This window comes from Bacteroides sp. 3_1_23, from assembly GCF_000162555.1.
Lineage (GTDB): Bacteria > Bacteroidota > Bacteroidia > Bacteroidales > Bacteroidaceae > Bacteroides > Bacteroides ovatus.
In genome coordinates, this window is the sequence record NZ_GG774949.1 from 3807 (window position 1) to 61477 (window position 57671).

64 protein-coding genes, 5 tRNA genes and 2 pseudogenes (1 of these 71 only partly in view) are annotated in these 57671 nt (G+C 41.8%); 3 read left to right on the forward strand and 68 right to left on the reverse strand.

Annotated elements, in window-relative coordinates; translation table 11 throughout:
• On the forward strand, positions 1-304 hold a 304-nt coding region (locus tag HMPREF9010_RS23895; protein WP_008646300.1), incomplete at its 5' end, for an ISAs1 family transposase.
• A 462-nt stretch (positions 305-766) separates the two neighbouring features.
• Here HMPREF9010_RS23895 and HMPREF9010_RS23890 read toward each other — a convergent pair.
• From HMPREF9010_RS23890 to HMPREF9010_RS23820, 15 genes and pseudogenes are all read right to left on the reverse strand, one after another.
• On the reverse strand, positions 767-1771 hold the full coding sequence (locus HMPREF9010_RS23890) for an aldo/keto reductase (RefSeq protein ID WP_004307509.1): 1005 nt from the start codon (positions 1769-1771) through the stop codon (positions 767-769).
• An 86-nt stretch (positions 1772-1857) separates the two neighbouring features.
• Positions 1858-3345, reverse strand: coding sequence for an MBOAT family O-acyltransferase (locus HMPREF9010_RS23885; RefSeq protein WP_008646303.1), 1488 nt, complete (start codon positions 3343-3345; stop codon positions 1858-1860).
• The gene (locus tag HMPREF9010_RS23880; RefSeq protein WP_008646306.1) at positions 3332-4249 is read right to left on the reverse strand and encodes an SGNH/GDSL hydrolase family protein; all 918 of its coding nucleotides are present in this window, start codon (positions 4247-4249) and stop codon (positions 3332-3334) included. The genes HMPREF9010_RS23885 and HMPREF9010_RS23880 overlap by 14 nt, the downstream gene beginning before the upstream one ends.
• Entirely contained in the window at positions 4236-5636 is a 1401-nt protein-coding gene (locus tag HMPREF9010_RS23875) for an SGNH/GDSL hydrolase family protein (protein WP_004310861.1), read from the reverse strand. Before HMPREF9010_RS23875 ends, HMPREF9010_RS23880 begins: the two co-directional genes overlap by 14 nt.
• A 115-nt stretch (positions 5637-5751) precedes the next feature.
• Entirely contained in the window at positions 5752-6045 is a 294-nt protein-coding gene (locus tag HMPREF9010_RS23870; RefSeq protein WP_004307513.1) for a PG0541 family transporter-associated protein, read from the reverse strand.
• A 12-nt stretch (positions 6046-6057) separates the two neighbouring features.
• Positions 6058-9216, reverse strand: coding sequence for an efflux RND transporter permease subunit (locus tag HMPREF9010_RS23865; protein ID WP_004310863.1), 3159 nt, complete (start codon positions 9214-9216; stop codon positions 6058-6060).
• 114 nt (positions 9217-9330) lie between these two features.
• Positions 9331-10368: an efflux RND transporter periplasmic adaptor subunit gene (locus HMPREF9010_RS23860; RefSeq protein ID WP_004307515.1), complete on the reverse strand. Its 1038-nt coding sequence runs from the start codon at positions 10366-10368 to the stop codon at positions 9331-9333.
• A 33-nt stretch (positions 10369-10401) separates the two neighbouring features.
• Positions 10402-11748 (reverse strand): TolC family protein, encoded by a 1347-nt coding sequence (locus HMPREF9010_RS23855; RefSeq protein WP_008646307.1) that lies wholly within the window; start codon positions 11746-11748, stop codon positions 10402-10404.
• 55 nt (positions 11749-11803) lie between these two features.
• Positions 11804-12454 carry a TetR/AcrR family transcriptional regulator gene (locus tag HMPREF9010_RS23850; protein ID WP_004323670.1) on the reverse strand — a complete coding sequence of 217 codons (651 nt, stop codon included), beginning with the start codon at positions 12452-12454 and terminating at the stop codon, positions 11804-11806.
• 349 nt (positions 12455-12803) lie between these two features.
• Positions 12804-14303 (reverse strand): histidine ammonia-lyase, encoded by a 1500-nt coding sequence (hutH, locus tag HMPREF9010_RS23845; RefSeq protein WP_008646310.1) that lies wholly within the window; start codon positions 14301-14303, stop codon positions 12804-12806.
• A complete protein-coding gene (locus tag HMPREF9010_RS23840) occupies positions 14300-14929 on the reverse strand; it encodes a cyclodeaminase/cyclohydrolase family protein (RefSeq protein WP_004296316.1) in 630 nt (209 codons plus the stop codon). The genes hutH and HMPREF9010_RS23840 overlap by 4 nt, the downstream gene beginning before the upstream one ends.
• A gap of 46 nt (positions 14930-14975) precedes the next feature.
• The gene (hutI, locus tag HMPREF9010_RS23835) at positions 14976-16229 is read right to left on the reverse strand and encodes an imidazolonepropionase (protein WP_008646312.1); all 1254 of its coding nucleotides are present in this window, start codon (positions 16227-16229) and stop codon (positions 14976-14978) included.
• A 110-nt stretch (positions 16230-16339) separates the two neighbouring features.
• Positions 16340-17242 carry a glutamate formimidoyltransferase gene (gene ftcD, locus HMPREF9010_RS23830; RefSeq protein WP_008646313.1) on the reverse strand — a complete coding sequence of 301 codons (903 nt, stop codon included), beginning with the start codon at positions 17240-17242 and terminating at the stop codon, positions 16340-16342.
• 165 nt (positions 17243-17407) lie between these two features.
• Positions 17408-19403 (reverse strand): annotated as a pseudogene (locus HMPREF9010_RS23825) (urocanate hydratase).
• Positions 19404-19780: 377 nt separating this feature from the next.
• Positions 19781-20425 (reverse strand): DUF6563 family protein, encoded by a 645-nt coding sequence (locus HMPREF9010_RS23820; protein ID WP_004307524.1) that lies wholly within the window; start codon positions 20423-20425, stop codon positions 19781-19783.
• A gap of 318 nt (positions 20426-20743) precedes the next feature.
• Here HMPREF9010_RS23820 and HMPREF9010_RS23815 point away from each other — a divergent pair, with 318 nt between their 5' ends.
• On the forward strand, positions 20744-22558 hold the full coding sequence (locus HMPREF9010_RS23815) for a MutS family DNA mismatch repair protein (RefSeq protein WP_008646315.1): 1815 nt from the start codon (positions 20744-20746) through the stop codon (positions 22556-22558).
• Positions 22559-22709: 151 nt separating this feature from the next.
• Here HMPREF9010_RS23815 and HMPREF9010_RS23810 read toward each other — a convergent pair whose 3' ends face one another.
• The 53 genes and pseudogenes from HMPREF9010_RS23810 to rpsU form a co-directional block, all read right to left on the reverse strand.
• Entirely contained in the window at positions 22710-23252 is a 543-nt protein-coding gene (locus HMPREF9010_RS23810) for a hypothetical protein (protein ID WP_008646316.1), read from the reverse strand.
• Positions 23253-23364: 112 nt separating this feature from the next.
• On the reverse strand, positions 23365-23760 hold the full coding sequence (locus tag HMPREF9010_RS23805; protein ID WP_004296323.1) for a hypothetical protein: 396 nt from the start codon (positions 23758-23760) through the stop codon (positions 23365-23367).
• A gap of 147 nt (positions 23761-23907) precedes the next feature.
• Positions 23908-24426, reverse strand: a complete 519-nt coding sequence (rplQ, locus tag HMPREF9010_RS23800) for a 50S ribosomal protein L17 (protein ID WP_008646318.1) — start codon at positions 24424-24426, stop codon at positions 23908-23910.
• Between the two features lie 3 nt (positions 24427-24429).
• Positions 24430-25422, reverse strand: coding sequence for a DNA-directed RNA polymerase subunit alpha (locus tag HMPREF9010_RS23795; protein WP_004296325.1), 993 nt, complete (start codon positions 25420-25422; stop codon positions 24430-24432).
• Between the two features lie 11 nt (positions 25423-25433).
• Positions 25434-26039 (reverse strand): 30S ribosomal protein S4, encoded by a 606-nt coding sequence (rpsD, locus tag HMPREF9010_RS23790; protein WP_004296326.1) that lies wholly within the window; start codon positions 26037-26039, stop codon positions 25434-25436.
• 118 nt (positions 26040-26157) lie between these two features.
• Positions 26158-26547, reverse strand: a complete 390-nt coding sequence (rpsK, locus tag HMPREF9010_RS23785) for a 30S ribosomal protein S11 (protein WP_004296327.1) — start codon at positions 26545-26547, stop codon at positions 26158-26160.
• 11 nt (positions 26548-26558) lie between these two features.
• A complete protein-coding gene (rpsM, locus tag HMPREF9010_RS23780) occupies positions 26559-26939 on the reverse strand; it encodes a 30S ribosomal protein S13 (RefSeq protein ID WP_004296328.1) in 381 nt (126 codons plus the stop codon).
• 33 nt (positions 26940-26972) lie between these two features.
• Positions 26973-27089, reverse strand: a complete 117-nt coding sequence (gene ykgO, locus HMPREF9010_RS25065) for a type B 50S ribosomal protein L36 (protein WP_002558051.1) — start codon at positions 27087-27089, stop codon at positions 26973-26975.
• 8 nt (positions 27090-27097) lie between these two features.
• Positions 27098-27316, reverse strand: coding sequence for a translation initiation factor IF-1 (gene infA / locus HMPREF9010_RS23775; protein ID WP_002558052.1), 219 nt, complete (start codon positions 27314-27316; stop codon positions 27098-27100).
• 1 nt (position 27317) lies between these two features.
• Complete coding sequence (gene map, locus HMPREF9010_RS23770) at positions 27318-28115, reverse strand: type I methionyl aminopeptidase (protein WP_004296329.1); 798 nt, start codon at positions 28113-28115, stop codon at positions 27318-27320.
• Positions 28116-28130: 15 nt separating this feature from the next.
• A complete protein-coding gene (secY, locus tag HMPREF9010_RS23765; RefSeq protein WP_004296330.1) occupies positions 28131-29471 on the reverse strand; it encodes a preprotein translocase subunit SecY in 1341 nt (446 codons plus the stop codon).
• 4 nt (positions 29472-29475) lie between these two features.
• On the reverse strand, positions 29476-29922 hold the full coding sequence (gene rplO, locus HMPREF9010_RS23760) for a 50S ribosomal protein L15 (RefSeq protein WP_004296331.1): 447 nt from the start codon (positions 29920-29922) through the stop codon (positions 29476-29478).
• 32 nt (positions 29923-29954) lie between these two features.
• On the reverse strand, positions 29955-30131 hold the full coding sequence (gene rpmD, locus HMPREF9010_RS23755) for a 50S ribosomal protein L30 (RefSeq protein WP_004296332.1): 177 nt from the start codon (positions 30129-30131) through the stop codon (positions 29955-29957).
• Between the two features lie 9 nt (positions 30132-30140).
• On the reverse strand, positions 30141-30659 hold the full coding sequence (gene rpsE / locus HMPREF9010_RS23750; protein WP_004296333.1) for a 30S ribosomal protein S5: 519 nt from the start codon (positions 30657-30659) through the stop codon (positions 30141-30143).
• A 5-nt stretch (positions 30660-30664) separates the two neighbouring features.
• Entirely contained in the window at positions 30665-31009 is a 345-nt protein-coding gene (gene rplR / locus HMPREF9010_RS23745; RefSeq protein ID WP_004296334.1) for a 50S ribosomal protein L18, read from the reverse strand.
• A gap of 21 nt (positions 31010-31030) precedes the next feature.
• A complete protein-coding gene (gene rplF, locus HMPREF9010_RS23740) occupies positions 31031-31600 on the reverse strand; it encodes a 50S ribosomal protein L6 (protein WP_004296335.1) in 570 nt (189 codons plus the stop codon).
• 15 nt (positions 31601-31615) lie between these two features.
• Positions 31616-32011: a 30S ribosomal protein S8 gene (rpsH, locus tag HMPREF9010_RS23735; RefSeq protein WP_004296336.1), complete on the reverse strand. Its 396-nt coding sequence runs from the start codon at positions 32009-32011 to the stop codon at positions 31616-31618.
• A gap of 52 nt (positions 32012-32063) precedes the next feature.
• The gene (gene rpsN / locus HMPREF9010_RS23730) at positions 32064-32363 is read right to left on the reverse strand and encodes a 30S ribosomal protein S14 (RefSeq protein ID WP_004296337.1); all 300 of its coding nucleotides are present in this window, start codon (positions 32361-32363) and stop codon (positions 32064-32066) included.
• Positions 32364-32368: 5 nt separating this feature from the next.
• Complete coding sequence (gene rplE, locus HMPREF9010_RS23725) at positions 32369-32926, reverse strand: 50S ribosomal protein L5 (RefSeq protein WP_004296338.1); 558 nt, start codon at positions 32924-32926, stop codon at positions 32369-32371.
• Positions 32926-33246 (reverse strand): 50S ribosomal protein L24, encoded by a 321-nt coding sequence (gene rplX, locus HMPREF9010_RS23720; RefSeq protein WP_004296339.1) that lies wholly within the window; start codon positions 33244-33246, stop codon positions 32926-32928. The genes rplE and rplX overlap by 1 nt, the downstream gene beginning before the upstream one ends.
• Positions 33247-33265: 19 nt before the next feature.
• Complete coding sequence (gene rplN / locus HMPREF9010_RS23715; RefSeq protein WP_004296340.1) at positions 33266-33631, reverse strand: 50S ribosomal protein L14; 366 nt, start codon at positions 33629-33631, stop codon at positions 33266-33268.
• A gap of 2 nt (positions 33632-33633) precedes the next feature.
• A complete protein-coding gene (rpsQ, locus tag HMPREF9010_RS23710; RefSeq protein ID WP_004296341.1) occupies positions 33634-33903 on the reverse strand; it encodes a 30S ribosomal protein S17 in 270 nt (89 codons plus the stop codon).
• Positions 33900-34097, reverse strand: coding sequence for a 50S ribosomal protein L29 (rpmC, locus tag HMPREF9010_RS23705; RefSeq protein WP_004296342.1), 198 nt, complete (start codon positions 34095-34097; stop codon positions 33900-33902). The genes rpsQ and rpmC overlap by 4 nt, the downstream gene beginning before the upstream one ends.
• Positions 34098-34102: 5 nt before the next feature.
• Complete coding sequence (gene rplP, locus HMPREF9010_RS23700; protein ID WP_004291234.1) at positions 34103-34537, reverse strand: 50S ribosomal protein L16; 435 nt, start codon at positions 34535-34537, stop codon at positions 34103-34105.
• Positions 34538-34560: 23 nt separating this feature from the next.
• Complete coding sequence (gene rpsC, locus HMPREF9010_RS23695; protein WP_004296343.1) at positions 34561-35292, reverse strand: 30S ribosomal protein S3; 732 nt, start codon at positions 35290-35292, stop codon at positions 34561-34563.
• 5 nt (positions 35293-35297) lie between these two features.
• Positions 35298-35708, reverse strand: a complete 411-nt coding sequence (rplV, locus tag HMPREF9010_RS23690) for a 50S ribosomal protein L22 (RefSeq protein ID WP_004296344.1) — start codon at positions 35706-35708, stop codon at positions 35298-35300.
• A gap of 36 nt (positions 35709-35744) precedes the next feature.
• Complete coding sequence (gene rpsS / locus HMPREF9010_RS23685) at positions 35745-36014, reverse strand: 30S ribosomal protein S19 (protein WP_004296345.1); 270 nt, start codon at positions 36012-36014, stop codon at positions 35745-35747.
• A gap of 20 nt (positions 36015-36034) precedes the next feature.
• A complete protein-coding gene (rplB, locus tag HMPREF9010_RS23680; protein ID WP_004296346.1) occupies positions 36035-36859 on the reverse strand; it encodes a 50S ribosomal protein L2 in 825 nt (274 codons plus the stop codon).
• Positions 36860-36864: 5 nt separating this feature from the next.
• Positions 36865-37155, reverse strand: coding sequence for a 50S ribosomal protein L23 (gene rplW, locus HMPREF9010_RS23675; RefSeq protein WP_004296347.1), 291 nt, complete (start codon positions 37153-37155; stop codon positions 36865-36867).
• Between the two features lie 16 nt (positions 37156-37171).
• Complete coding sequence (gene rplD, locus HMPREF9010_RS23670) at positions 37172-37798, reverse strand: 50S ribosomal protein L4 (RefSeq protein WP_004296348.1); 627 nt, start codon at positions 37796-37798, stop codon at positions 37172-37174.
• Positions 37798-38415 carry a 50S ribosomal protein L3 gene (rplC, locus tag HMPREF9010_RS23665; RefSeq protein WP_004296349.1) on the reverse strand — a complete coding sequence of 206 codons (618 nt, stop codon included), beginning with the start codon at positions 38413-38415 and terminating at the stop codon, positions 37798-37800. The genes rplD and rplC overlap by 1 nt, the downstream gene beginning before the upstream one ends.
• Positions 38416-38433: 18 nt before the next feature.
• Positions 38434-38739 (reverse strand): 30S ribosomal protein S10, encoded by a 306-nt coding sequence (rpsJ, locus tag HMPREF9010_RS23660; protein WP_002558075.1) that lies wholly within the window; start codon positions 38737-38739, stop codon positions 38434-38436.
• 81 nt (positions 38740-38820) lie between these two features.
• Positions 38821-40938: an elongation factor G gene (fusA, locus tag HMPREF9010_RS23655; protein WP_008646328.1), complete on the reverse strand. Its 2118-nt coding sequence runs from the start codon at positions 40936-40938 to the stop codon at positions 38821-38823.
• 45 nt (positions 40939-40983) lie between these two features.
• Positions 40984-41460: a 30S ribosomal protein S7 gene (gene rpsG / locus HMPREF9010_RS23650; RefSeq protein WP_004307540.1), complete on the reverse strand. Its 477-nt coding sequence runs from the start codon at positions 41458-41460 to the stop codon at positions 40984-40986.
• 144 nt (positions 41461-41604) lie between these two features.
• Positions 41605-42015: a 30S ribosomal protein S12 gene (gene rpsL, locus HMPREF9010_RS23645; protein ID WP_002558078.1), complete on the reverse strand. Its 411-nt coding sequence runs from the start codon at positions 42013-42015 to the stop codon at positions 41605-41607.
• Positions 42016-42150: 135 nt separating this feature from the next.
• Complete coding sequence (locus HMPREF9010_RS23640) at positions 42151-42459, reverse strand: DUF3467 domain-containing protein (protein ID WP_008646329.1); 309 nt, start codon at positions 42457-42459, stop codon at positions 42151-42153.
• Positions 42460-42605: 146 nt separating this feature from the next.
• Positions 42606-46890: pseudogene (gene rpoC, locus HMPREF9010_RS23635) on the reverse strand (DNA-directed RNA polymerase subunit beta').
• Positions 46891-46994: 104 nt separating this feature from the next.
• On the reverse strand, positions 46995-50807 hold the full coding sequence (gene rpoB / locus HMPREF9010_RS23630) for a DNA-directed RNA polymerase subunit beta (protein ID WP_004307544.1): 3813 nt from the start codon (positions 50805-50807) through the stop codon (positions 46995-46997).
• Positions 50808-50911: 104 nt separating this feature from the next.
• Positions 50912-51286, reverse strand: coding sequence for a 50S ribosomal protein L7/L12 (rplL, locus tag HMPREF9010_RS23625; protein ID WP_004296358.1), 375 nt, complete (start codon positions 51284-51286; stop codon positions 50912-50914).
• Between the two features lie 90 nt (positions 51287-51376).
• Positions 51377-51898: a 50S ribosomal protein L10 gene (rplJ, locus tag HMPREF9010_RS23620; RefSeq protein ID WP_004296359.1), complete on the reverse strand. Its 522-nt coding sequence runs from the start codon at positions 51896-51898 to the stop codon at positions 51377-51379.
• A gap of 15 nt (positions 51899-51913) precedes the next feature.
• On the reverse strand, positions 51914-52612 hold the full coding sequence (gene rplA / locus HMPREF9010_RS23615; protein WP_004296360.1) for a 50S ribosomal protein L1: 699 nt from the start codon (positions 52610-52612) through the stop codon (positions 51914-51916).
• Positions 52613-52627: 15 nt separating this feature from the next.
• The gene (gene rplK, locus HMPREF9010_RS23610) at positions 52628-53071 is read right to left on the reverse strand and encodes a 50S ribosomal protein L11 (protein WP_004296361.1); all 444 of its coding nucleotides are present in this window, start codon (positions 53069-53071) and stop codon (positions 52628-52630) included.
• A 61-nt stretch (positions 53072-53132) separates the two neighbouring features.
• Positions 53133-53675, reverse strand: a complete 543-nt coding sequence (gene nusG, locus HMPREF9010_RS23605) for a transcription termination/antitermination protein NusG (RefSeq protein ID WP_004296362.1) — start codon at positions 53673-53675, stop codon at positions 53133-53135.
• A 16-nt stretch (positions 53676-53691) separates the two neighbouring features.
• A complete protein-coding gene (gene secE, locus HMPREF9010_RS23600; RefSeq protein ID WP_004296363.1) occupies positions 53692-53883 on the reverse strand; it encodes a preprotein translocase subunit SecE in 192 nt (63 codons plus the stop codon).
• Positions 53884-53897: 14 nt separating this feature from the next.
• A tRNA-Trp gene (locus HMPREF9010_RS23595) sits at positions 53898-53970 on the reverse strand.
• Between the two features lie 52 nt (positions 53971-54022).
• Positions 54023-55207, reverse strand: coding sequence for an elongation factor Tu (tuf, locus tag HMPREF9010_RS23590; protein ID WP_004296364.1), 1185 nt, complete (start codon positions 55205-55207; stop codon positions 54023-54025).
• 51 nt (positions 55208-55258) lie between these two features.
• Positions 55259-55330, reverse strand: a tRNA-Thr gene (locus HMPREF9010_RS23585).
• 10 nt (positions 55331-55340) lie between these two features.
• A tRNA-Gly gene (locus HMPREF9010_RS23580) sits at positions 55341-55413 on the reverse strand.
• Between the two features lie 28 nt (positions 55414-55441).
• Positions 55442-55524, reverse strand: a tRNA-Tyr gene (locus tag HMPREF9010_RS23575).
• Between the two features lie 85 nt (positions 55525-55609).
• Positions 55610-55683: transfer RNA gene (locus HMPREF9010_RS23570), tRNA-Thr, on the reverse strand.
• 98 nt (positions 55684-55781) lie between these two features.
• The gene (gene hpf, locus HMPREF9010_RS23565; RefSeq protein WP_004296365.1) at positions 55782-56081 is read right to left on the reverse strand and encodes a ribosome hibernation-promoting factor, HPF/YfiA family; all 300 of its coding nucleotides are present in this window, start codon (positions 56079-56081) and stop codon (positions 55782-55784) included.
• A gap of 16 nt (positions 56082-56097) precedes the next feature.
• On the reverse strand, positions 56098-56979 hold the full coding sequence (gene xerC / locus HMPREF9010_RS23560; RefSeq protein ID WP_004307555.1) for a tyrosine recombinase XerC: 882 nt from the start codon (positions 56977-56979) through the stop codon (positions 56098-56100).
• 73 nt (positions 56980-57052) lie between these two features.
• Entirely contained in the window at positions 57053-57244 is a 192-nt protein-coding gene (gene rpsU / locus HMPREF9010_RS23555; protein WP_002558090.1) for a 30S ribosomal protein S21, read from the reverse strand.
• Between the two features lie 188 nt (positions 57245-57432).
• Between rpsU and HMPREF9010_RS23550 the strand changes: the two genes are divergently transcribed.
• Positions 57433-57671 carry the start of an aminopeptidase P family protein gene (locus HMPREF9010_RS23550; protein ID WP_008646330.1) on the forward strand. 1543 nt of this gene lie beyond the right edge of the window, so 239 of the gene's 1782 nt are visible here — the first part of the coding sequence; its start codon is at positions 57433-57435; the stop codon falls past the right edge of the window.

The following is a 57671-nucleotide window of genomic DNA, read 5'->3' on the forward strand; positions in this document are numbered from 1 at the left end:
TACTCAAGAGGTCAGATACTATGTAACTTCACTTGATAATACCAAACCGGAGGAGATTGCATCTGCCATCAGGCAGCATTGGTCTATTGAAAATAATCTTCATTGGCAACTGGATGTTACCTTTCGAGAAGACTACAGTAAAAAGGTGAAAAATGCAGCCAGAAACTTTTCGGTGGCAACAAAGATGGCACTTACCATACTAAAGAATGAAAAAACAACAAAAGGAAGCATGAATCTGAAAAGACTAAAAGCCGGATGGGATGAAAAATATTTGTCACAACTTTTACAGGAAAATAATTTTTAATGCGTCTGCCCTGTAGCAGGAAGAAATAGCAGTGAGTAAGGGAAAACAGTAAGATATAAGGTGAATGATACACAGGAAAGCAGTAAACAATAGGAAGTTGATTAATAAACGACATAGGGAAAGGAATAATCGTAAGTCCGGCGAGAGTCCGGGAAAAGCTGCAGCCATCATGTATGAGAAATGAGCAAAACAAATAAGAAGGAGTATGAGAATAAGATGAGAAATGATTTGAAACCTATGAGAAATGCATCTTTTTTAGGGGTAAATGATGGAAATACTATGAGAAATGCCATTTCACAGTTCATTTCTCATAGTATTATATCATTGATTTACAAACTATTATCATATCATTTATGAGAACATGAGAAATGAATATGAAAAAACATTTGCAGAAGCTGAATTCAGCGGAGACTGCTGAATTCAAATTGTAAATACGACACCTCCTTATGAATCAGGCTGAATTTATCCGGGTAAAATTTGCTCTATTTCTTTCAACTCGTCTGCCGTGAACTCCAAATGTTCCAGCGCTTTCAAATTGTCGGCTAACTGATTCACAGAACTTGCACCTACAATCACTGATGTCATTCTTTCGTCTTTCAGCACCCATGCCAAAGCCATTTCAGCCAGCGTTTGCCCACGGCGGCGGGCTATTTCATTTAATTGACGGGCAGCTTCTACCTTTTCATGCGTCACTTGAGATTGTTGAAGAAAACCCGAAGAACGGGCAGCACGGGAACCTTCCGGAATGCCGTTCAGATATTTATCGGTCAATAATCCTTGTGCCAAAGGAGAGAAAGCTATGAAGCCGGAACCGTACTCCGCTGCTAAAGGAAGTGATTCAGCCTCAACCGCACGATCGAACATACTATATCGATATTGGCTGATAAGACAGGGAACACCGGCTTTTGCCATCATCTCATAGGCAACACGGGCTTGTTCGGGAGGATATTTAGAAATTCCGATATACAATGCTTTACCTTGCTTCACAATATCAATCAATGTCTGAATGGTTTCTTCAACTGGAGTGACTCCGTCATAACGATGACTATAAAAGATATCAAAATACTCCAAACCTGTCCGGCAGAGACTTTGGTCAATGCTCGCCATCAGATTTTTTCGAGAGCTATTTCCGCCATAAGGACCTGCCCACATGTCATGACCGGCCTTGGAAGAGATAATCATTTCATCCCGGTAGCCTTGAAAGTTCTCTTTCAAGATTCGTCCGAAATTTACTTCGGCACTTCCGGGAGCAGGACCGTAATTATTTGCCAAGTCAAAATGAGTAACACCGTGATCGAAAGCATACTTAATCATGTCGGTTGCTACATTGAAATTGTCCACACTACCGAAATTATGCCACAATCCCAAAGAGATTAGAGGTAACTGCAAGCCACTCTTGCCACAATATGTATAAGGCATCTGTTCGTAACGATCGGCTGCCGGCTGATAACTGAAAGAGTTTTCCATAAAGCAGAATGTTTATATTTTCCTTTCACAAAGAAAGGAAAAATATTCCAATTACGGCTTCAACCGGATATTAAAAAGAAGGCGGATCAGAACTGGAAATAGATAAACGGCTGAATCTCCGAACTCTTCATCTGAATAACAAGGTAAATCAAAGCTATCATCAACACTGCTTTTCCTACGAACGGTAGACGGATCACTCCCCGGCAAGCTGCATTTTCCCAGCTATCGGGAGCAAAATGAAGCAGGAAGCCGAACAACATTAATGCGAATACTTTCCAATATCCTTCAAGTAACTGTGGGAACAGTTGCGGACGGAAAGTAGTGAATATCTGTCCCAGCATATCCATTGAGTTCTGAAAATCGGCATTACGGAAGAAAATCCAGCAGAAGCAGACAAAATGGAAAGTAATAACCACTCCGAATACACGCCGCCAACCATGACTTTGTTCTCCTTTCTTACGCCCGGTGATGGTCATCCACATTTTATGCAATGCTAAAGCAACTCCGTGGAAGGTTCCCCAAAGAACGAAGTTCCAAGATGCGCCATGCCACAATCCACCCAGAAACATGGTAATGATAAGATTCAGATATTGCCGGAACTTACCTTTTCGGTTTCCTCCTAAAGAAATATACAGATAATCCCGCAGCCAACTGGACAAAGAGATGTGCCAACGACGCCAGAATTCGGTAATGGAGGCAGACTTATAAGGAGAATTAAAGTTGAGATTAAAATGAAAGCCCAACAATAAAGCGATACCGATAGCCATGTCACTATATCCGGAAAAGTCGCAGTAAATCTGTAAAGCATAACCATACACTCCCATCAGATTCTCAACACCCGAATAGAGAGTAGGATTATCAAAAATACGTTCTACAAAGTTGATGCTGATATAGTCGGAGATAATGGCTTTCTTGAAAAGACCGGATACGATCAGGAAGATTCCGCGGCCGAACATCTCCTGCGAAACAAAGAGAGGTTTCCGGATTTGCGGGATAAAATCGCGGGCACGCACGATAGGTCCTGCCACCAACTGGGGGAAGAAAGATACGTAGAAAGCATAGTCCAAAAGATTCGTCAATGGCTTTATGTCCCTCCGGTAAACGTCGATGGTGTAGCTTAGCGACTGGAAAGTAAAGAAAGAGATACCGACCGGCAGGAATATATCAAGGGCGGTAAACTCTCCTCCCATCAATGACGCTATCACTCCACCCAGGAAATTGGTATATTTGAAATAGACAAGAAGTCCCAGATTGATACTCAGACTCAAAACTACTAATCCTTTACGTTTCCAATACCCTTCTGCACGATCCATTAGCTGTGCAAGAAAGAAGTCGGCAACGGTGACTATAGCAAGCAGAAAGAAGTATGTGCCGCTACTCTTGTAGTAGAAATAATAGGAAAAGAGGGTGACAAACAAGATGCGGGCAGTGTATTTACGTTGTAACAACACATACACTACCATGAAAGCAGCGAACAGCCAAAGGAAGATACCGCTGCTGAATATCATCGGGGCTTGCGGATCGTAGGTAAGTACCTCTTTTAGTCTACTGAAATCTATATCAATGGGAAACATAGTCATTATATGCTTGTATAAGTGCTTGGTATAATAAATTTCCTTGCAGGATGTATCCTTCAGGTAAATAATGTACATGATCGGGACGCATCAGGTTTGCCTCCGTCCAGTTGGTGCAGGCACGACGCTTCCCTCCGACTACATCATACATATCCCACACGAGCAGGCGATGGTCTTTGGCATAACGGCGGATAGTTTCCGCTGCTGTTGCCGTACGGGGATTGATGGCATACGTGCGCCTACGCCTCCGTTGCCGGAAACTTTCATAGGAACCGGGAGGGGTAGTCAGAAGAATGGGGATGTTAGGAAGACTGTCGCGCAACAGTTTCACAAGTTCATCCATCTGATTGTAGTGCACATTTATATTATAACGCCGGTTATGGCTTTCATTGGTTCCGAAAGAGAGAATCAGCAATTCGGGTTTCAAGGCAGCGATTTCGGTAATACGATCCGGATGGGTAAATGTTAGGCAAGTAGCTCCGTTGACGCCTTTATCAATATAAGAAATGGCACCAAAGGTTTCTGCCAAACGGGCACCGGTGGTTTGGGGATAGATATGTCCACGCACGTGGCTATCGCCAATATGAACGATGCGGACTGTATCTTCGGAGAGTCCGGCACGTACCTGGCGGAGATGTTCAAAGACGGGAGCCAGCAGAGCAATGCTGTCAATAATCTCATTCCGTCCGGTTTCGCGAAAAGCAGCAGGGAAGGCTACTTGTACGTTGATCGTATCATTCGCCCAGTTCATTTCCCGTAAAGGCTTTATCCGCTTTGCAGTCTTTCCCAATGGAGAGCATACAGGCATACGGTCTTGCGCGATTGTTTCTGTAAGAAAACAAGGGACACTCAACATACCGGCGAGAATGAGAATAAAGATGGACAGCAGGTTACTCTTTCTCATAAGCACGCCTCCTGTCGTATTGTTCCTTACCATAGATCATGGTTTCATAAAGCAATCCAGCCAAATGCTTACCGCCACGGAAGTTTATATGCGTATAATCGTAGTTTGCCATAGAGGGTTTGGCATGGACGAGTTTTGCCATACTGCCTTCTCCGCCCATTGCTTCAAACATATTCCAGAATGCAATACCGCTTTCAGCAGCAATGTTCTGCTGATAACGAATCAGATTCTTAACACCGGGCATGGTACGGAGTTCGCCGTTTTCGTTCTTATAATCACGGTCGCCAACGCTCAATAACAGAATTCCGGCTTGTGGGAAACATTCTTTCAGATGCTCGATAGCTGTAATCAATCCTTTCTGGTAATTATCATAATTGCGTCCCCGTTCGGTAGCTACATTCAATCCATATTCGAGGATAATCAGGTCGTAAGGACGCTGGCGGTTAAACTGCTTCAACGTTTGTACCGGAATACCGCGCAGGGAAAGACCGGAACTGCCACGCAACGAGAAGTTATCGAGAATGATTCCTTTCTTTCCATCCATTGCCAAGCCATAGAACAGGGCAGAGTCCGCACGATCTACTGTCCAACGGATAGAACCGATGCGTCCGTCCACCTGAACTTGTTGTAATCCATCAGAAGGGCCTAAAGAGTAATTCTTGCTTTCTCCTTTGTTCACACGGGCAGAAAGAAGAACGGAATCTTTATTATAGAAGAAGATAGAAGCACGTTGACAAGTATCGAGCAGGGAGGCGTATTTATTTTGTCCGCGTAGTTCTACATAAGCTCCGTTCCGGGGGACAAAATAGTGTCCGGAAATGCCTTGTTTCTTCTTATCGAAATAGATACTGTCTGTTACTGCATGGCTGGACCATCCGCCAAATGTATGCCGTACCGTAGGACGGTAACCGCTTGTCATGGAAGTGATGGTAACAAAACCTACACCACAACCGCCGAATTGTTTCTGAAGCATTTCGCGCAAGTCGGCCGTAAATATATCCGCTTCGATAAAGGAGTCTCCGAATACGGCAATGCGTACCTGTTTGTCATCAGAGTCATCTGAATCACTGGAAGAGATACGATTGAGTGCTTCATAAAAAGGAGCCATCCCCCGGAGGGTGGAATCACTGTAATCTTCAATGCAAGTCATACCTGCACGACAAGTATCTACAAAGACCGGCTTTACAACTGGAGGCAAAGGGATACTGTCCGAATCAGCTGTGGCAATCTCCGATTCCGGATAACGAAGGTCGCTCAAAAGGTCTACACGCCTCATCGTGTGCCCGTCAATGGTCAGTACCGGAAGCCAATGAAGCCCGAGTAAGGCTGCAAATACAATCAGTACGAACCACAACGAATATTTCAAATAATTCTTTATTATCTCCATAATGTTTCTAAAATCCCAAACGACCGCAAAGATAGACAAAAGCCACAAAAAGAAAGGAGAATCTACATTATTTATTAGATTCTCCTTTCCTTTTTATCTATCTACCGGATCACATTTAAATGGTCCGTTCAATGTTCCACACAAATGCACGCAAACCTAATTGTTCCGTCTGCAAATCCATTTTATGCAAGGTGTCGAGCAATGAATCGACTTTGTTATCTTCTACCACTGTCAGGATAGCCGAGCACATACTTGGCCAGGCATGGCTTCCGAAATGCGGATCGCCTGTTTTCGAACCACGTCCCTGTACTTTTTCAAGGTATGTAAAGCCACGACAACCCAAACGGTCGAGCAACGCCATGATTCGTTCGTAATAAGCCTGGTCGAATGTTATCAATACTGATTTCATATTTCTTTTCTGTTATTTCTTAATAATGTTATCTTTATTCGCCTGGAAATAAACGTCCAATTCACGTTGACGGCGGAGTTTACGACGACGGTTCTTGATACCAGTTCCCGCGAATACACAATATAGAGTAGGAATCAAAATCAATGTCAAAACAGTAGATATCGTCAAACCACCGATTACGGCAATTGCCATCGGACTCCACATTTCCGAACCTTGACCGCCACCGATAGCCATCGGAATCATACCGAGAACGGTAGTAGCGGTGGTCATCAGTACCGGACGAAGACGGCTCTTACCTGCTGTTACCACAGAGTTCAAAACAGCCAATCCACGTTCTCGACAAAGGGTAATGTAGTCAATAAGCACAATACCGTTCTTCACCACAATACCAATCAACATGATACCTCCCAATAAACTCATGACACTCAATGTGCTGTTCGTAAAGAATAGTGCCATCAAGACACCACTAAACGCAAACGGCAGGGAGAACATGATGATAAACGGATAAGTCAGTGACTCGAACTGCGCTGCCATCACGATAAATACCAGAACAACAATCAGGATGGCAAGTGTTCCCAAATCGCGGAATGAATCCTGCTGATCTTCGTACGAACCGGAAATCTGAATGGTGACTTCTCCCGGAAGATCCATTTTATCTATCACCTTATTTCCGGCAGCCACTACGTCGCCCAGCGGAGCTCCGGAGATTACAGCGGAAACGGTCACGATACGTTCGCGGTCTTTACGTTCGATGGTAGGAGGTGCAAAACGTTCGACTACCTTTCCGACGTCTTTCACACGAACGGATTGTCCCTGTGCATTGTAAATGAGGATATTTTCGAGACTCTCCAGGCTTGTACGGTATTCAGGTGCGTAACGCACTTTGATATCATATTCATCTCCGTCCTCACGATATTTAGATGCTACCGCACCATTGACACGGTTACGCAGATAGTTACCAGCAGTTGAAAGATTCAAGCCATGCATCGCCAGTTTTTCACGGTCGAAGTCTACCTGATATTCCGGTTGGTAGTCACTACGGCTGATATTTACCTCGGTCACGCCTTTTACTTTCAATAATTCACGTTTCAGACGGGCTGCTACGCTATCGGTTACTGTCATATCGTATCCGTAAACCTCAAAGTCGGCACTTGCCTGCGCGGACATACCCGTGTTACTACCTCCGAGGATTACCTGTGCTTTACTGAATTCCGGATAGGCTTTCAAATCTTCACGCATCTCATCACAGACTGCTTCCAAAGTGATGTCACGATCACCCGGGTCTACCAAACTGATGTTGAACGAGATTATATGTGAGCCATTGTCCTGCATGGATGCCCAAGTGTTGTCAGAATCAGCCTGACCGACTGTATAGTTACAGACTTTCATTATGTCTTTATACTTCGTCAGCCATTGGTTGGTTAACTTCTGAGATAATTCCTGCGCTATCTCTTTTCGTGTACCGATTGGAAGTTCCAACTGTACGGCAATACGGGCATTATCCTGTGCCGGGAAGAACTCCGTACCGATGCCCTTTGCACACAGCAAACTGACAACGAAGAAAGCAATACATCCCACAATCACAATCGGACGATGACGTACAGCCCAGTTCAACATCTTCGCATACCAAGTATCAAGTCCGTCGAGCGCTTTCTCAATCGGAGTAAAGAAGAGCTTGAACATTTTCGATGGTTTCTTCTGCAAGCGAAGTAACTGAGAACAGAGCATCGGAGTCAAAGATAGTGCGGCGACCGTAGAAATAAACATGATGGCACACATCATCCAACCCAACTGTTTGAAAAGCACACCGGACATACCGCTTACCATCGTCAACGGGAAGAACACGGCAATCATGGTCAACGTAGAAGCAATTACAGAGATTGCCACCTCATTTGTTCCGTGCACGGCTGCCTGTTTCGGATCGGAGCCACGCTCGATATGGGTCGTTACGTTTTCAAGTACCACAATCGCATCATCCACCACCATACCGATAGCAATAGAAAGTGACGAAAGCGAAATAATATTAATCGTATTTCCACTAATCGCCAAGTAAATGAACGAAGCAATCAACGAAAGCGGAATAGTGATACAGATAATCAGCGTCGCACGCCAACGTCCCAGGAAGAGGAACACGACGATGACAACAAAGAGCAAGGCATAAACAACGGTTTCCGTCAAACTGTCGATGGTGTTCAAAATGTTGTCCGAAGTATCGACAATGACACCAATCTTCACGTCGCTCGGCAGGTTCTTTTGAAGCCTCGGCAGCGCGTCGGCCACTTTCTTGGAGATTTCTACCGAATTGGCTCCCGACTGTTTCTGAACTACAATCATAGCACCTTGCACACCATTATTATAGGTTTCCTGCGCACGTTCTTCCACGGTATCGACAATACGGGCTACATCACGCAAAAAGACATTCGCCCCATTGTGTGTACCCACCACTACATCTGCCAACTGACGGGAATCATCAAACTCACCTTCTACACGCAGTGCATAGGTTTCGCTACCAATATCGAAGTTACCACCGGGAATGTTCTTATTCTCGGCTCCGATAATGGAGCTGATTGTTTCAATAGTCAGGTGATAGGCTTCCAGTTTGTTGGGGTCGCAATATACCTGAATCTCACGTTGCGGTGCACCACTGATGGAGACGGTTCCGACTCCCGGAATACGTGCCAGCGGATTTACCACACGGTCGTCCAATATCTTATAAAGCGCTGACTGACTCTCATTGGCCTGTACGGAAAGCAACACGATCGGAATCATGTCCGTACTAAATTTGAAGATGATCGGATTCTCGACATCATCGGGAAGCTGTGAGCTTACCATGTCGAGTTTATCGCGCACATCATTGGTGAGAACGTCAATATCGTTACCAAACTCGAACTCCAATGTAATTAATGACATATTCTCGGAAGAACGGGAGGTGATATGTTTCAGGTTGCTCACCGCATTCAACGTATTTTCGAGCGGGCGAGTCACATTATTTTCTATATCCGAAGCACTTGCTCCGGGATAAGCGGTCATTACCATGATTGTATTCGTGTCAATGTCCGGATACAAGTCGATAGGTAACTTGGACAAAGAGAAAAGACCAAAAATCACCACTGCCAGAAAGCAGAGGGAGGTCATAATCGGTTTCTTAACCGCACCTTCGTATAAACTCATGTTGTTTTATTTAAAAGCCTCTCCCCACTCCTCTCCCAAGAAGAGGAAGCCGGAAGATCGTTTTGAAATCAGGTTAATTAATAAAAGCATTGGGAGAAAGGTACTGTACATCTCTCATTTGGAAGAAAGTTGGGAAGAGGCTTCCACCTCTACTTCCATACCGTTCACCAAACGTGACTGTCCGGCAACTACAACCTGTGAGTTATCGGGCACACCGGATTTCAACTCGTACTCCGTACCCATGCGTCTACCCAGTTCAACCTTATTATAAGATACTTTACCGTCTTTATAAACGAATACATAACGGTCGCCGGAACCTGCCTGCTTAACGATAGCCAAATCAGGAACAACTACGTTTTCTGCTGTACCGAAGTTCAATGTCGCACGGGCAAACATTCCCGGACGCACACGCTGGTCTTTATTATCCAGTCTGATCTCCACCTGGAATGTACGGGTAGTAGCATCTATGGTAGGGTAAATCAGGTTGATGGTTCCTGTAAAGACTTCATCACCATATACATCGAGTTTCACGTCGACAGGAGTACCTTTTTTCACTTTCGTGAAGTAGGTTTCAGACACGTTAATCAGGAGTTTCACGGGAGTGATCTGTTCTACTACCAGAACCGGTTCTCCACCACTGTACATATCGCCATTATCATAGTTGCGCGCAGTGACTACACCATTGATAGGGCTTTGCAAAGAGGTATTCTCCAGCAGATTCTTATAAGCGGTTTTCTTCACATCGAGTTGCATCTTCGAAGCATCCCACTCTGATTTGGACGCACCGCCCACTTTATATAATTCGTCGATACGGTTGAATTCTATTTCCTGATTATCTAGTTGCAGCTTCGTCTGTTTCAGGTTGGCTGCATCCATCTGCACAAGTTTCTGGCCTTTGGATACGCGGTCGCCCACTTCCACAAAAATCTGGTCGATACGTACGGGAGACGAAGGAGCTATATTATTCTTTACTTCGGCTTCCACCGTTGCTGTGTAATCCTGTATTTGATCTACGGGACGGGCTTTTACGTCTGCCAGCTTCACAATGGGCTTCGCGTCCACATGTTCCGCAGCCGCTTTGTCTTTTCCACCTGTACATGAGCCCATAAACACAGTTAACAGCAGGGCTACCAATTGGATACTTCTTTTCATATTCCTTACTTGTAATTTTTTAGTTGTCTATCTTTATTCTTTTCCCAGAACCTGATCGAGGTCTGCCTTAGCAACCAGGTAATCGTATATGGACTGATTGTAGGTGAGTTGCGCCTGTGTCAGTGACACTTGGGAACTGTTCAGTTCGAGCACCGTGCCCTTACCTACATCATAACGTTTTTCGGCAATCACCACCGCTTTCTTTGCCTGCATCACATTTTCCTTGTTGCTGACTACCTGCTCTGTGCTGGCACTCATATTATTGCGACAACTGACAATCTGCATATTCAACTGTCTTTCCGTATCGATACGATTCCAATCGAGCTGGCGCATCTGGATACGGGCAGATTTCACTTTCGTAAAATTGCTTGCCTTATATAAAGGTATGCTGATATTGAACATCAGGCTGGAACTGTTGCTCCAGTTATAATCGAAGAAATTGATATTCGGATTATACAATGACTGATATTGATAGGAGAAGCTCATGGAAAGAGTCGGCATAAAGTTCGTCTTTAAAGACTTTACATTCTTTTCGAGCAACTTCATGTTCAAGTCCAACTGCTTCATGGTGGTATTGTTGTTCAGATTCACATTCTCTTCTTTCAACTGATTGGCAAACATGGTCGTCTCATAGTTGGTCAGATTATCATTAATCTTTATCTCCACATCGGCAGTGATGCCCATCAGAACTTTTAACTGTAATTTAGCCAAAGTCACCGCATTGGCTGCCGCAATCAGGTTCGGCTTAATGCTGCGCATCTGTACTTCCGCACTGATCTTGTCATATTCGCTCACAGTTCCCTGCCGATATTTGGCATTCACTACATTGTAATTATCTTCTGCCAGTTTATAGCTGCCTTGAAGCACTTCATAGCTATCCTGTGCAAGCATTAACTGATAATAAGCCTTGCTTACCTGATTCACCAGATCCAGTTTGGAAGCACGTGACTTCTCTACTGCCAGTTCAATATCCGTCTTTGTCATCGACATAGCACGGTAAACACCCGGCACAAAGAGTGGCAGGTTAATACTCAACCCGGCATTGGCGGTGTTCGAACCGTCTTGCCCCATCTTGAACGACATATCGTTCAATTTCATTTCAGCCGCTTTAATTGTATGGTCTAAGGAACCGGCAATGCTGGCCTCCGGCAACAGACTTTGCCAGGCTTCCTTGCTGGCAACTCTCTTTAAGGCGATTTCTTCCGCTGCCACTTTCATTGTCGGATTCTCATCCAATGCAATTTCCAAGGCTTTGTCTAAGGTTAAGGTTAGGGTATTCTTCTCCGTCTGCGTGTCCTGCGCCTTTGCAAAACCAAATGCACAGAATGCCACAGCTACCAGAAGGATCTTCCGACCTGTCAATCTTTTCATCTTGTTCATAAACTGAATTTCTAATTTAATCTTAATTGTTTGTCAATAGAACCTCACTTTTACTCTAGTCTTCGATGCGGTTCTTGCGATATTCTTGTATAAAGTCTTCCAGTACCCTTGCTCCTTTTTCGGTGGAGATACCGCGTATATAAGTAAACATGATGGATTCATACACTTCAATGAAAGGGTATTCATTACAGATGTCCGTATTCAAAAGCACATCAAATTGCTCACGTACCAGCAAATTGACAATAGCGAAGTTTACATCCGAACGAAAGATGCCCTGCTCTACTCCTGTTTTGAAGAAGGACATGGTTTTCATCGAATCGCTGTCCTGCCGATTCTTCATCATCTCATATACTTTGGGATATTTCTTAATGTCTTCAAAAAAGCGTTTGTTCGTCTGATGAAACATCTCAATGCTTTTCTGAAAGACTGCAAGTATCACTTCCAACACATTGTGCGACTGTTCAAAGACTTTCTGCAAATACTTGTCTCTGTCTGCCTGTGCCTTCAGTATGCATTCTTTCAACAACGATTCTTTATCCGAAAAGACTTCGTAGAGCGTACGTTTGGAAATTCCTAATGCTGCTGCAATGTCATCCATTGTAATACTCTTGATGCCTTTTGAAGTAAAAGCTTCTGTTGCCGCCGTTATGATCCGTTCTCTTAACTCTACCCGTTGGGAAGCGTCCTTTCCATGCTCTGTCATCATCCGTTTTTCTATTTTATTAAAATGCAGTTTTCGTTTTCTCTTCATTTCCAAAGGAAAAACGGAACAAAGATATACAGAAAACTCAATTAACAAATTAAGTTTCCAGCTATTTATAGTCCATTTGGGATTTATTATCATTCAATAGAGTGAAATGAAAACAAGTGTTAATAGGAAATTTGGAACAAACACAAAAGAAAGGTAAAAGGAGGGAATATAGGAAGTAAAGTTTTATCGCTAATAGAAGAGATGGGAGCCAATAAATGCCGGATAAATATCGATAAGAATCGACACTTACCCGGCAATAACAGTCACCATTATTAACGAAAAGCGAAAAAGGGTCAATTTATTGTCAGTATTCAATCTGTGTCCTCTTCAGGAAGGCGACTGTTTTATGTATTTCCTTGTACATCACAATGTCATCTTTTACAAAAGGCACTTCTTTCCGATAGGCATGGAGGAAACGCTCAAGAACGGGAGAGGTTTTCTGCGGGCGGCGGAAGTCGATGCCTTGTGCGGCGTTCATCAGTTCGATGGCAAGGATATGTTCCAGGTTGTCCATCACTTTATAGAGTTTGGTGGCGGCATTGGCACCCATGCTTACATGGTCTTCCTGTCCGTTGGAGGAGACTATGGAATCGCTAGAAGCTGCATAGCAGTACATTTTATTCTGGCTGACCATGGAGGCGGCGGCATACTGGGGAATCATGAAGCCGGAGTTCAGACCGGGGTTGGCTACGAGAAATTCAGGTAGTCCACGGAGTCCCATAATCAGTTGGGAGACACGGCGTTCGGAGATATTTCCCAATTCGGCCAGGGCGATGGCGAGGAAGTCATAAGAGATGGCAAGCGGTTGCCCGTGAAAGTTTCCGCCGGAGATGATCCGGTCTTCATCGGGGAAGATGGTGGGGTTGTCCGTGACGGAATTGATTTCGGTCAGCAGTACGGAGGCAACGTAGCGGATGGCATCTTTGGTGGCGCCATGTACTTGTGGGATGCAGCGGAAGGAATAGGGATCTTGCACATGTTCCTTGTGGCGTTCGATTAGTTCGCTGCCTGCCAGTAGTTTGCGGAAGGCTTCGCCTGTCTCAATCTGTCCCTGATGGGGACGGATTTGCTGGATGCAGTCCATAAACGGGTCGATACGGCCGTCAAAGGCTTCGAGGGAAAGGGCGGCTATCAGGTCGGCCTTTTTCGAGAGGCGAAAGGCTTTGAGCATAGCAAACACACCGTTGGCACTCATAAATTGGGTGCCGTTCAGCAGGGCTAGTCCTTCTTTGCTCATTAGTTTGACCGGTTCCCAGCCAAACTCGTCGAGTACGCTGATGGCTTCGCACTTTTTTCCTTTATAGTAGACATCACCGACACCTATCAGAGGAAGGAAAAGATTGGCGAGCGGTGCCAGGTCGCCGGAGGCTCCAAGGGAACCGCGGTCGTAGACAATTGGCATGACGTCATTATTGAAAAAATCGAGGATGCGTTGCACGGTGATAACTTGTACGCTGCTATGTCCCAATGAGAGGGCGTGGGCTTTGAGAAGCATCATCAGTTTGATGATGACGGGGCGGATTTCTTCGCCTACGCTGCAAGCATGGCTTTTTATCAAGTTCTCCTGGAGGGTTCCCAGTTCATCGGGAGATATATTTTTAGTGCATAGAGAGCCGAAACCTGTTGTTATGCCGTATAATGGTTCTTCGGAAGAAGCTATTTTTTGGTCGAGGTAGTCACGGCATTTCTGGATGCGTAACTTGGCTTCGGGGGCTAGTTCCAGTTTCAGGTTTTCGTTTATAATTCGTTCGATGATTTCGAAGGTCAGTGCTCCGGAACCGATATGGTATACATTCTTACTCATACGCGCAGGTCTTGATTTACAGCATCCAACAATTCTTTTTCTCTCTGACAGGCGGTTTGCTCGATGGCATCGGCTTCGGTTTGCAGCTGGAGGACAAAATCTCTGTCTTTGAGCGAACCGAGGTTGATACGGACATTCAGTAAGGCTCCCAATACGGCGGTACGGGCGGACATCATTGCTACACAGGCATCTGTGACAGCATTCCGGTTACCGAGACGGGCAACATCTGCTATAACGGACATCATATCCAGTGCTTTGCGGGCTACTTCCAACGGAACGAGGGCGGCTTGTTTGGTTGCCTTCTGGATAGCAGCACTTCGGGCGGCTTTCTCTTCGTCGGTTGTTTTAGGTAGTTTAAAGCAGGCAAATACTTCGTTGTAGGCAGCTGAATCTTTGTCAATAAGCGCCATAAATTCGTCCAGCAAACGGAGGGTGATGGTTTGTGCGTGCTGCATTACTTCTTCACTGACTTCGTATCCTTTTTTTCCTACGGTCAGCCGTGCCACCATCGTAGAAAGGGAGGAAGCCAGCGCTCCATTCAAAGCGGCAATACTACCGCCACCGGGCACAGGGTCACTGCAAGCTACTTTATCTAAGAAATCTTTTACGGTTAAATCTGCTAACATGGTATTCTGTTTTTTAAGTGATTAATGAATGAGAGTTTTTCAACTATTAAGCGACGGGATAAAGTATGCCGCCTTTAATAGTCATGATTACGCAATTCATGCCTATATAGTAAGGTAGAATATGATAGTTGTCGGAATTGAGAATGACGAAATCACCTTGTTTACCTACTTCGATACTTCCAATACGGTCGGCTCGTTGAAGGGCGGCGGCTCCGTTCAGGGTGAGAGCAGTGATGGTTTCTTCGATGCTCATTTGCATATAGATGCAGGCCAGAGCAATGGTCAGCGGGATGGAACCGGAGAAACAACTGCCGGGATTCAGGTCGGTGGCAAGTGCCACAGCACAACCGACGTCAATCATTTCACGACCTCGCGCGTAGGGTTCTTTCAAAGCGAAAGCTGTCAGAGGCAACAGGGTGGCTACTACTCCGGCATCGGCCATTGCACGGATACCGGCATCGGAAGCGTGCAGGAGATGGTCGGCAGACAGTGCTCCGAGTTCGGCTGCCAGTTCGGCACCGCCGAGAGAGACGATTTCGTCGGCATGGAGTTTCAACAGGAAACCGTGTTCTTTGGCTGCCTGAAGCAGGCGACGGGATTGTTCGATAGAGAAAACGCCTTGTTCGCAAAAGACATCACAACATTCTGCCCACTTACCGGAATGGATAAGGGGAAGCATTTCACGAATCAGGAAATCGATGTATTCGTCGCTTCTCCCTGCATATTCTTTGGGAAGGGCGTGGGCGCCGAGGAAAGTGGAGACTATATCGACGCGTTTATGCTCGGCGTTATTCAGGCTGCGCATTACTTTTAGTTGTAGTAATTCTGTGTCCCGATCCAGGCCGTAGCCACTTTTACCTTCTACGGTGGTTACTCCCATGGTGCTCATCTTCTTCAGGAAGCTTTCGGCGGCTGAACGAAGTTTAAGGTAGTTCATTTGCCGGGTGGCTTTGACGGTACTTGCAATTCCCCCTCCCCGCTCCATGATTGACATATAGCTTTCGCCTTTCAGACGCCAGGATAATTCTTCGGAACGTTCTCCGCCAAATACAAAATGGGTATGGGAGTCGACGAAACCGGGTAAAAGGCAATACCCACGAGCGTTATAATGCCAATAGTGCTGGTAGTAACCATCCCGATCTTCACCACGGTTTTCACCAACGTAGGTAATGATTCCTTTGGTCACTTCCACGGTTCCGTTTTCTATGATTTGCAGTTGAGACATTTCCTCTCCTTTACGGGCGGAAAAGCCGATGGGGGTTACGATACGGGCGTTAAATATGATTAGGTTTTCACTCATAAATAGTTCATCATAATTAGTTCATATAATAAATGGAGATATGAATGGCACGTTCTTTTAGAATGATGTTTGCCATAAAGCAATTGTGATTCATTCTATTTTCTTATTGACTATTCCATGATACGAGCTTCGAGAACTTGCTGCATGGTAAAGTTTTCGAGTCCGAGATAGTAGGAAGCGGTATCAATCAGAGCTTCCATCGGTACAAGACCGATTATTTCACTACCTACAATCGTAACACCGTAACGACGGGCTTCGATACGTACTAATTCGAAGGCACGGTAGAGTGCGGTACGGGTATAGTCGGTCATGTTAATGGATACTTGGGTAATGTTTCGCTCTTTCAGTTCCACTCCCATTGCTTTTACATAACGAAGTCCTCCATTGATATGGCGGATATTTTTCGCTATCTTAGTGGCTATCTCCATATTATCTGTACTTAGATTAATATTGTAAGCTACGAGTGGCATACGGGCTCCGATTGCTACGGTACCTGCGGTCGGATGTCGTTCAGCAGGTCCGAAGTCAGGTTGCCATTCGGGTAGTTTGATCTTTTCGGCCATTCCTTCAAACTCGCCTTTACGAACGGAGGCGAGATTTTCCCGATGTGGCGCAGTAGCGGACTTTTCATACAGGAAGACGGGAAGATTATATAGCTCCGCAACTTTCGCTGCTACTTTTTTAGAGAGTTCGATGGCTTCTTCCATACTGGTATTCTTAATCGGGATGAAAGGGATCACATCTACCGCTCCCATACGAGGATGTTGCCCGGTGTGCTGATTCAGGTCGATCAAACAGACAGCTGCACCGACGGCTTCAACTATTGCTTCATACAGTGCTTCCGGTTCTCCCACAAGTGTGACGACCAGACGATTATGGTCTTCATCATTACTATAATCAAGCAGTTTTACTCCGGCTTTAGCACGGAAAGGGGCTACTATCTGATCTATTTTCTCCAAATCACGTCCCTCGCTAAAATTGGGGACGCATTCAATAATCTTATTCCAACTCATACCAAATATCTATTATTATAGAGGTTATACTTTACTGAATAACTATATGTTTTACATCAAATAGCCACATGGTTTATTCAAAATAACCGCATGTTTAAACTGTTCCATATATTGTGGGAATTTACTCCCTCATATTATGGGAATGTTTTCTCTTATATTGTGAGACTACTTTCCCACAATAGATGTAACCATCTTCTTTATTAATTCTTCGTCCGCCACATACGGCATTGTTATCTGATAATCTCCAGCATGGGACTCATTAAATGCCTCACTCGTTTCCATCGCATGCGGATTACGCGCCCACGAACGGCGGGCTACTCCTCCCATTACGTCCCAAAGCATTGCCGAACGAAGTATTTCATCTACCCGTTCGCTACCGTCGCATACCATACCAAAACCGCCATTGATTGCTTTACCAATGCCGACGCCACCTCCATTGTGTAAGGCTACCAGACTCATTCCACGGGCACAATTTCCGGCAAAACATTGCACAGCCATATCTGCCATCACATTACTTCCGTCTTTGATATTCGACGTCTCCCGGAAAGGAGAATCCGTACCGCTTACGTCGTGATGGTCTCGTCCCAGCATAATAGGGCCTACTTCACCCCGGCGAACCATCTCATTGAAACGGAGGGCAATGTTCATTCTCCCAACTGCATCCTGATACAGAATACGTGCCTGTGTACCCACCACGAGCTGATTTTTCTGCATCATGTATCCAATTGTAGTTGTCAAGATCCTGTCCGCGCCGGTTGACGTCGATACATTCCATAGCCGCATGGTCTGTTTTTATCAGATCTTCGTGTTTGCCACTCAAGCAAACCCATCTGAACGGACCGTAGCCGTAGTCAAAGAGTTGGGGTCCCATAATATCCTCGACATAACTTGGCCAGATAAATCCGTCTTTTTCATCAACACCATTATAGGAGATTTCTTTTACTCCGGCATCGTATATGGCTTTCATAAAAGAATTTCCATAATCAAAGAAATAAGTTCCGCGGGCTACCAATTTCTTGATGACTTCGAAATGACGGCGCAGAGATATGTCTACCAAGTGACGGAATTGCTCCGGCGATTCGTGAAGAAGGCGTGTGCGTTCCTCGAAAGTCAGTCCGGCTAGGCAGTATCCGCCTTCGTAAACGGCGTGACAGGAGGTTTGATCGGATAATAGTTCGATCAAAATCTTTTCGCGCTCGGCATATTCGAGCAGGTCTACTATATTTCCATGATAGGCAATGGAACAAGGTTCACGACGTCGCATTGCTTCAGTTGCCATCCGGTATGCTTCTATGATATCTGCAGTCACATGCCCTACCCATCCCTGGCGGTAGCGTGTTTCAATGCGTGAACGATCTACTTCGGTTATGATGGAGACTGCTCCTGCTATTTCGGCTGCTTTAGGTTGTGCACCACTCATTCCTCCCAAACCGGAAGAAATAAATAAATGTCCCCGCAAATCTTGGTCTTGTGGAATTCCGAGTTTCAATCGTCCGGCATTCAGGAGGGTGTTGAAAGTGCCATGCACAATGCCTTGAGGACCGATATACATCCAGCCTCCGGCTGTCATTTGTCCGTAATTGGCAACTCCCATCTGGGCGGCAATATGCCAATCATGTTGATTGTCGAATTGTCCGATCATCATCGAATTGGTAATTATAACGCGGGGAGCATCGGGACGGGAGCGGAAAAGCCCCAATGGATGTCCGGATTCAATAACCAGTGTCTGTTCCTGGGTAAGTTCTTCCAGATATTGCTTAATCAGTCGATATTGCATCCAATTTTGGCAAACTTGCCCGGTTTCACCATAAGTAACAAGTTCGTAGGGATATAAGGCTATATCGAAGCAAAGGTTATTGTCAATCATTACCTGAAAGGCTTTGCCTTCAATACATTGCCCCTGATATTCATCAATCGGCTTTGCTTTCAAGTCTCCGGCAGGACGGAAACGGTATCCGTAAATCCGCCCGCGAGTGCGTAGTTCTTCCATAAATTCAGGAGCCAGTTGTTCGTGCCACTCGGAGGGAATATAACGCAAAGCGTTTTTTAAAGCTGTGATGGTCTGCGCCGGGGTAAGTGTATAACCACGGTCGGGAGCTCTCCGGATACCTTCTACAAAATCCGGATAAGGAGGTAGCGTGTTGCCAAGAGTTATTCTCATAATAAACAGAATTAAGGATTACAAACTGTAAGCAATACAGTCTTATAACTCTTCGCAATATAGAAAAAAAGAAGATAAAAGACAAGAGAAATAACAGATTTATTATCAGAAAGGCATTATTACATTTACTGCTTAATAGAATGGTAAGATACAGGCAATGTCAGGAGTCTCTTATGCTTTTATACAGATACAAATGCAGGTCTTTTATCCAAACGGACTAATAGGGCTTTTATTAAAATGGATAGCGGATTTTTCCATTAAATCAAAGCTATGAGTTCTGTGTTATTTGCATAATCCGCACCCTAATCATATCACTATGACCATGATTGTATTATGAACATACTCTTTCTCTGCTATACCAACAGAGATCGACAAAATTACTTTTTTTGTTTATTCCGCAACTCCAACAAATATTTAAAGGTATGCTTCGCCTCCTGACTATCATCTTTCAAATATGCCTGTTTCAGTTCCGGATAATTCTTCAATAATTGAAGCATTTTATCTTTTCCTAGAAAATCGACTTTTCCTGTTTCACCATTTAGCTCATAACAGACGCGTTTCGTAACCAAACTTGAAGCGGCAAGAGCATCGCCAATATTCCCTCCCAGTTTTACGTCATCCTCTTCTACAAAGTTTCCTCCGATAACCGAACCTAGAGGCATGGCACAAAAATAGATATTTTTACCCAATTGAACGGCAGGGGCATACCATGCTCCAAAGCGTAACTTTTTATAGCGCAACTTACGACAATTCAAATATAAATCTCCTTTTTCGTCACGCACGGCAAAACAACGCTTCTTCAAGCGTCGACACATCGACTCGTCATCACCGGCCGTTATCCGGTAATCAGCCCCTCCTGTCAATACAATCTGATTTCTGGAACGTTTTTCTACACGCAACACGGCTGTTGTATCACCATGTTGAGCCAGCAACTCTTTCAGGTTGGAATAAATAATATTCTGCGCAATTAACGGAAGGCTAATCACGCTTATCAGCAAACATAAGATACATCCTTTCTTCATAAGCATCCTCCTTTCCTGTCTAACGCCTTTTCGAGTGGAAAGTTATAAATTTTAGCGGATAAATGCAAGAATGAGGAAAGAAATATTGAAAAAAAGCTGCTACCAGGAAATGCCCCCTACTCTTATTAAACGGAAACAGAACTTATATACCCCATTCCTTACAGCTAGTAAAGGCATTATCCAGACAAGTCATAGTATGAGCTTGTTATTCCTTTCTATCTTCCGTTAATAAACAGTAAATCTGCTCTCGACAAAAACAAGCTCTTATCCCGACCGTCATGAATTATATTACCTTTGTGGAAAAGAATTAAATTTGTCATGGAAAAACAAGAACAGATCATTACTACATATCAGCAAATCATTCAGAAAACAGAACTGGAGTTACAGAATGCACGGAAACGTATCTATTATATCAGTCTTCTCCGCCTGATCTTATTCGTAGGAGCTGTAGCAAATGTCATTATCTTTTGGTCTGATGGGTGGCTATGTCTCTCTGCTTTCGCTATCTTACCTTTTATCTTATTCATCTGGCTGGTAAAACGCCATAATTTCTGGTTCTACCGAAAAGACTTTCTGAAAAAGAAAATAGAAATCAATGAGCAGGAGCTACGTGCCATGCAATATGACTTTTCTGATTTTGATGATGGAAAAGAATTTGTTAATCCATCTCATCTCTACACTCTTGATTTAGACGTATTTGGCGAACATTCTCTTTTCCAATACATCAACCGCACTGCAACGCCTATTGGCAAACTGCATCTTGCAAACTGGTTCAATGCACATCTGGAAAACAAAGAAGCTATTGAACATCGCCAGGAAGCTATACATGAATTGTCCACAGACTTAGAATATCGCCAACAAATCCGCTTACTCGGCTTACTCTATAAAGGAAAACCTGCCGATACCACCGAAATCAAAGAATGGGCAAACAGTCCAAGTTATTATCGGAAGCGTACACTTCTACGCATCCTCCCGACAGCGGTAACGATCATTAATTTCTTATGTATAGGTCTAGCCATTTTAGGTATTATCTCGGCCAGTATTGCAGGAGGAGTGTTTGTTGGCTTTGTATTATTCAGCACTATTTTTTCTAAAGGAATCACTAAACTACAAACGACCTACGGAGAAAAGCTACAAATTCTTTCGACATACGCTGACCAGATTCTTCTCACTGAACAGAAAGAAATGCAAAGTCATATACTGCAAAAGTTAAAAACGGAACTTACAAGTCAGAATCAAACCGCTTCTCAAGCAGTACGCCAGCTTTCAAAACTGATGAACGCGCTCGATCAACGAAGCAATCTGCTAATAAGCACGATACTCAATGGACTGATATTCTGGGAGCTGCGCCAAGTGATGCGAATCGAGAAGTGGAAAGAAATCCACGCATCTGACCTTCCCCGCTGGATAGAAACCATCGGAGAAATTGACGCTTATTGTTCTCTGGCAACATTCGCATATAATCATCCGGATTACATCTATCCTACCATTGCTGCTCAATCTTTCCATCTGCAGGCTGAAGCTTTGGGGCATCCTTTAATGGATCGCAACAAATGTGTACGCAACGGAATAGACATTGAAAGACGTCCTTTCTTTATTATTATCACAGGAGCCAATATGGCAGGAAAAAGCACGTATTTACGTACTGTAGGAGTGAACTATCTACTAGCATGTATAGGGGCTCCCGTTTGGGCAAAGCGGATGGAAATATATCCGGCTCGCCTCGTCACCAGCCTTCGGACCAGTGACTCCTTAGCCGACAACGAATCTTATTTCTTTGCCGAACTCAAGCGACTTAAATTAATCATAGACAAGCTTGAAGCAGGAGAAGAACTTTTCATCATCCTTGATGAAATATTGAAAGGTACAAACTCTATGGATAAACAGAAAGGTTCTTTCGCCCTCATCAAACAATTCATGCACATGAACACCAATGGCATCATCGCCACTCATGACTTGTTGCTAGGAACTTTAGTGGACTCTTTCCCACAAAATATCCGGAATTACTGTTTCGAAGCTGACATCACGAACAACGAACTCACCTTCTCTTACCAAATGAGAAACGGAGTTGCGCAAAATATGAATGCCTGCTTTTTAATGAAGAAAATGGGGATCGCCGTCATTAACGACTAATCCCCATCCTTGTATGAAAATCAAAGTTTTCTATTGCAGTAACATCCAAAACCGGCTTTATTTAGTAGCAGCAAACTGAATATAAAATTTCAAGCTACCTGTTTTAATGTGTCGGAAAAAACAAAGTTAAACAGGTTTTGTAGATATACTTTTACTGCATTTTACTTTTTGCCAGAAATGCTATTACCGCTGAAGCTTGTTCATCAGTGAAATACTGCACTGATGTTATTGGCTGATATGTATAAGGTATAAACTGGAATAACTGTACAGCTGCAAACTTTTTATCAGCAGAAAGTATCACATCCATACGTATATTACCACTAGCCTCACTCTTTATATTCGAACCTGCAGAGAATGAACCCGAATTCACAAGATTCCTCAAAGCATCCATGTGTTTCAAATCAAAGAATATACTATGCTCTTTAGCCACACTTTTGGTTGGCAAATAAATAACTTCTTTTGATTTCCAGAAGAGACGGAAAATCCCCATAAGGAATAAACCTGTTCCCAGAACCATCAAAGCCATACTAACCGTAGAAGACTTATCTTCCAATTCGAAAGTAGAAGCAAAAGCTAAAATACCGACCAATAACATTACAGAAGAAATTAAAGCTCCTGAAACACTTGTACGTTTTGCGATATCGGGGTGTGAAGATGCGAAGATAGTAGCATCAATCGTTTGAATAGTTGCCATAATATTTAAAGTTTAAATTATTAGTAAAAATATAAAGATAAAAAGGATATAGTCACCGGTATTACAGAAGATACCAGTAACCACAAAATAAACAATACCAATAAATAGACTACTAAATAATTATACGCCTCAAAGTATATACATAGTATTCACTTGATGGCTGGCAATAATAGGAAGTTGTTGTACCATAAATCCGCCCCCAGTGTTGTGAAAGTGAGTTATCACGATCAGCACAACATTGTAGCGCATTTTTTAAAGAAAAGAAATATTCTCCAAGTTGCACACGTTGAATACGTGTTACAGATATCTGATGGCTTTGCAAGTTGTTCAATTCAGCCACTGGCTTACCAGGAAGATCCGGTGCGCTGATTTCCCCATGCTGTCTCATTGCATATGTAATAGCACGCTCCTGTTCATCCACCACTTTCGCAGTAGAAACATTGCCTGCTATGCTATGAAAAGCAACAGTCAGCAACAGAAACAATATTACCTTTACAAATTTTGCCATATTCACCTGCAAATATAACAGATTCTCTCTATGAAAAGTTCTATTAAGATATATTTTAATGTATCTTAGTATTAGTAAACGGCAGACAAACAAAAAAGGCTACCCTCACAGGTAGCCTTTTTTATATCTATAAGAATAACTGTAAAATTATTCAGCTGATTCAGCTTTTGGTTCTTCAGCCTTAGGAGCTTCAGTTGCAGGAACTTCAGTTGCAGGAACTTCAACAGCAGCAGGAGCAGCTTCAGCAGCTTTCTTCGAACGACGAGTACGAGTAGCTTTCTTAGCAACTTTTTCTTTAGCCATGTTTTCATTGTAGTCAACCAACTCGATGAAGCACATTTCTGCATTGTCACCCAAACGGTTACCAGTCTTGATAATACGAGTATAACCACCCGGACGATCAGCAATCTTAACAGAGATTTCTTTGAACAGCTCTGTTACTGCAATCTTATCTTGCAAGTTGCTAAATACAACACGACGAGAGTTCGTAGTATCTTCTTTAGACTTAGTAATCAAAGGCTCAACAAACTTTTTCAAAGCTTTCGCCTTTGCAACAGTCGTAGTGATTCTTTTGTGCTTGATCAAAGAGCAAGCCATGTTAGATAACATAGCGCTTCTATGAGAAGCAGTACGACCTAAATGATTGAATTTTTTATTATGTCTCATTTTTTATTCTTTATCTAATTTATATTTAGAAATGTCGGTTCCAAACGACAGATTCAGACTTTCCAGCAAATCATCAAGCTCGGTAAGCGATTTCTTTCCGAAGTTTCTGAATTTTAGCAGGTCAGTTTTGTTGAATTGTACCAAGTCGCCGAGAGTTTCTACGTCAGCAGCCTTCAAGCAATTGAGGGCACGAACTGACAAGTCCATATCAACGAGTTTAGTTTTCAACAGCTGACGCATGTGCAATACTTCTTCATCAAACTCTTCATTGCCATCAGTATCATTACTTTCAAGCGTGATCTTCTCGTCAGAGAACAACATGAAGTGATAAATCAGAATTTTTGCAGCTTCTTTCAGCGCTTCTTTCGGATGTATAGAACCGTCGGTACTAATTTCAAGTACTAGCTTTTCGTAGTCAGTCTTCTGTTCTACACGGAAGTTTTCTACAGCATACTTGACATTACGTATCGGTGTATAAATAGAGTCGATTGGAATTACATTAACATCCGTGCAATACTCGCGATTCTCATCAGCAGGTACATAACCACGGCCTTTGTTAATTGTAATATCAATCTGCATAGTTGACTTAGAATCTAAATGACAAATAACTAATTCCGGATTTAACACTTCAAATCCAGTCAAATACTTACCTATGTCACCTGCTTTAAATTCACTGGAATTCTCGACAGTGATGCTCACTTTTTCGCTCTCGAACTCTTCAACTACTTGCTTGAATCTCACTTGTTTCAGATTCAAGATAATGTTGGTAACATCCTCTTTTACTCCAGGTACACTAGAAAATTCATGCTCCACACCATCGATTCTGATAGTAGTGATAGCAAAACCCTCTAATGAAGAAAGAAGGATTCGGCGTAATGCATTACCTACAGTAATACCAAAACCCGGTTCCAACGGACGGAATTCGAATTTACCGAATCTGGAGTCCGCCTCCAACATTAATACTTTATCAGGTTTTTGAAATGCTAATATCGCCATGAAATTAATTATTATTTAGAATACAATTCAACGATCAAATGTTCTTTAATGTTCTCAGGAATGTCTGCTCTTTCAGGTATGTGCAACATTTTACCAACCTTAGAAGCTTCGTCCCATTCCAACCAAGCATACTTGCTATGATTGAAACCTGCAAGAGAATTAGCAATTACTTCCAAAGATTTAGATCTTTCACGAACACCAATCAATTGTCCTGGTTTTACTGCAAATGAAGGGATGTTTACCACTTCACCATCTACAGTAATGTGCTTGTGACTAACCAACTGACGAGCAGCAGCACGTGTAGGAGCAATTCCCAAACGGAATACTACGTTGTCAAGACGGCCTTCCAGCAATTGAAGGAGTACCTCACCGGTAATACCTTTAGCAGTAGCTGCTTTTTCAAACAAATTGCGGAATTGTTTTTCTAAAACTCCATAGGTGTATTTAGCTTTCTGCTTTTCACGAAGTTGCACACCATATTCAGAAGTTTTTCTTTTTCTTGAATTACCATGTTGTCCGGGAGGATAGTTCTTCTTTGACAAAACTTTGTCAGCCCCAAAGATTCCTTCACCGAATTTACGGGCGATTCTCGATTTTGGTCCAGTATATCTAGCCATTTCTTTTAAATATTTAATTGTTTATTCATGAACTTAATTTGTTGCAGCCGCGATTACAGAGAGAAATTAAATGTAATCCAAAAACAAAATCAAGATCATTGTGTAAGTTAAAGGTAAATTAAACTCTACGTCTTTTCGGAGGACGACAACCATTATGTGGAAGCGGAGTCACGTCAATGATTTCAGTAACTTCGATACCAGCACCGTGGATAGTTCTAATAGCAGACTCACGTCCGTTACCTGGACCCTTCACATATGCTTTTACCTTTCTCAGGCCAAGATCGAATGCAATCTTTGCACAATCCTGGGCAGCCATCTGCGCTGCATAAGGAGTATTCTTTTTAGAACCTCTAAATCCCATTTTACCAGCAGATGACCAAGAGATAATCTGCCCTTCACTGTTTGCAAGAGAAACAATAATATTGTTGAAAGATGAATGAACATGCAACTGTCCATTAGCGTCTACTTTCACATTTCTCTTTTTAGCTGCAACTGTTTTTTTTGCCATATCAACAATTATTATTTAGTAGCTTTTTTCTTATTAGCAACGGTTTTCTTTCTACCTTTACGAGTACGTGCATTGTTCTTAGTGCTCTGACCTCTAACAGGCAGACCAATACGGTGACGTACACCACGATAGCAACCAATATCCATTAATCGCTTAATGTTCAATTGGATTTCAGAACGAAGATCACCTTCCACTTTATACTCTGCACCGATAATCTCACGAATCTTAGCAGCTTGATCATCTGTCCAGTCTTTAACCTTCAGATCTTTATCTACACCAGCTTTATCTAAAATTTTTGCTGAACTACTGCGACCTATTCCATATACATAGGTCAACGCAATTTCACCTCTTTTGTTCTGAGGTAAATCTACACCAACTATTCTTATAGCCATATACTTAATTATTTTTTTTGCAAAAATAACAAATTATCCTTGACGTTGTTTATACTTAGGATTTTTCTTGTTAATAACATACAAACGGCCATTACGTCTAACGATCTTACATTCTGGCGTGCGTTTCTTTAATGATGCTCTTACTTTCATATCTTATTTTATTTATATCTAAACACAATTCTTCCTTTCGATAAGTCGTAAGGAGACATTTCGACTCTCACTTTATCTCCCGGCAAAATCTTGATGTAATGCATCCGCATCTTACCTGAAATATGTGCAGTAATCTCATGTCCGTTTTCTAATTCAACACGAAACATTGCATTTGACAATGCTTCAACTATAACTCCATCTTGTTCTATTGCAGATTGCTTTGCCATATTATATTGCTTTATCTCCTAAAACTTCTTCTATGAATTTGAATGAAGACAAAATATCAGCTTCACCAGCTCCAACAGCTATCGTATGTTCAAAATGTGCAGCACATTTACGATCTCTGGTCCTCACAGTCCATCCATCACGTTCCATAATCACTTGTCGATCTCCCAATGTTATCATCGGCTCTATCGCTATGCAAAGGCCTCTTTTCATCAAAGGTCCATATCCTCTTTTACCATAATTAGGCACTTGAGGATCTTCGTGCATCTCTTTACCAATGCCATGACCAACAAACTCACGCACTACACCATAAGAGTGAGACTCACAATATTGCTGAATAGCATACCCGATGTCTCCGATTCTTTTGCCTTGCACTGCGTTCTGAATGCCAATATATAACGCTTCTTTAGTTACCTTCAACAAGTTACGAATTTCTTCGTCCACCTCTCCTACACAAAAAGTATAAGCAGAATCACCACAAAAACCATTCATGTAAGTTCCGCAATCCACTGATACGATATCGCCATCTTTCAGTACAATATCCCCTGGGATTCCATGTACAACCTGCTCATTAACAGAAGTACAAAGAGATGCGGGAAATGGTTCTCCATATTGATTCGGAAATCCTTTGAAAGTTGGAGTTGCCCCATGATCTCTAATGAACTCTTCAGCAACCTTATCCAACTCACGTGTAGTTACACCAGGCTTCACCAGTTTGGCAACCTCTGCAAGAGTTTTACCAACAAGCAGGTTACTCTGACGGAGCAATTCTATTTCATCTTCTGTTTTAAGAAATATCATTTCTAATCTAAAGAATTAATATGCCGCTACACCAGCGCGTCCTTTAATACGACCAGACTTCAACAGACCATCATAGTGTCTCATCAACAAATGACTTTCAACCTGTTGCAGTGTATCAAGAACAACACCTACAAGAATTAACAAAGATGTACCGCCGAAGAATTGAGCAAATCCTGCTTGCACTCCGAATATACCGGCAAAAGCAGGCATAATAGCAACTAAAGCCAAGAAGAAAGAACCCGGCAAAGTAATACGAGACATTATATCATCAATATACTCTGCTGTTTTCTTTCCCGGTTTAATACCAGGGATGAAACCATTATTTCTCTTCATATCCTCAGCCATCTGAGTCGGATTAATTGTAATTGCAGTATAGAAATATGTAAATAATATAATCATTACCGCAAAAACAAAATTATACCAGAAACTTGTATGATCTGTAAACGCATGCAAGAAACCGCCCGCATCATTTACATTTGAAAAACCGATAAACGTAATTGGAATAAACATGATTGCCTGAGCAAAAATGATAGGCATAACACCAGCAGCATTCACTTTCAAAGGAATGTATTGTCTAGCACCACCATATTGCTTGTTACCAACAATTCTTTTTGCATACTGTACAGGAATCTTTCTTGTACCTTGTACCAAAAGAATAGCAGCACCAATCACTAATAACAAGAATACGATTTCAATTATAAACATGATCAAACCACCACTCTTATTTGCTACTCTGGATACAACTTCTTGCAACAAAGCATCAGGGAAACGAGCGATAATACCAATCAAGATGATAAATGAAATACCGTTACCAATACCTTTATCAGTAATTCTTTCACCAAGCCACAAAATAAACATACTACCTGCTGCCAAAATAATGGTAGAGGTAACCATAAACAGAGTCCAATCTAATGAAGCATTTAAGGAAGGGCCAGCCTGCATTTTAAGATTGAGCAAATAAGAAGGGGCCTGAACTAACAATATAGCAATCGTCAAATAACGAGTATATTGATTCATTTTTCTTCTGCCGCTCTCACCTTCGCGTTGCAGCTTCTGGAAATACGGCACAGCGATTCCCAACAACTGGATTACGATAGATGCAGAGATATAAGGCATGATTCCTAATGCAAAAATAGAGGCATTAGAAAATGCTCCTCCAGAGAACATATTTAACAAGGCTAAAAGGCCTTCACTTGTTTGTTCGTGCAATTTTGCCAGCATTGCCGGATTGATACCTGGTAATACGACATATGATCCGAAACGGTAAATTGCCACAAACAATATGGTGATGAGGATCCGCTGTCTCAGATCCTCAATCTTCCATATATTCTTTAATGTTTCAATAGCTTTTCTCATTGAATCAGAGTTTTACTACAGTTCCACCAGCAGCTTCAATAGCAGCAGTTGCAGTCTTAGAGAATGCATGAGCTTCTACTTCCAGCTTGTTAGTCAGAGTTCCGTTACCCAATACTTTTACCAACTGATTTGAAGATATAAATCCTGCTTCGATAAAGTCGTTTACACCAATTTTTGCCAAGCTCTTAGCTTCAGCAAGTTTCTGGATAGTATCCAGATTGATGGCTTTATATTCTACACGATTGATATTCTTGAAACCAAATTTAGGAACTCGACGTTGAAGAGGCATCTGACCACCTTCAAAACCGATCTTCTTAGAGTATCCAGATCTTGATTTAGCTCCCTTATGACCTCTTGTAGAAGTACCGCCTAAGCCAGAACCAGTTCCACGTCCAATTCTTTTTCTTGTCTTAGTAGATCCCTCTGCAGGTTTTAAATTACTTAAGTTCATATTGTAATTTCGTTTTATTATTCAACAAATAATTACTTAACAATGGCAACCAAGTGTTTTACTTTATCTACCATCCCAAGAATTGAAGGAGTGCTTTCGTGTTCAACCACACGGTTCAATTTACGAAGTCCCAGTGCATCGAGAGTTCTTTTCTGATCAGCTGGAGCACCAATTCTACTTTTAACTTGTTTAATCTTTATAGTTGACATATCTCCTCCTTATCCTCTAAATACTTTTTCAACACTAATACCTCTGTTCTGAGCAACCATTCTTGCATCACGCATTTCACTTAAAGCTTCGATTGTAGCTTTAACAAGGTTGTGCGGATTTGAAGAACCTTTAGATTTAGCCAAAACGTCAGTAACACCAACACTCTCCAATACAGCACGCATAGCACCACCAGCTACAACACCAGTTCCGTGAGATGCAGGTTTGATGAATACTTCAGCACCACCAAATCTAGCTGATTGTTCATGAGGAACAGTACCTTTCAAAATAGGCACTTTCACCAGGTTCTTTTTAGCTGATTCAACACCTTTAGCGATAGCAGCTGTTACTTCACCTGCTTTACCAAGTCCCCAACCAATGATACCTTCTTCGTTACCTACAACAACGATTGCAGAGAAACTAAAAGTTCTACCACCTTTGGTAACTTTAGTAACACGATTAATAGCAACTAATCTATCTTTCAGTTCTATATCGTTAGTAATCTTAACTCTATTATTAACTCCTGCCATAATGATTAAAATTTAAGTCCACCGTTACGAGCAGCATCAGCTACTTCTTTTACTCTCCCATGATACAAGTAACCATTACGGTCGAAAACAACAGTAGTTATACCTGCTTCCTGAGCCTTTTTAGCAATCATTTCACCCACTTTAGCAGCTTGTTCTTTTTTAGCAACTTTATCAGTCAAACCTAAAGAAGAAGCGGCAGCCAGTGTCTTACCAGAAAGATCATCGATAATCTGGACATAAATTTGCTTGTTACTTCTAAATACACTCATACGCGGACATTCAGTAGTACCTGAAATTTTGTTGCGTACTCTATATTTGATCTTAACTCGTCTTTCTATTTTTGTTGTCATAATAATCTAATTTTATATGAATTACTTAGCGCCGGCTGATTTACCAGACTTTCTACGAATTACTTCGCCAACAAACTTAATACCTTTACCCTTGTATGGTTCAGGCTTACGGAAAGAACGTATTTTAGAGCAAACTTGACCAAGCAATTGTTTGTCACACGATTCCAATATAATAAGAGGATTCTTATTTCTTTCAGACTTAGTTTCAACTTTTACCTCAGCAGGTAATTGAATGAAAATATTGTGTGTATAACCTAAAGCAAGCTCAATGATGTTACCTTGGTTAGAAGCACGATAACCTACACCAACAAGTTCCAGTTCCTTCTTGTATCCTTCAGATACGCCCACAACCATGTTGTGAACCAAAGAACGATACAAACCGTGGAAAGCATGTTTTTGCTTTGGGTTATCAAGCATTTCTTTATCGTTTTCTGTTAAAGTTACGTGTCCGTCTTCAATGGCAACATTGATAGCAGGATTCACATATTGGCTCATTTCGCCTTTGGGTCCCTTTACGGTAACCACATTATCCTTCAGAGTGACTGTCACTCCAGCAGGGATACTAATGGGTAATTTTCCTATTCTTGACATTCTAATTCCTCCTAATTAATATACATAACACAAGACTTCACCACCGATCTTCAGTTCTGCAGCCTCTTTGTTAGTCATTACACCTTTGGAAGTAGATATTATAGCAATACCCAACCCATTAATAACACGCGGCATATCTTTGTAACCAGTATACTTACGCATACCCGGAGAAGATATTCTTTCTAACTTTTTGATTGCGTTAACTTTGTTAACAGAATCATACTTCAAGGCAACCTTAATAGTTCCTTGAGGACCATCTTCTACAAACTTATAATTAAGAATGTAGCCTTTTTCAAAAAGAATCTTAGTGATTTCTTTTTTCAAGTTCGAAGCGGGAACTTCAACAACTCTGTGCTTTGCACCAATCGCGTTCCGCAACCTCGTTAAATAATCTGCTATTGGATCAGTCATATAAAAATAAATTAAATTAATCAGGACTACCCTGACAATATTTAAACAATAATTACCAGCTTGCTTTTTTTACGCCTGGGATCAGTCCGTTAGATGCCATCTCACGGAATTGAATTCTCGAAATTCCGAATTGACGAATATAACCTTTAGGACGTCCAGTCAGTTTGCAACGGTTGTGCATCCGAATCGGATTAGAATTCTTTGGCAACTCTTGCAACTTCTGTGCAGCTTCAAAAGCATCAGCAGGATCACCTGTTCTTACGATTTGCTTCAAAGCAGCTCTTCTTTCGGCGTATTTGGCTACTAATTTAGCACGTTTTACTTCACGTGCTTTCATTGATTCCTTTGCCATATCTATTAGTCTTTTTTAGCGTTTTTAAAAGGTAAACCGAATTCCTTCAGCAAAGCATAACCTTCTTCATCTGTTTCCGCAGAGGTTACAAAGGTAATATTCATTCCGAGAATTCTTGTAATACTATCGATATTTATTTCAGGGAAAATGATTTGTTCCTGAATACCAAGGGTATAGTTACCTTTACCATCAAACTTACTTTCGATACCTTTGAAGTCACGAATACGAGGAAGAGCTACACGAACCAATTTTTCAAGGAATTCGTACATTCTTTCACGACGTAAAGTTACCATAACACCAATCGGCATTTTTTTACGCAACTTAAAGTTTGCGATATCTTTACGAGAAATGGTAGCTACAGCTTTCTGACCTGTGATAGCTGTCATTTCATTGATTGCAACTTCGATAATCTTCTTATCAGCAACAGCCATACCTAACCCTTGATTGATAACAATCTTCTTAAGTACGGGTACCTGCATTGTAGAAGAATACTGGAACTGTGATTTCAATGCAGGTGCTATACGCTCTGCATATTCTTTCTTAAGACTAGCAGTATTACTCATTACTTAATCTCCTCTCCTGATTTTTTAGAATAACGCACTAAAGTTCCTTCCGAACTCTTTTTTCTCCCAATACGCGTTGCTTTACCAGTTTTTGGATCAACCGGGTTCAAGTTTGAAATGTGGATAGAAGCTTCCTGCTTCACGATACCACCTTGCGGATTCTTAGCATTCGGTTTTGTGCTTTTAGATACCATATTGATACCTTCTACAAATGCACGTCCTTCTTTAACAAGAACCTTCAATACACGACCAGTTTTGCCCTTATCTTCGCCAGCATTTACGTAAACTGTATCGCCTTTTTTAATATGTAATTTACTCATTACTTAAATCTTTTACAAATTAAAGTACCTCAGGCGCAAGTGACACAACTTTCATGTTTGTAGCACGAAGTTCTCTTGCTACAGGACCGAAAATACGACTACCTCTAATTTCACCTGCATTATTCAACAACACGCAAGCATTATCATCAAAACGTATATAAGAACCATCAGGACGACGGATTTCTTTCTTTGTACGTACAATCAAAGCCTTTGATACTGCACCTTTTTTAACATCACTAGAAGGGATAACACTCTTCACTGAAACTACAATGACATCCCCCACTGAAGCATAACGACGACCTGTACCACCCAAAACGCGGATACACAACGCCTCTTTCGCTCCACTGTTATCACATACTGTAAGTCTGGATTCTACTTGTATCATAATTACTTAGCTCTTTCAATTATTTCTACTAATCTCCATCTTTTAGTCTTGCTCAAAGGACGAGTTTCCATGATGCTTACAGTATCACCGATATTGCATTCATTCTTTTCATCGTGAGCATGGTACTTCTTCGTTTTACTAACGAACTTACCATATATAGGGTGTTTTTCCTTAAATTTGGCAGCAACTGTGATGGTCTTATCCATCTTATTGCTCAACACAACCCCTGTTCTTTCTTTTCTTAAATTTCTTGCTTCCATCAAGCTGATCATTTATTGTTAAGTTCTCTTTCGCGCAATTCTGTTTTCATACGCGCAATAGTCCTGCGTAATTGTTTGATTTGAGCAGGATTTTCCAAAGGAGAAATAGAATGATTAATAACCATTTGGTTATAATTAGCTGTTTCCGCCTCTACTCTTTCTACTAAATCATTAGTAGTCATTTCTTTTATTTCTGCAATTTTCATAACACTTACGCATTTTGATTTTGAATATCATAATCACGTCTTACGACAAACTTCGTTGTAATAGGAAGCTTTTGAGCAGCTAAGCGCAATGCTTCTTTCGCGATTTCGTAAGATACTCCTTCAGCTTCAATAATGATTCTACCTGGAGTCACAGGAGCTACAAATCCCTCTGGAGCACCTTTACCTTTACCCATACGTACATCGGCAGGTTTTCTAGTGATCGGTTTATCCGGGAATATACGGATCCAGATCTGTCCTTGACGTTGCATATATCTTGTTACTGCAATACGAGCAGCTTCGATCTGACGGCCTGTAATCCACTTAGTCTCCAAAGCCTTTATGCCAAAAGAACCAAAGGCCAGCTGGTTGCCTCTCTGGGCATTACCTTTCTGACGGCCTTTTTGTTGTCTTCTGAATTTTGTCTTTTTCGGTTGTAACATAGTTTCCTAAAATTCAAATTCGTTTAGCGATTATTTTTCTTTCTTTTGAAGTTCTTTCCGCCGTTGTTTCCACTATTGTTTCCACGACCACTTTCTTTGCTTTGTGTAAAGTTCGGAGCCAATTCTTTCTTACCAAACACTTCACCTCTACAAATCCAAACTTTGATACCTAAAAGACCTACTTTAGTCAATGCTTCTGCATGACAGTAGTCGATATCAGCTCTGAAAGTGTGCAACGGAGTTCTTCCTTCTTTATACATTTCAGAACGGGCCATTTCAGCTCCATTCAAACGTCCTGAAATCTGAATTTTGATACCTTCAGCACCCATACGCATTGTGTTTGCGATAGCCATTTTGATGGCACGGCGATAGGCAATTTTACCTTCAACCTGACGAGCGATGTTGTTAGCAACAATCACAGCATCCAGTTCCGGTCTCTTCACTTCAAAGATATTGATTTGAATATCTTTGTCGGTAACCTTCTTCAACTCCTCTTTTAACTTATCAACTTCTTGGCCACCTTTACCGATAATAATACCCGGGCGAGCAGTGCAAACAGTAATAGTAACGAGCTTCAGCGTACGTTCAATTACGATTCTTGATACACTTGCTTTTGCAAGTCTTGCATTAAGATATTTACGGATTTTGCTATCTTCCAGCAAAGAATCACCGTAATCATTTCCACCATACCAGTTAGAATCCCATCCTCTGATAATTCCTAAACGGTTGCTTATTGGATTAACTTTTTGTCCCATCTACCTTAATTTTGATCTTCGTTATTACTTTTAGCACCAACGAACAATGTTACGTGATTTGAACGTTTGCGAATTCTATAACCTCTACCCTGTGGTGCCGGTCTCATTCTTTTGAGTGTAGCTCCACCATCAACAAAAATCTGTGTTACGAACAACTCGCCACTTTCCGCTTTACGTTCGTTTTTCTGTTCCCAGTTAGCAATTGCAGAGCGAAGCAATTTTTCCACTCTTGCAGCAGCTTCTTTTGAAGAAAATTTCAAAACACCAAGTGCTCTGTTCACTTCCATACCACGGATCATGTCTGCAACCAGACGCATCTTACGCGGAGAAGTAGGAACATTTTGCAATTTTGCAAAATACATGGTCTTAAGGGCTTCTTTTCTCTTTTCAGCCGATATTTTTTTTCTTGCTCCCATTATTATTTATTACTTTATTATTTCAAATAAATCCTGTTATCTTTTCTTGTTACCAGCGTGTCCTCTGAATGTACGAGTTGGAGCAAATTCGCCCAACTTGTGTCCTACCATATTCTCGGTAACATAAACAGGAATAAATTTATTTCCATTGTGAACTGCAACTGTATGGCCTACAAAATCAGGCGAAATCATTGAAGCTCTGGCCCAAGTCTTTACTACGACTTTCTTACCTGATTCATTCATGGCAAGAATTCTCTTTTCAAGCTTAACGTTAATATATGGACCTTTTTTTAATGAACGACTCATAGTTTACTCAATTAATCAGATTACTTTTTTCTTCTCTCAATAATGTACTTAGACGACTGTTTCTTAGGAGCTCTAGTCTTAAGTCCCTTAGCGTACAATCCCTTACGTGATCTTGGGTGACCTCCAGAAGCACGTCCTTCACCACCACCCATCGGGTGATCAACCGGGTTCATTACAACACCACGGTTACGAGGACGACGTCCTTGCCAACGAGAACGTCCAGCTTTACCTGAACTTTCCAATCCATGATCAGAGTTACCTACACTACCGATAGTAGCTTTACAAGTGCTAAGAATCTGTCTAACTTCACCTGAAGGCAACTTAATTACACAATACTTACCCTCACGAGAAGTCAACTGTGCAAAGTTACCAGCTGAACGAACCAGAGCAGCACCCTGTCCCGGACGTAATTCGATATTGTGAATCACAGTACCCACCGGAATGTTTTGAAGAGGAAGAGCATTACCAATCTCTGGCGCTGCTGTTTCACCTGACATCAGAGTCGCACCAACTTGCAATCCATTGGGAGCAATAATATATCTTTTTTCTCCATCAGCGTAAAATAACAGAGCGATACGAGCCGAACGATTCGGATCGTATTCAATTGTTTTAACTACTGCTGGAACACCGTCCTTATTTCTCTTGAAATCAACAATTCTAATCACCTTTCTATGACCGCCACCAATGTAGCGCATAGTCATCTTACCTTCGCTGTTACGACCTCCAGATGATTTCTTACCATATACAAGAGACTTTTCTGGTACTGATGCAGTAATTTCTTCGAAAGTACCAATAATTTTATGTCTTTGCCCCGGTGTTGTGGGCTTAAATTTACGTACTGCCATTTTTATTAAATATTGCTATAAAAATCAATAGTATCTCCTTCTTTCAATGTCACGATTGCTTTTTTGAAAGCATTCGTACGACCATTGATGATACCTGCTTTGGTATAACGGCTCTTATTTTTGCCAGCATACTTCACAGTATTCACATCAACTACTGTAACATTATAAAGAGCTTCAATTTCCTTCTTAATTTCCAGTTTGTTAGCTTCAGGACGTACAACAAAGCCGAAACGATTCAGCTTATCTGTGATTGCAGTCATTTTCTCTGTTACCAACGGTTTAATAATAATTCCCATTATTTAAGCCTCCTTTTTAAATTAAGATATTGTCAATAGCCTTCAGAGAGTTTTCAGTAAGCACAACAACCCCAGCATTCAATACTCTGTAAGTATTTAATCCCGAGATAGTCTGCACATTAGCACCCTCAATGTTACGAGCTGACAAATATACGTTTTTATTTGCTTCCGGTAAAATTACAAGTAGCTTTTTATCGGAAACTTTAAGATTTTTTGTCATTGCAACGAAATCTTTTGTCTTAGGAGCTTCAAATGTGAAATCCTCAACGACAACGATTGCATCGTTTTGAGCTTTATAAGACAAAGCTGACTTACGAGCCAATGTCTTAACTTTTTTATTCAACTTGAAGAAGTAGTCTCTTGGTTTCGGACCGAAAACGCGGGCACCACCTACAAGAACCGGTGAGTTCATATCACCACGACGAGCTCCGCCACCACCTTTCTGGCGACCGATCTTACGAGTTGAACCACTGATTTCACTTCTTTCTTTTGACTTATGAGTACCCTGACGCTGATTAGCCATAAATTGTTTTACGTCCAAATAGATAGCGTGGTCGTTGGGCTCAATTCCGAAGATAGATTCGTTTAACGTAACCTTTCTCCCAGTGTCTTCACCTTTAATGTTATATACGTTAACTTCCATTATTTCTCAATTAATACGATTGAACCTTTGCAACCCGGGATAGAACCTTTAATCAAAAGAAGGTTATGATCCGCGATTACTTTTAATACCTGCAAGTTTTGTACAGTGACTCTGTCACCACCAAGTTGTCCACCCATGCGCATTCCCTTGAATACTTTTGCAGGGTAAGAACAAGCACCAATAGAACCCGGTTTACGAGCGCGGTTGTGCTGTCCGTGAGTAGCCTGACCCACACCACCAAAACCATGTCTTTTTACTACACCCTGGAAACCTTTACCTTTAGAAGTTCCAACAACGTCAACAAAGTTAGCATCGTTAAACATCTCTACGGTAATAGTATCACCCAGATTCAAATCTGTTCCAAATTCTTTGAACTCAGCCAAGTGTCTCTTCGGTGTTACTCCTGCTCTTTTAAAATGTCCCATCAACGGTTTAGTTGTATGTTTTTCCTTTTTGTCCTGAAAACCCAACTGAACAGCTGCATAGCCATCTTTTTCTACAGTTTTAACTTGAGTAACAACACAAGGACCTGCTTCGATAACAGTGCATGGTACATTTTTACCATCGGCACTGAAAACGGATGTCATTCCGATTTTTTTTCCTAATAATCCTGGCATTTCACTAATTTTTAATTATCAAACTTTAATTTCTACTTCCACACCACTTGGCAATTCCAACTTCATCAGAGCATCTACTGTCTTAGCTGTTGAGCTATAGATGTCGATCAATCTCTTATAAGAAGAGAGTTCAAATTGCTCACGAGACTTTTTGTTTACGAAAGTCGAACGGTTCACAGTAAAGATACGCTTGTGCGTAGGCAGAGGTATCGGACCGCTAACAATAGCACCTGTAGCTTTTACAGTTCTTACAATTTTCTCAGCTGACTTGTCAACCAAGTTGTGGTCGTAAGATTTCAATTTAATTCTAATTTTCTGACTCATTATTTTTTTTTAATTAATACATTTATAATAAGATAAAGCGGCAGGCTAAGAGTCATTCGCTAGCCTGCTGCTTTAGATATTTTAGAGTAAATCAGCACGTCCTTTTACTTCTTCCAATACAGCCTTGGCAATAGAAGAAGAAACCTGAGCGTGATGAGAGTAAGTCATTGATGAAGTTGCACGACCAGAAGTGATAGTACGTAAAGCTGTTACATAACCAAACATTTCTGCCAGCGGAACCATCGCTTTCACGATACGGGCACCAGAACGACTAGATTCCATACCTTCAACCTGTCCACGACGTTTGTTCAAGTCACCGATAACATCACCCATATTCTCTTCCGGAGTTACAACTTCCAGCTTCATGATAGGTTCCATCAAAACAGGACCTGCCTTAGCACATGCATTTTTATAAGCCTGCATTGCACAGATTTCGAATGACAACTGATCAGAGTCAACCGGATGGAATGAACCATCAACCAAAGTAACTTTCAATGAATCCAGCGGATAACCTGCCAAAACACCACTCTTCATAGCATTCGTAAAGCCTTTCTGAACAGCAGGAATAAATTCCTTAGGAATGTTACCACCTTTCACTTCGTCAACAAACTGCAAACCACCCAAAGTGAAATCTGCATCAGCCGGACCAATATTCACGATGATATCAGCAAACTTACCACGCCCACCAGATTGCTTCTTATATACTTCACGCAAATTAACTGTCTTCGTGATAGCTTCTTTGTAGTTAACCTGCGGCTTACCCTGGTTACATTCTACCTTGAACTCACGTTTCAAACGATCAATAATGATATCCAAGTGAAGCTCACCCATACCAGAAATAACCGTCTGACCTGTCTGTTCGTCTGTCTTCACAGTAAACGTCGGATCTTCTTCAGCCAATTTAGCCAAACCGTTAGACAGCTTATCCATATCCTTCTGCGTCTTAGGTTCTACAGCGATACCGATAACTGGTTCCGGGAAGTCCATAGATTCAAGTACGATCGGAGCGTTTTCATCACACAAAGTATCACCAGTGTGAATATCCTTAAAACCTACACCTGCGCCGATATCACCAGCACCGATTACTTCAACCGGATTCTGTTTGTTAGAGTGCATCTGGAACAGACGAGAAACGCGTTCTTTCTTACCAGAGCGAGAGTTGTAGATATAAGAACCTGCTTCAATTTTACCTGAATAAACACGGAAGAAAGTCAAACGACCTACATATGGGTCAGTTGCGATCTTAAATGCTAAAGCTGATGTTTTTTCATCATCACTTGGTTTACGATCTTCTTCAGCTCCAGTATTAGGATTTGTACCTATTACATTCTCTGTATCAAGCGGAGAAGGCAAAAAAGCACAAACATAGTCAAGCAATGTCTGAACACCTTTGTTCTTGAAAGAAGACCCACAAAGCATGGGGACTACGGCCATCTGAACTGTTGCATTGCGAAGAGCTCTCAACACTTCTTCTTCAGTAATAGTAGAAGGATCATCGAAATATTTCTCCATCAAAGCATCATCAAATTCAGCTACTTTTTCAAGCATCTTGTCTCTCCACTCGTTAGCTTCATCGACAAGTTCTGCCGGAATTTCCTCAACACTGTAGTCAGCACCCATTGTTTCATCGTGCCAATAAATAGCTTTCATTTTGATAAGATCAACAAGACCTTTAAAAGATTCTTCAGCACCAATAGGAACAACAATCGGACACGGATTAGCTCCAAGCACATCCTTCATCTGGCGAACTACTTCAAAGAAGTCTGCACCAGAACGGTCCATCTTATTAACATAAGCAATACGAGGAACGTTATATTTATCAGCTTGACGCCATACAGTTTCTGATTGAGGCTCAACACCACCAACAGCACAATAAGCAGCCACAGCTCCATCAAGGATACGCAATGAACGTTCTACCTCTGCAGTAAAATCAACGTGCCCCGGAGTGTCAATCAAGTTAATTTTATAAGTATCACCAGCATATTTCCATCTTGTTGTTGTAGCAGCAGATGTAATAGTGATACCACGTTCTTGCTCCTGTTCCATCCAGTCCATAGTAGCAGCACCGTCATGAACTTCACCAATTTTGTGAGTCAATCCAGTGTAGAACAGGATACGTTCAGAAGTAGTTGTTTTTCCGGCATCGATGTGAGCCATGATACCGATATTACGAGTTAAATGTAAATCATGTTTAGCCATCTTCTAATTCCTTTACTTTAAGTTTATATTTGGTTTCTTACAGTATTAGAATCTAAAATGAGCAAATGCACGGTTAGCTTCTGCCATTCTATGCATGTCTTCTTTACGTTTGTATGCACCGCCTTGTTCATTGAAGGCATCCATAATTTCAGCAGCCAACTTGTCAGCCATTGATTTACCACCTCTTTTACGAGCAAACAGAATCAGATTCTTCATTGAAATTGATTCTTTACGATCCGGACGGATTTCAGTAGGAACTTGGAAAGTAGCACCACCTACACGGCGAGACTTTACTTCCACTTGCGGAGTTACATTATCCAAAGCCTTTTTCCAGATTTCGAGAGCAGATTTTTCTTCGTTAGGAAGTTTAGCTTTCACTGTTTCCAGAGCGGCATAAAAGATTTCATAAGATGTATTTTTCTTTCCATCATACATCAAGTGGTTCACGAACTTAGAAACCTTTTGGTCATTAAACACGGGATCCGGAAGGATTACGCGTTTTTTTGGTTTTGCTTTTCTCATTTGTTTGAAAAATAATGTTTTTTGTTCTTGGTTGTCTACTTCTTGACTTCTTCAACTCTCCCTCCGGAGAATTTACTCAACCTTTAGCATTTCCAACAAACTAAAACGTAAGTTATTACTTTAATTTTAATTAGGTCTTAATCCTTATTTCTTCTTACCTTTAGCAGGAGCAGCAGCTTGTCCTGGTTTCGGACGCTTAGCACCATACTTTGAACGTCTTTGAGTACGACCAGCAACACCTGCTGTATCAAGTGTACCACGTACAATGTGATAACGCACACCCGGAAGGTCTTTTACACGACCACCACGTACCAAAACGATTGAGTGTTCCTGCAAATTGTGTCCTTCTCCCGGAATGTATGAGTTCACCTCTTTTTGGTTAGTCAAACGTACACGAGCTACTTTACGCATTGCAGAGTTCGGCTTCTTCGGAGTAGTAGTGTATACTCTCACGCAAACGCCACGTCTTTGAGGACATGAATCCAAGGCTGGAGATTTACTTTTCTCCACCAGCACTTCGCGTCCTTTTCTTACTAATTGCTGAATTGTAGGCATTTTAATTGTTTTTTGATTTATATTATTGTTATATTAATTTCGTAACTATACATTTTGGGCTGCAAAAATACGAATAATATTTGAATATTCAATGCGCTACAACTTTTTTTCTTTTTTAATGTTTTTATATCATCTTCATGCTTCGCCTTTTACACCCGCCAAGGGAGGAAGAGAAGGTTCATCTGAAGTACGAATCGGGCCGAATACCCGTTCATACTTTGCTATATTGTCTTCCAATGCCCGCAGCAAGCGTTTTGCGTGTTCCGGAGCCACAATAATGCGAGATTGCACGCCAGCCTTCGGTATGCCCGGCATTATGCGCACGAAGTCAAGGATGAATTCAGAACTAGAATGAGTAATAATAGCTAGATTTGCATAAGTTCCCTGCGCTATCTCTTCTCTCAATTCAATCTGTAATTGTCCATTGTTATTTTGTTCTTCCATATTTTATATGATTAAAAAGTTATCCTGCAAAATAACACATTTTTCCTGAGACTAATGGTAATACACACAAGTAAAAAAGAAATAAAAAAAGGAGCAATTACCCAATCTGGCAATCGCTCCTTCTCATATAGTCAATTGAATTGTATTTATTCTACTTCATTGTAGTCAAGTACTGTTTTCTTGTTAGCCAAGATACGATCGTACTCTTCTTTTGATCCAACGATGAGTTTTTCAAATTCGCGCTGACCGGTACCTGCAGGAATCAAGTGACCACAGATCACATTTTCCTTCATACCTTCCAACTTATCGATCTTACCGTTGATAGCAGCCTCATTCAAGACTTTCGTTGTTTCCTGGAAGGAAGCAGCCGACATAAAGCTTGAAGTCTGCAAAGCAGCACGTGTAATACCCTGAAGGATCTGAGTAGAGGTAGCAGCAACAGCATCACGAACCTCAACCGGTTTCAAGTCACGACGTTTCAACATACTGTTCTCATCACGCAACTTGCGGGCAGTTACAATCTGACCAGCTTGCATATTTTGAGAATCACCAGCATCCACTACGACTTTCTTACCCCAGATACGATCATTTTCTTCCATGAATTCCAGTTTGTCTACGACTTGCTGTTCGAGGAAACGAGTATCTCCCGGTTCATCAATCTGAACCTTACGCATCATCTGACGAACGATAATCTCGAAGTGCTTATCATTGATCTTCACACCCTGCAAGCGGTATACATCCTGAACTTCATTCACGATATATTCTTGTACAGCTGTAGGACCTTTAATTGCCAAGATATCTGCTGGAGTAGTAGCACCGTCAGACAACGGAGTACCTGCACGTACATAGTCATTTTCCTGTACCAGAATCTGCTTAGACAGTGCAACCAGATATTTTTTTAACCTCACCAGTCTTGGAAGTTACAATGATCTCACGGTTACCACGCTTGATCTTACCCATTGTTACCTCACCGTCGATTTCAGAAACGACAGCCGGATTTGACGGGTTACGAGCTTCAAACAATTCAGTAACACGAGGAAGACCACCCGTGATATCACCCGCTTTACCTACGGCACGCGGAATCTTCACGATTACTTCACCAGCTTTTACCTTCTGACCATTCTCGATGATTACGTGACCACCTACCGGTAAGTTATAAGTACGGATCAAATCACCGTCCTCTGTCAAAATATGAGCTGTAGGAACTTTGGTTTTATCCTTGGATTCAATAATAATAATTTCACGAAGACCTGTTGCTTCATCCGATTCAACCTTATAAGTAACGTTTTCAATTACGCCCTCAAATTCGATCTTACCGGTTGCTTCTGTAATAATAACAGCATTGAACGGGTCCCACTTAGCGATCAGTTTGCCTTTTTCTACCAAGTCGCCATCACTTACATACAGTGTTGAACCATAAGGTACGTTATGAGTAGAAAGAACAATACCGGTATTTACATCCACAAAACGTACTTCGGCCAAACGACCTACTACCACTTTTGCAGATTCACCCATCTCGTCAACGATATCTACTGTACGCAACTCTTCAAATTCAAGACGTGCATTATTTTTAGCAACGATACTGGCGTTAGCTGCAATATTTGCAGCAGTACCACCGGCGTGGAATGTACGCAATGTCAACTGTGTACCCGGCTCACCAATAGACTGAGCAGCGATTACACCGACAGCTTCACCCTTCTGAACCATGCGGCTCGTTGCCAGGTTACGTCCGTAACATTTAGCACAAACACCCTTCTTAGCTTCACAAGTCAATACCGAACGGATTTCAACACTCTCGATCGGAGACTCCTGAATTTTCTTGGCAACTTCTTCTGTGATTTCTTCACCACCGGCAACAAGCAATTCACCTGTAGTAGGATGAATAATATCATGTACGGAAACACGTCCTAAGATACGTTCGTACAGAGTAGCAATAACCTCATCGTTATTCTTAAGGTCCGTACAAACCAATCCGCGGAGTGTACCGCAGTCTTCTTCTGTAATAATCACATCATGTGATACGTCCACCAGACGACGGGTCAGATAACCGGCATCGGCAGTCTTCAAAGCGGTATCCGCCAAACCTTTACGAGCACCGTGGGTAGAGATAAAGTACTCCAACACCGAAAGTCCTTCTTTAAAGTTTGACAAAATCGGGTTCTCGATGATCTGACCACCTTCAGCACCTGCTTTCTGCGGTTTTGCCATCAAACCACGCATACCTGACAACTGACGAATCTGTTCTTTAGAACCACGAGCACCAGAGTCAAGCATCATATATACAGAGTTGAATCCCTGATCATCCGAAGAAATTGTCTTCATCAGGATATTAGACAACTCAGAGTTTACATGTGTCCAGATATCGATCACCTGGTTGTAACGTTCGTTGTTGGTAATGAAACCCATGTTATAGTTATTTACGACTTGTTCTACTTCGTCGTAACCTTTCTGTACCAACGTTTCTTTTTCCTTCGGAATGATAATATCACCCAAGTTGAATGACAAACCACCCTTGAACGCCATCTGATAACCTAAGTTCTTGATTCCGTCCAGGAAGTCGGCAGCCTTAGCCACACCACATACCTTAATTACATCACTAATAATATCACGAAGAGATTTCTTAGAGATAATTGTATTGATATAACCAGCTTCAGGCGGAACGATTTCATTAACAATCACACGTCCTACCGAAGTTTCGCGCATTACGTCTACAATGTTACCATTTTCATCAACGTCTTTCACGATAACTTTCACCGGAGCATGAATATCTACCTTACCTTCATTGTAAGCGATCAACGCCTCTTCCGGTCCGTAGAATGTCAGACCTTCACCTTTCGCACCAGCACGCAACTTAGTAATATAGTACAAACCAAGAACCATATCCTGTGCAGGCACAGTAATAGGCGCACCGTTTGCCGGATTCAAGATATTATGTGATTGAAGCATCAACATTTGTGCTTCCAGAATTGCTTCATTACTCAAAGGCAAGTGAACAGCCATCTGGTCACCGTCAAAGTCGGCATTGAATGCCGTACATGCCAACGGGTGCAACTGAATAGCTTTACCTTCGATCATCTTAGGCTGGAAAGCCTGAATACCCAGACGGTGCAATGTCGGAGCACGGTTCAACAGTACCGGATGTCCTTTCATTACATGTTCCAGAATATCCCAGATCACCGGTTCCTTGCGGTCAACGATCTTCTTGGCAGACTTAACAGTCTTAACGATACCACGTTCGATGAGCTTACGAATAATAAACGGCTTGTACAATTCGGCAGCCATCAATTTAGGAATACCGCATTCACCCATTCTCAATTCCGGACCTACGACGATTACCGAACGAGCAGAGTAGTCAACACGTTTACCCAGCAAGTTCTGACGGAAACGTCCTTGTTTACCCTTCAAGCTGTCAGACAATGACTTCAACGGGCGGTTGGCATCTGTCTTCACAGCACTTGACTTACGTGAGTTATCAAACAAAGAATCGACAGATTCCTGAAGCATACGTTTTTCATTACGCAAAATCACTTCCGGAGCCTTGATTTCAATCAGTCGTTTCAGACGGTTATTACGGATAATCACACGACGATAAAGGTCGTTCAAGTCAGATGTAGCAAAACGACCACCATCCAACGGAACCAACGGACGAAGTTCGGGTGGGATAACCGGTACGATACGTACAATCATCCATTCCGGTTTGTTGCGTCCACGTGATGCACGGAACGATTCTACTACCTGAAGACGTTTCAAAGCCTCATTCTTACGTTGCTGTGAAGCATCGTTACCTGCACGGTGACGCAATTCGTAAGACAAAGCATCCAGATCCAGACGAGCCAGCAAATCATAGATAGCTTCAGCACCCATCTTTGCAACAAACTTGTTCGGATCATTATCTTCAAGATATTGATTATCTTTTGGAAGCGTATCCAGGATATCCAGATATTCTTCTTCCGAAAGCAAATCATATTCAGCTACACCGTCTTCAGCTTTTACACCCGGCTGAATAACAACATAACGTTCGTAGTATATAATCGAATCCAGTTTCTTCGTCGGCAGTCCGAGCAAATAACCGATTTTATTAGGGAGCGAACGGAAATACCAGATGTGAGCCACCGGCACAACCAGCTGGATATGTCCCATACGTTCACGGCGTACTTTCTTTTCAGTAACTTCCACACCACAACGGTCGCAGACGATACCTTTATAACGGATACGCTTGTATTTACCGCAATGACATTCATAATCCTTGATAGGACCAAAAATGCGCTCGCAGAACAAACCATCACGTTCGGGTTTGTACGTACGGTAATTAATGGTTTCAGGCTTCAAAACTTCACCACTCGAATTCTCAAGGATTTCTTCCGGAGAAGCCAGACCAATTGAGATCTTCGAGAAATTACTTTTCGTCTTATTTTCTTTTCTAAAAGCCATACTCTATATAATTGAGATTTGATAATTGAATCATTGGAAATTGAAAAGACACGGATGTCAACAGACCGTCATCGGCTTGTTGACACCACGTATTCTTTATTATTTTATTCTAGGTTGATACTCAAACCTAATCCTCTCAACTCGTGCAACAATACGTTCAAGGATTCCGGAATACCAGGTTGCGGCATCGGTTCACCTTTCACAATTGCTTCATAAGCTTTCGAACGTCCTACCACGTCATCAGACTTGATAGTAAGGATTTCCTGCAGGATATGAGCAGCACCAAAACCTTCGAGTGCCCAAACCTCCATTTCTCCGAAACGCTGACCACCGAACTGTGCTTTACCACCAAGAGGTTGCTGAGTAATCAATGAGTACGGACCGATAGAACGAGCATGCATCTTGTCTTCAACCATGTGACCCAACTTCAACATGTAAGTCACACCCACAGTAGCTGCCTGGTCAAATTGCTCACCTGTACCACCATCACAAAGATAAGTTTTACAGTAGCGAGGCAATCCTGCCTTGTCTGTCCACTGATCCAGATCTTCCATTGTAGCACCGTCGAAAATAGGAGTTGCAAATTTCACACCCAATGTTTTTCCGGCACGTCCTAATACAGCTTCAAAAATCTGACCAATGTTCATACGAGAAGGCACACCCAACGGATTCAATACGATGTCAACCGGAGTACCATCCGACAAGAACGGCATATCTTCCTGACGAACAACGCGGGATACAATACCCTTGTTACCGTGGCGACCTGCCATCTTATCACCCACACCAATCTTACGCTTCTTAGCAATATATACTTTTGCCATCTGGATAATACCAGCTGGAAGTTCATCACCAATTGTAATAGCAAACTTCTTACGTTTCAATTCAGCATCCAGCTCTTTGTATTTCTTAATGAAATTCATCACCAGATCACGAATCATACCATTAATATGGTCATCACTAGTCCAGTTGCTTAACTGAATAGAAGTAAAGTCAAGTGAATCAAAATCAGAAGCACTGAACTTAGAACCTTTCGCAATTACTTCCGCACCCAGATAATCCTTCACACCTTGAGAAACCTTACCTTCAGTCAAAGTCATCAGTTTCTTAACCAGGATACGTTTCAGATCAGCGACCTTAGATTCAAATTCATCATCGATCTTAGGCAACAATGCTTTATCGGCCAGTTTTGAGCTACGATTCTTAATCACACGTGAGAAAAGTTTCTTATCGATCACAACACCTTTCAAAGAAGGAGAAGCTTTCAATGAAGCATCTTTCACATCACCTGCCTTATCACCAAAGATGGCACGAAGCAATTTTTCTTCCGGAGAAGGATCAGATTCACCCTTCGGTGTAATCTTACCAATCATGATATCACCCGGCTCGATACGAGCACCGATTCTTACGATACCATTTTCATCCAGGTCTTTAGTAGCTTCTTCACTTACATTCGGGATATCAGAAGTCAACTCTTCCATACCACGTTTTGTTTCACGAACTTCCAGAGAATATTCCTCTACGTGAACCGAAGTCAACAAGTCTTCGCGTACCACACGTTCGTTCAATACGATAGCATCCTCATAGTTGTAACCTTTCCAAGGCATGTAAGCAACCAACAGGTTCTTACCCAATGCCAATTCACCCTTTTCAGTAGAATAACCTTCAGTCAAGATGTCACCTTTCTTCACACGCTGGCCTCTGTCGCAAATCGGACGCAAGTCAATCGTCATGTTCTGGTTAGTCTTACGGAACTTAGGTATTCTATATTCTTTCAAAGCAGGTTCAAAACTTACGAACTCTTCGTCTTCTGTACGGTCATACAAAATACGGATAGTAGTAGCATCAACGTAGTCAACAACACCATCTCCTTCCGCAGTAATCTGCGTACGAGAGTCTCTTACCAACTGACGTTCGATACCTGTACCTACGATCGGCGCTTCACTCCTCAACAAAGGAACCGCCTGGCGCATCATGTTTGATCCCATCAATGCACGGTTAGCATCATCATGTTCCAGGAACGGAATCAATGAAGCCGCGATTGATGCAATCTGCTGAGGAGAAACGTCCATCAAATCAACCTCTGTCGGTTCAACAACCGGGAAGTCAGCATCCTGACGAGATTTAACTTTGTTACGCACAAATGTACCGTCATCATTCAACGGAGCATTTCCCTGTGCAATAACCTTTTCTTCCTCTTCTTCAGCAGTCAGATAAATCAGACCGTTATCAGAAAGATCCACTTTTCCGTTTTCCACCTTACGGTACGGAGTTTCGATGAATCCCAGATCATTAATCTTAGCAAATACACACAATGAAGAAATCAAACCGATGTTCGGACCTTCAGGAGTCTCAATCGGACAAAGACGACCATAGTGTGTGTAGTGAACGTCACGAACCTCAAATCCGGCACGTTCACGGGAAAGACCACCAGGACCAAGGGCAGACATACGACGCTTGTGCGTGATTTCAGCCAAGGGGTTTGTCTGATCCATGAACTGCGACAATGCGTTCGTTCCGAAGAATGAGTTGATTACAGAAGAGATTGTCTTCGCGTTAATCAAATCAATCGGAGTAAACACTTCATTGTCACGAACGTTCATACGTTCGCGAATCGTACGAGACATACGAGCCAGACCAACAGCAAACTGATTAGAAAGCTGCTCACCTACTGTACGTACACGACGGTTACTCAAGTGGTCAATATCATCCACATCTGCTTTTGAGTTAATCAGCTCAATCAGATATTTGATGATTTCAATGATATCTTCCTTCGTGAGGACACGCACGTCCATATCAGTCGTCAGATTCAACTTTTTATTGATTCTGTAACGACCTACATCACCAAGGTCATATCGTTTTTCAGAGAAGAACAAGTTGTTGATAACCTCCCTTGCACTTGCGTCATCAGCCGGATCGGCGTTACGCAACTGACGGTAGATATACAACACAGCTTCTTTTTCCGAGTTACTCGGGTCCTTCTGCAACGTATTATATATGATAGAGAAATCGGACTGGTTCGGTTCATCTTTATGTAAAAGGATGTTCTGAACTCCCGACTCCAAAATTTCATCAATATGCACCTCTTCCAGTACGGTTTCACGATCGATAATAACTTCGTTACGCTCGATAGAAACCACTTCACCGGTATCTTCATCAACGAAATCTTCAATCCATGTTTTCAAGACACGTGCAGCCAATTTACGACCTAGCACTTTCTTCAGATTTGTCTTGTTCACCTTCACATCTTCTGCAAGGTTGAAAATCTCAAGAATATCTTTGTCATTCTCGAAGCCAATTGCACGCAACAAAGTCGTTACCGGCAATTTCTTCTTACGGTCGATGTATGCGTACATCACATTATTGATGTCAGTAGCAAACTCAATCCACGAACCCTTAAACGGAATAATACGAGCCGAATAAAGTTTCGTACCATTGGCATGTACACTCTGACCGAAGAACACACCCGGAGAACGGTGAAGCTGTGACACAACTACGCGTTCGGCACCGTTAATGACGAAAGTAGCCTTATCAGTCATATAAGGAATCGGGCCGAGGAATACGTCCTGAATCACTGTATCAAAATCCTCATGATCGGGGTCCGTACAGTAAAGCTTAAGTTTCGCTTTTAAGGGAACACTATAAGTAAGCCCACGCTCTATACAATCATCGATGGTATAACGCGGCGGATCAATATAATAGTCCAGAAACTCAAGAACAAAATTGTTTCTTGTATCGGCAATAGGGAAGTTTTCAGCAAATACTTTATACAATCCCTCATTCTTGCGCTTTTCAGGTGGGGTATCTAATTGTAGAAAGTCTTGGAATGACTTCAATTGTACTTCCAGGAAATCCGGGTATTCGAGCGGATTCTTAGTCGAAGCAAAATTAACTCTTTGATTTACAGTATTTGAAGACATCTGTCAATGAATTTGGAGAACTTAATTTGAAATATATACACAAAAAGGTTAAGAATCCTCTTGTGAAGGATTCCTAACCGAATTACCTGATTACCAGGCCAATGTTATTTAAGTTCAACTTCAGCTCCAGCTTCTTCCAATGTTTTCTTCAATGATTCTGCTTCGTCTTTAGCCAAACCTTCTTTTACTGTGCTAGGAGCACCGTCTACCAAGTCTTTAGCTTCTTTCAAACCAAGACCACAAGCTTCCTTAACAGCCTTAACTACCTGAAGTTTAGCTGCACCAGCGCTCTTCAATACTACGTCGAAAGAAGTTTTTTCTTCTGCGGCAGCAGCACCAGCTGCAGGACCAGCAGCAACAGCTACAGCTGCAGCAGCAGGTTCAATACCGTATTCTTCTTTAAGGATAGTTGCAAGTTCATTAACTTCTTTTACTGTCAAGTTAACTAATTGTTCTGCAAAAGCTTTCAAATCTGCCATTTTTTGTATGATTTTAATGTTTAAATACTTGTTGATTTTTGAAAATTATTCGGGATGTTATTCCCAAGGCTGTGACGCCTTTTTCCATTTTTACGCTTCGGTACGTTCACCAAGAGTCTTGAGAACTCCGTGAAGGGTGTTACCACCTGATTGAAGAGCAGAAATAACATTCTTGGCCGGAGATTGCAACAGTGCAACGATATCGGCGATAACTTCATTCTTACTCTTGATTGCAACGAGAGCATCCAATTGGTCTGCACCAACATAGAAGCTTTCTTCTGCATACGCAGCTTTCAGTCCGGGAATACCGTCTTTCGCTTTGTCTTTGATTAACTTAGCAGGTACGTTTGCAGTGTTAGTAAACATAACAGCAGTAGTACCTTTCAAAGAACCGTAAAGAGGTGAGAAGTCTTCTTCCAGGCTTTCAAGTGCTTTGTGAAGCAGAGTGTTTTTAACCACCATCAATTTGATGTCTGATTTAAAGCAATCTCTTCTCAATGCGCTGGTAGCAGCAGCGTTCATCGCTGTAACGTCTACCAAGTAGAAGTGACCATATTCCTTTACTGTAGCAGCAATTTGCTCTATAATCGTACTTTTATCTTCCTTTCTCATTATTTCTCTGTTTTATTAGATTTCATCCACTGATTTCGGGTCGATTTTAATACCCGCACTCATTGTACTAGAAAGATAAATACTCTTAATATATGTACCCTTTGCTGCGGTCGGTTTCAGCTTGTTCAGAGTAGAGATGAACTCTTTCGCGTTGTCGCGAATCTGATCAGGACTGAATGATACCTTACCGATAGAAGTGTGAACGATACCGCTCTTATCAACTTTAAAGTCAATCTTACCTTGTTTTACTTCTTTTACAGCCTTAGCAACATCCATAGTTACAGTACCACTCTTAGGGTTCGGCATCAATCCACGAGGACCGAGTACACGACCGAGTGCACCAATTTTACCCATGATAGATGGCATAGTGATGATTACATCAATATCAGTCCATCCACCTTTGATCTTTTCAATATATTCGTCAAGACCAACATAGTCAGCACCAGCTTCTTTTGCAGCAGCTTCAGCATCCGGTGTACAAAGTACCAACACACGCACTTCTTTACCAGTACCATGAGGAAGTGAGACAACACCTCTCACCATCTGGTTAGCTTTACGCGGGTCAACCCCTAAACGTACATCAATATCCAGTGAAGCATCGAATTTGGAAAAAGTGATTTCTTTTACCAAAGATGCAGCTTCTTTCAGTGAGTATGCTTTCCCTGCTTCAATTTTTTCTGCAGCTAACTTTTGATTTTTTGTCAGTTTACCCATTACAATTGAAGTTTATTAGTTATTAACCGGGAACTCCCCTTTTACAGCGATACCCATACTTCTAGCTGTACCTGCAACCATTCTCATGGCAGCTTCCACAGTAAAACAGTTCAAGTCAACCATTTTGTCCTGAGCGATCGTACGAACTTGTTCCCAAGTAAGCTCGGCAACTTTCTTACGGTTAGGCTCAGCAGAACCACTCTTTACCTTAGCTACTTCAAGTAATTGAATAGCAACGGGAGGAGTCTTGATTACAAAATCGAAAGACTTATCTGCGTAGTAAGTAATGATAACAGGTAAAATTTTACCTGCTTTGTCTTGGGTTCTGGCATTGAATTGCTTGCAAAATTCCATGATATTGATACCCTTAGAACCCAAAGCAGGTCCAACGGGAGGTGATGGATTTGCAGCGCCTCCTTTAATCTGTAACTTGATTAGTCCAGCAACTTCTTTAGCCATTTTTTTATTGATTTATATATAAACATTAAACGAAGAACAACAACAGCGTAACAATTCCGTGTTATTCCTTTTCCACTTGCATAAAGCCCAATTCAAGCGGCGTTTTGCGCCCGAATATCTTTACCATGACCTTTAGTTTCTTTTTTTCGCTATTCACTTCTTCAATGATACCACTGAATCCGCTAAAAGGTCCAAAAGTAACTTTTACAGTTTCACCCACCACGTACGGAATATTGAGTTCTTCACCCGTTTCCTGCAGTTCGTCCACTGTACCAAGTATACGATTCACTTCTGATTGTCTGAGAGGCACCGGTTTTTCGGAGCCACCTAAAAAGCCTATCACATTCGGAGTGTTGCGCAAGTGATGAGCGACCTCACCAACCAAAGCAGCCTCCACCAAAACGTAACCAGGAAGATAACTTCTTTCCTTCACAATTTTTTTTCCATTGCGAACCTGGTAAACTTTTTCAGTAGGAATCAATACCTGAGATACATATTCACCAAGGTCACTGTTCTTAAGATCAGCTTCAAGATATTCCTTTACCTTAGCTTCTTTTCCACTAATAGCACGCAGAACGTACCATTTCTTTTCAATCTCAGCCATTTTCAATTCCTAATTTTTAATGTGGATAAACGATTTTTTCCATGAAGTTCTGGAAACAGACATCCATACCCCATACTACCAATGCAATAAGCAGGGAAGCATATAAAACAACTACTGCACTGTTAGCAAGTTCAGAATACGTAGGCCACGATACTTTATGTACAAGTTCGTCGTAAGATTCTTTAATATAAGCTATTACCTTTTTCATTTCAATAATATTAGCACGGGAGGAGAGGCTCGAACTCCCGACACCCGGTTTTGGAGACCGGTGCTCTACCAACTGAGCTACTCCCGTGTGTACATAATCAGTTCCCGATGAAAACCGGGAACTGATTAATTATTGTGTATTAGTCGATAATTTCAGTAATCTGACCAGCACCTACCGTGCGTCCACCTTCGCGGATAGCGAAACGAAGGCCCGGGTTCAATGCTACTGGGTAAATCAACTCAACTGTAATAGTTACGTTATCACCCGGCATTACCATTTCTGTTCCTTCCGGCAAAGTGATTTCACCTGTACAGTCCATAGTACGCAAGTAGAACTGAGGACGGTATTTGTTGTGGAACGGAGTGTGACGACCACCTTCTTCTTTCTTCAAGATATAAACCTCAGCTTTGAATTTAGAGTGCGGTTTAATCTGACCTGGTTTACAAAGAACCATACCACGTTTGATTTCGTTCTTGTCAATACCACGAAGCAAAAGACCTACGTTGTCACCAGCTTCACCTTGATCCAACAGTTTACGGAACATTTCAACACCAGTTACAACTGATTTCTTATCTTCACCTAAACCAAGAATTTCGACTTCATCACCAACGTGGATGACACCTGTTTCGATACGACCTGTTGCTACAGTACCACGACCTGTGATAGAGAACACGTCTTCAACCGGCATCAAGAATGGTTTATCAACATCGCGCGGAGGCAGTGGAATCCAGTTATCAACTGCATCCATCAGCTCCATAACTTTGTCTTCCCATTTTTCAACACCGTTCAATGCGCCAAGAGCAGAACCACGGATGATAGGAGTATTGTCACCATCGAAATCATAGAATGAAAGGAGTTCTCTCATTTCCATTTCAACGAGTTCCAACATTTCTTCGTCGTCTACCATATCGCATTTGTTCAAGAATACAACCAGACGAGGTACGTTTACCTGACGAGCCAACAGAATGTGTTCGCGAGTTTGAGGCATCGGACCATCAGTTGCAGCACAAACGATGATAGCACCGTCCATCTGAGCAGCACCAGTAACCATGTTCTTTACGTAGTCGGCGTGACCCGGGCAGTCTACGTGTGCATAGTGACGGTTAGCTGTTTGATATTCAACGTGAGAAGTATTGATAGTAATACCTCTTTCTTTTTCTTCAGGAGCGTTGTCGATAGAATCGAAAGAACGCAATTCTGAAAGACCTTTTTTTGCCAACACTGTAGTGATAGCAGCTGTCAACGTTGTCTTACCGTGGTCTACGTGACCGATTGTACCAATGTTTACATGCGGTTTGGTACGTTCAAATTTCTCTTTAGCCATAGCTTTACTTGTTATTTATTTGATTAATAATCAGCATTTACATCCTTTATGAGCTGTTACCGGGACTTGAACCCGGGACCTCTTCCTTACCAAGGAAGTGCTCTACCACTGAGCTATAACAGCAAGAAAAGAGAGCGGAAGACGGGGCTCAAACCCGCGACCCTCAGCTTGGAAGGCTAATGCTCTATCAGCTGAGCTACTTCCGCATTCTTGCCAAAGTTGTCACTCTGATTGTGGGCAAAGATGGATTCGAACCACCGAAGGCGTAAGCCAGCAGATTTACAGTCTGCCCCATTTGGCCACTCTGGTATTTGCCCTTTTCAAAATCAAGAAATAAAAGAACTATTTTCAAACAATATGATAAAGACAGATGTTCTATCTTTGTTCTTCGGTTTCTTTTTGAGCCTCTTGTCGGATTCGAACCAACGACCCCGAGATTACAAATCACGTGCTCTGGCCAACTGAGCTAAAGAGGCAAACTTACTAAAAAATGCAACCGTCACGTTCTAACGCGAGCGAAACGGCTGCAAATTTAGTTATTTATTTCTTTCCCGCAAAATTATTTGGGATTTTTTTATTTGCTACGTTGCTTTTCCTTGTATTTAACCAGTTGTTTTACGAGCGCTTCCACATCTAAATCAATTGCCTCTTCAAATGTATCACACACTTTGCTTGCATAAAACTCCCCATTGGGGATTAATATTTTAATGCCTGCTTCTTTATTTTCAGCAACTTCTGGTTTTACTACCTTTAATGACACCTCTACTTTCTTTATATCTTCGTAATATTTTTCCAACTTGGACACTTTCTTCTGAATAAATGCCTGCAATTGCTCTGACGCATCAAAGTGAATTGATTGAATTCTAACATCCATACTTACCTCCTTTTTTTTAAGCTCTTGGATGAGCTTGTTTATACACTTTTTTAAGTTCTTCAAATGTGGCATGCGTATAGATCTCGGTAGTCGTAATGCTCTCGTGACCCAAAAGTTCTTTTACCGCGCCCAGCTCTGCTTCATTATTCAGCATTGTGGTAGCAAAAGTATGCCTCAACACGTGAGGACTCCTTTTCTTCAGCGTTGCCACCTTTGACAGGTTCCGTTTCACTAAATTATAGACCAGATTCTTATAAAGTCGTTCGCCATTCTCTCTAATAAAGAAAGCCTCCGACCTTTCCGGAATCGTTTCGTTTCTTACATTAATATATTCAAGCATCAACTCCCGCAGTTCATCACCGAACGGTATCAGTCGTTGCTTATTTCTTTTCCCGGTCACTTTCAGAAGAGAAGCCGAAAAATCCACATCCTTATCATCCAAACCTATTAATTCCGAAAGTCTCATGCCAGTAGCATAAAACACTTCAATCACCAACCGGTCCCGACAACCTTTAAATCCTTCGCCAAAATCCGTATCATCCAATAACCGATTCATTTCGTTCTCTTTTAAGAACACAGGCAACGGCTTTTTGTTTTTAGGTCCTTTTATTTTACGCAAAGGATCTATAGTCGTCTTCCCCTGTCTTATGAGATACTTGTAAAACGTTCGGAGCGAACTTAGCTTACGATTTACAGAAGTTGAGGTATACCCTTTATCCATCAATGAAACAATCCATTCACGAATCAGTTCCGCCTCGACCTCTAACGGATTAAACTTTCCATACTCTTCCTGAGCAAACTCCTGCAGTTGCTTTATATCTTCACCGTACGCAAGAACGGTTTTTTCAGAATAGTTCCGCTCATACTGGAGATAATCAAGAAAAGATTCTATCAACATAATATCGCTACATCTAAAATCGTGCAACGAATGTATGAAAAGAATTCAATAATTCAAAGGAAATTACGAATTATTAATCTTCTACTTGCTGAAGTTGTTGTACGTAAACTGCGCGTTCTTTCTTAAGTCTTTTAGTTACAGACGGTTTATCAAACTGCTGTCTGCTTCTCAATTCCTTTACGATGCCAGTTTTCTCAAATTTTCTTTTGAACTTCTTCAGCGCTTTTTCAATGTTTTCGCCTTCTTTTACAGGTACTACAATCATTTTGTTATTATTAATATGTTATGATTAAAAAAATTCCGCAGTCAAATTGCGCCGCAAAATTACACATACTTTCTTTATTCACAAAACTTTCGGCAAATATTTCTCAAAAACTATTCATAAACAAGTCATTAAATGCGGAAAGTTAGTACCTTTGAAACACTTACATGTCTATAATAATATAATAAGGTATGAAACAGAACATAAAAGAACGAGTACATGCTTTGCGCATGACATTCCATCCCAATTACATCAAAGCATTCATTATCCCCAGCACCGACCCCCATCTTAGTGAGTATGTGGCTCCCCACTGGATGTCACGTGAATGGATTTCCGGTTTTACGGGTTCTGCAGGAACAGCGGTCATCCTGATGGACAAAGCGGGATTATGGACCGACTCACGTTACTTCCTTCAGGCAGCGAAAGAACT

Bases quoted from the DNA above. Each gene is read 5' to 3' on its own strand.
- HMPREF9010_RS23640 (WP_008646329.1), bottom strand. From the start codon at position 42,459: ATGGAAGAACAAAATAACAATGGACAATTACAGATTGAATTGAGAGAA.
- ftcD (WP_008646313.1), bottom strand. From the start codon at position 17,242: ATGAGTTGGAATAAGATTATTGAATGCGTCCCCAATTTTAGCGAGGGA.
- hutH (WP_008646310.1), bottom strand. From the start codon at position 14,303: ATGAGTAAGAATGTATACCATATCGGTTCCGGAGCACTGACCTTCGAA.
- rpoB (WP_004307544.1), bottom strand. From the start codon at position 50,807: ATGTCTTCAAATACTGTAAATCAAAGAGTTAATTTTGCTTCGACTAAG.
- map (WP_004296329.1), bottom strand. From the start codon at position 28,115: ATGATATTTCTTAAAACAGAAGATGAAATAGAATTGCTCCGTCAGAGT.
- rpsS (WP_004296345.1), bottom strand. From the start codon at position 36,014: ATGAGTCGTTCATTAAAAAAAGGTCCATATATTAACGTTAAGCTTGAA.
- HMPREF9010_RS23885 (WP_008646303.1), bottom strand. From the start codon at position 3,345: ATGTTTCCCATTGATATAGATTTCAGTAGACTAAAAGAGGTACTTACC.
- rpsC (WP_004296343.1), bottom strand. From the start codon at position 35,292: ATGGGACAAAAAGTTAATCCAATAAGCAACCGTTTAGGAATTATCAGA.
- nusG (WP_004296362.1), bottom strand. From the start codon at position 53,675: ATGGCTGAGATTGAAAAGAAATGGTACGTTCTGCGTGCTATTAGTGGA.
- hpf (WP_004296365.1), bottom strand. From the start codon at position 56,081: ATGGATGTTAGAATTCAATCAATTCACTTTGATGCGTCAGAGCAATTG.
- HMPREF9010_RS23865 (WP_004310863.1), bottom strand. From the start codon at position 9,216: ATGAGTTTATACGAAGGTGCGGTTAAGAAACCGATTATGACCTCCCTC.
- rplW (WP_004296347.1), bottom strand. From the start codon at position 37,155: ATGGGAATTATTATTAAACCGTTGGTAACAGAGAAAATGACTGCAATC.
- rplR (WP_004296334.1), bottom strand. From the start codon at position 31,009: ATGACAACAAAAATAGAAAGACGAGTTAAGATCAAATATAGAGTACGC.
- rpsQ (WP_004296341.1), bottom strand. From the start codon at position 33,903: ATGATCAGCTTGATGGAAGCAAGAAATTTAAGAAAAGAAAGAACAGGG.
- rpsG (WP_004307540.1), bottom strand. From the start codon at position 41,460: ATGAGAAAAGCAAAACCAAAAAAACGCGTAATCCTTCCGGATCCCGTG.
- rplV (WP_004296344.1), bottom strand. From the start codon at position 35,708: ATGGGAGCAAGAAAAAAAATATCGGCTGAAAAGAGAAAAGAAGCCCTT.
- secY (WP_004296330.1), bottom strand. From the start codon at position 29,471: ATGAGAAAAGCTATTGAAACATTAAAGAATATATGGAAGATTGAGGAT.
- rplO (WP_004296331.1), bottom strand. From the start codon at position 29,922: ATGAACTTAAGTAATTTAAAACCTGCAGAGGGATCTACTAAGACAAGA.
- HMPREF9010_RS23820 (WP_004307524.1), bottom strand. From the start codon at position 20,425: ATGAAGAAAGGATGTATCTTATGTTTGCTGATAAGCGTGATTAGCCTT.
- rpsH (WP_004296336.1), bottom strand. From the start codon at position 32,011: ATGACTGATCCAATAGCAGATTATTTAACGAGGTTGCGGAACGCGATT.
- rplD (WP_004296348.1), bottom strand. From the start codon at position 37,798: ATGGAAGTTAACGTATATAACATTAAAGGTGAAGACACTGGGAGAAAG.
- rpsN (WP_004296337.1), bottom strand. From the start codon at position 32,363: ATGGCAAAGGAATCAATGAAAGCACGTGAAGTAAAACGTGCTAAATTA.
- HMPREF9010_RS23850 (WP_004323670.1), bottom strand. From the start codon at position 12,454: ATGATGACAGAGCATGGAAAGGACGCTTCCCAACGGGTAGAGTTAAGA.
- rpsK (WP_004296327.1), bottom strand. From the start codon at position 26,547: ATGGCAAAAAAAACAGTTGCAGCTAAAAAGAGAAATGTGAAAGTAGAC.
- rpsE (WP_004296333.1), bottom strand. From the start codon at position 30,659: ATGGCAGGAGTTAATAATAGAGTTAAGATTACTAACGATATAGAACTG.
- rplA (WP_004296360.1), bottom strand. From the start codon at position 52,612: ATGGGTAAACTGACAAAAAATCAAAAGTTAGCTGCAGAAAAAATTGAA.
- rpsD (WP_004296326.1), bottom strand. From the start codon at position 26,039: ATGGCTAGATATACTGGACCAAAATCGAGAATCGCCCGTAAATTCGGT.
- fusA (WP_008646328.1), bottom strand. From the start codon at position 40,938: ATGGCTAAACATGATTTACATTTAACTCGTAATATCGGTATCATGGCT.
- rplQ (WP_008646318.1), bottom strand. From the start codon at position 24,426: ATGAGACATAATAAAAAATTCAATCATTTAGGTCGTACTGCTTCTCAT.
- secE (WP_004296363.1), bottom strand. From the start codon at position 53,883: ATGAAAAAGGTAATAGCTTATATTAAAGAATCTTACGACGAACTTGTA.
- HMPREF9010_RS23855 (WP_008646307.1), bottom strand. From the start codon at position 11,748: ATGAACAAGATGAAAAGATTGACAGGTCGGAAGATCCTTCTGGTAGCT.
- HMPREF9010_RS23890 (WP_004307509.1), bottom strand. From the start codon at position 1,771: ATGGAAAACTCTTTCAGTTATCAGCCGGCAGCCGATCGTTACGAACAG.
- rplF (WP_004296335.1), bottom strand. From the start codon at position 31,600: ATGTCAAGAATAGGAAAATTACCCATTAGTATCCCTGCTGGAGTGACA.
- infA (WP_002558052.1), bottom strand. From the start codon at position 27,316: ATGGCAAAGCAATCTGCAATAGAACAAGATGGAGTTATAGTTGAAGCA.
- rpsU (WP_002558090.1), bottom strand. From the start codon at position 57,244: ATGATTGTAGTACCTGTAAAAGAAGGCGAAAACATTGAAAAAGCGCTG.
- HMPREF9010_RS23815 (WP_008646315.1), top strand. From the start codon at position 20,744: ATGGAAAAACAAGAACAGATCATTACTACATATCAGCAAATCATTCAG.
- rplP (WP_004291234.1), bottom strand. From the start codon at position 34,537: ATGTTACAACCGAAAAAGACAAAATTCAGAAGACAACAAAAAGGCCGT.
- xerC (WP_004307555.1), bottom strand. From the start codon at position 56,979: ATGTTGATAGAATCTTTTCTTGATTATCTCCAGTATGAGCGGAACTAT.
- ykgO (WP_002558051.1), bottom strand. From the start codon at position 27,089: ATGAAAGTAAGAGCATCATTAAAGAAACGCACGCCAGAATGTAAGATC.
- rplJ (WP_004296359.1), bottom strand. From the start codon at position 51,898: ATGAGAAAGGAAGATAAAAGTACGATTATAGAGCAAATTGCTGCTACA.
- HMPREF9010_RS23860 (WP_004307515.1), bottom strand. From the start codon at position 10,368: ATGAAAAGAAGTATCCAATTGGTAGCCCTGCTGTTAACTGTGTTTATG.
- tuf (WP_004296364.1), bottom strand. From the start codon at position 55,207: ATGGCTAAAGAGAAATTTGAACGTACCAAACCGCATGTAAACATTGGT.
- rpsL (WP_002558078.1), bottom strand. From the start codon at position 42,015: ATGCCTACAATTCAGCAATTAGTAAGAAAAGGACGCGAAGTGCTGGTG.
- rplN (WP_004296340.1), bottom strand. From the start codon at position 33,631: ATGATACAAGTAGAATCCAGACTTACAGTATGTGATAACAGTGGAGCG.
- rpmC (WP_004296342.1), bottom strand. From the start codon at position 34,097: ATGAAAATTGCAGAAATAAAAGAAATGACTACTAATGATTTAGTAGAA.
- rplK (WP_004296361.1), bottom strand. From the start codon at position 53,071: ATGGCTAAAGAAGTTGCTGGACTAATCAAGTTACAGATTAAAGGAGGC.
- rplL (WP_004296358.1), bottom strand. From the start codon at position 51,286: ATGGCAGATTTGAAAGCTTTTGCAGAACAATTAGTTAACTTGACAGTA.
- rpsJ (WP_002558075.1), bottom strand. From the start codon at position 38,739: ATGAGTCAGAAAATTAGAATTAAATTGAAATCTTACGACCACAACTTG.
- HMPREF9010_RS23840 (WP_004296316.1), bottom strand. From the start codon at position 14,929: ATGTTAGCAGATTTAACCGTAAAAGATTTCTTAGATAAAGTAGCTTGC.
- rpsM (WP_004296328.1), bottom strand. From the start codon at position 26,939: ATGGCTATAAGAATAGTTGGTGTAGATTTACCTCAGAACAAAAGAGGT.
- rplC (WP_004296349.1), bottom strand. From the start codon at position 38,415: ATGCCAGGATTATTAGGAAAAAAAATCGGAATGACATCCGTTTTCAGT.
- rplB (WP_004296346.1), bottom strand. From the start codon at position 36,859: ATGGCAGTACGTAAATTTAAGCCCACAACACCGGGGCAAAGACATAAA.
- HMPREF9010_RS23875 (WP_004310861.1), bottom strand. From the start codon at position 5,636: ATGGAGATAATAAAGAATTATTTGAAATATTCGTTGTGGTTCGTACTG.
- HMPREF9010_RS23795 (WP_004296325.1), bottom strand. From the start codon at position 25,422: ATGGCGATATTAGCATTTCAAAAACCTGATAAAGTATTAATGTTGGAG.
- rplE (WP_004296338.1), bottom strand. From the start codon at position 32,926: ATGAGTAATACTGCTAGTCTTAAGAAAGAATATGCAGAGCGTATAGCA.
- HMPREF9010_RS23870 (WP_004307513.1), bottom strand. From the start codon at position 6,045: ATGAAATCAGTATTGATAACATTCGACCAGGCTTATTACGAACGAATC.
- HMPREF9010_RS23805 (WP_004296323.1), bottom strand. From the start codon at position 23,760: ATGGCAAAATTTGTAAAGGTAATATTGTTTCTGTTGCTGACTGTTGCT.
- rplX (WP_004296339.1), bottom strand. From the start codon at position 33,246: ATGAGTAAATTACATATTAAAAAAGGCGATACAGTTTACGTAAATGCT.
- HMPREF9010_RS23880 (WP_008646306.1), bottom strand. From the start codon at position 4,249: ATGAGAAAGAGTAACCTGCTGTCCATCTTTATTCTCATTCTCGCCGGT.
- HMPREF9010_RS23810 (WP_008646316.1), bottom strand. From the start codon at position 23,252: ATGGCAACTATTCAAACGATTGATGCTACTATCTTCGCATCTTCACAC.
- rpmD (WP_004296332.1), bottom strand. From the start codon at position 30,131: ATGTCAACTATAAAGATTAAACAAGTTAAAAGTAGAATTGGTGCTCCA.
- hutI (WP_008646312.1), bottom strand. From the start codon at position 16,229: ATGAGTGAAAACCTAATCATATTTAACGCCCGTATCGTAACCCCCATC.